This window comes from Pseudomonas sp. F8002, from assembly GCF_013385495.1.
In the GTDB taxonomy this organism is placed as follows: Bacteria; Pseudomonadota; Gammaproteobacteria; order Pseudomonadales; family Pseudomonadaceae; genus Aquipseudomonas.
The window spans coordinates 1-57061 of sequence record NZ_JACAPW010000020.1 but is presented as its reverse complement, the minus strand read 5'-3'; the positions used below and the strand labels follow the sequence as shown (position 1 = coordinate 57061).

General features: G+C 61.9%; 50 protein-coding genes and 3 pseudogenes (1 of these 53 cut by a window edge). 32 read left to right on the top strand and 21 right to left on the bottom strand.

Going from position 1 to position 57061, the window contains the following annotated elements:
* The 7 genes from HX811_RS16990 to HX811_RS16960 all read left to right on the top strand — a co-directional run.
* A protein-coding gene (locus HX811_RS16990; RefSeq protein ID WP_003217684.1) for a sigma-70 family RNA polymerase sigma factor crosses the window boundary here: on the top strand, window positions 1–222 show its final stretch. The gene continues 291 nt to the left of window position 1, outside the view; only the last 222 of its 513 coding nucleotides appear in the window; its start codon lies beyond the left edge, outside the window; it ends in the stop codon at window positions 220–222.
* Window positions 219–1172: a FecR domain-containing protein gene (locus tag HX811_RS16985; protein WP_003217682.1), complete on the top strand. Its 954-nt coding sequence runs from the start codon at window positions 219–221 to the stop codon at window positions 1170–1172. Before HX811_RS16990 ends, HX811_RS16985 begins: the two co-directional genes overlap by 4 nt.
* A gap of 191 nt (window positions 1173–1363) precedes the next feature.
* Window positions 1364–4303, top strand: coding sequence for a TonB-dependent receptor (locus HX811_RS16980; protein ID WP_177046638.1), 2940 nt, complete (start codon window positions 1364–1366; stop codon window positions 4301–4303).
* Between the two features lie 129 nt (window positions 4304–4432).
* Window positions 4433–6271: an extracellular solute-binding protein gene (locus HX811_RS16975; protein ID WP_177046679.1), complete on the top strand. Its 1839-nt coding sequence runs from the start codon at window positions 4433–4435 to the stop codon at window positions 6269–6271.
* Window positions 6258–7322, top strand: a complete 1065-nt coding sequence (locus HX811_RS16970) for a microcin C ABC transporter permease YejB (protein WP_177046636.1) — start codon at window positions 6258–6260, stop codon at window positions 7320–7322. Before HX811_RS16975 ends, HX811_RS16970 begins: the two co-directional genes overlap by 14 nt.
* The gene (locus tag HX811_RS16965; protein WP_166742170.1) at window positions 7322–8344 is read left to right on the top strand and encodes an ABC transporter permease; all 1023 of its coding nucleotides are present in this window, start codon (window positions 7322–7324) and stop codon (window positions 8342–8344) included. Before HX811_RS16970 ends, HX811_RS16965 begins: the two co-directional genes overlap by 1 nt.
* 15 nt (window positions 8345–8359) lie before the next feature.
* A complete protein-coding gene (locus HX811_RS16960; RefSeq protein WP_177046634.1) occupies window positions 8360–9940 on the top strand; it encodes an ABC transporter ATP-binding protein in 1581 nt (526 codons plus the stop codon).
* A gap of 6 nt (window positions 9941–9946) precedes the next feature.
* On the opposite strand, the gene gcvA is transcribed toward HX811_RS16960, so the two are convergent.
* A complete protein-coding gene (gene gcvA / locus HX811_RS16955) occupies window positions 9947–10885 on the bottom strand; it encodes a transcriptional regulator GcvA (protein ID WP_177046632.1) in 939 nt (312 codons plus the stop codon).
* Window positions 10886–11072: 187 nt separating this feature from the next.
* Here gcvA and HX811_RS16950 point away from each other — a divergent pair, with 187 nt between their 5' ends.
* The 5 genes from HX811_RS16950 (at window position 11073) to HX811_RS16930 (ending at window position 15302) form a co-directional block, all read left to right on the top strand.
* Window positions 11073–11846 (top strand): SDR family NAD(P)-dependent oxidoreductase, encoded by a 774-nt coding sequence (locus tag HX811_RS16950; RefSeq protein WP_177042036.1) that lies wholly within the window; start codon window positions 11073–11075, stop codon window positions 11844–11846.
* Window positions 11847–11926: 80 nt separating this feature from the next.
* Window positions 11927–12268: a carboxymuconolactone decarboxylase family protein gene (locus tag HX811_RS16945; RefSeq protein ID WP_218172331.1), complete on the top strand. Its 342-nt coding sequence runs from the start codon at window positions 11927–11929 to the stop codon at window positions 12266–12268.
* A gap of 71 nt (window positions 12269–12339) precedes the next feature.
* The gene (locus HX811_RS16940) at window positions 12340–13008 is read left to right on the top strand and encodes a cupin domain-containing protein (RefSeq protein ID WP_177042040.1); all 669 of its coding nucleotides are present in this window, start codon (window positions 12340–12342) and stop codon (window positions 13006–13008) included.
* Window positions 13009–13010: 2 nt separating this feature from the next.
* The gene (locus HX811_RS16935; RefSeq protein ID WP_218172329.1) at window positions 13011–14168 is read left to right on the top strand and encodes an FAD-dependent oxidoreductase; all 1158 of its coding nucleotides are present in this window, start codon (window positions 13011–13013) and stop codon (window positions 14166–14168) included.
* A gap of 84 nt (window positions 14169–14252) precedes the next feature.
* Window positions 14253–15302, top strand: coding sequence for an alcohol dehydrogenase (locus HX811_RS16930; protein ID WP_177046630.1), 1050 nt, complete (start codon window positions 14253–14255; stop codon window positions 15300–15302).
* A gap of 348 nt (window positions 15303–15650) precedes the next feature.
* Here the strand turns inward: HX811_RS16930 and HX811_RS16925 are convergent, their stop codons facing one another.
* The gene (locus HX811_RS16925) at window positions 15651–16400 is read right to left on the bottom strand and encodes an SDR family NAD(P)-dependent oxidoreductase (RefSeq protein ID WP_177046629.1); all 750 of its coding nucleotides are present in this window, start codon (window positions 16398–16400) and stop codon (window positions 15651–15653) included.
* 98 nt (window positions 16401–16498) lie between these two features.
* Between HX811_RS16925 and HX811_RS16920 the strand changes: the two genes are divergently transcribed.
* Entirely contained in the window at window positions 16499–16858 is a 360-nt protein-coding gene (locus tag HX811_RS16920; protein ID WP_177046628.1) for a helix-turn-helix domain-containing protein, read from the top strand.
* Window positions 16859–17057: 199 nt separating this feature from the next.
* Window positions 17058–18260 (top strand): multidrug effflux MFS transporter, encoded by a 1203-nt coding sequence (locus HX811_RS16915; RefSeq protein WP_003217667.1) that lies wholly within the window; start codon window positions 17058–17060, stop codon window positions 18258–18260.
* Window positions 18261–18300: 40 nt separating this feature from the next.
* Here HX811_RS16915 and HX811_RS16910 read toward each other — a convergent pair whose 3' ends face one another.
* On the bottom strand, window positions 18301–19380 hold the full coding sequence (locus HX811_RS16910) for a LacI family DNA-binding transcriptional regulator (protein ID WP_003217664.1): 1080 nt from the start codon (window positions 19378–19380) through the stop codon (window positions 18301–18303).
* A 203-nt stretch (window positions 19381–19583) separates the two neighbouring features.
* Between HX811_RS16910 and hisD the strand changes: the two genes are divergently transcribed.
* Both hisD and HX811_RS16900 read left to right on the top strand, forming a co-directional pair.
* The gene (gene hisD / locus HX811_RS16905) at window positions 19584–20891 is read left to right on the top strand and encodes a histidinol dehydrogenase (RefSeq protein WP_003217662.1); all 1308 of its coding nucleotides are present in this window, start codon (window positions 19584–19586) and stop codon (window positions 20889–20891) included.
* A gap of 120 nt (window positions 20892–21011) precedes the next feature.
* Window positions 21012–22403 carry a GntP family permease gene (locus HX811_RS16900; RefSeq protein ID WP_003217660.1) on the top strand — a complete coding sequence of 464 codons (1392 nt, stop codon included), beginning with the start codon at window positions 21012–21014 and terminating at the stop codon, window positions 22401–22403.
* A gap of 39 nt (window positions 22404–22442) precedes the next feature.
* On the opposite strand, the gene HX811_RS16895 is transcribed toward HX811_RS16900, so the two are convergent.
* From HX811_RS16895 to HX811_RS16855, 9 genes are all read right to left on the bottom strand, one after another.
* The gene (locus HX811_RS16895; RefSeq protein WP_102604342.1) at window positions 22443–22742 is read right to left on the bottom strand and encodes a DUF971 domain-containing protein; all 300 of its coding nucleotides are present in this window, start codon (window positions 22740–22742) and stop codon (window positions 22443–22445) included.
* Window positions 22739–23692, bottom strand: coding sequence for a HEAT repeat domain-containing protein (locus HX811_RS16890; protein ID WP_177009522.1), 954 nt, complete (start codon window positions 23690–23692; stop codon window positions 22739–22741). Before HX811_RS16890 ends, HX811_RS16895 begins: the two co-directional genes overlap by 4 nt.
* On the bottom strand, window positions 23689–24528 hold the full coding sequence (locus HX811_RS16885; RefSeq protein WP_008433408.1) for an ABC transporter ATP-binding protein: 840 nt from the start codon (window positions 24526–24528) through the stop codon (window positions 23689–23691). Before HX811_RS16885 ends, HX811_RS16890 begins: the two co-directional genes overlap by 4 nt.
* Complete coding sequence (locus HX811_RS16880) at window positions 24528–25310, bottom strand: ABC transporter permease (protein WP_003217654.1); 783 nt, start codon at window positions 25308–25310, stop codon at window positions 24528–24530. The genes HX811_RS16885 and HX811_RS16880 overlap by 1 nt, the downstream gene beginning before the upstream one ends.
* Window positions 25311–25322: 12 nt before the next feature.
* The gene (locus HX811_RS16875; RefSeq protein ID WP_177009521.1) at window positions 25323–26729 is read right to left on the bottom strand and encodes an ABC transporter substrate-binding protein; all 1407 of its coding nucleotides are present in this window, start codon (window positions 26727–26729) and stop codon (window positions 25323–25325) included.
* A 122-nt stretch (window positions 26730–26851) separates the two neighbouring features.
* Window positions 26852–27097, bottom strand: coding sequence for a ferredoxin family protein (locus HX811_RS16870; protein WP_003217650.1), 246 nt, complete (start codon window positions 27095–27097; stop codon window positions 26852–26854).
* 39 nt (window positions 27098–27136) lie between these two features.
* On the bottom strand, window positions 27137–28867 hold the full coding sequence (locus HX811_RS16865) for a fumarate reductase/succinate dehydrogenase flavoprotein subunit (protein WP_008433417.1): 1731 nt from the start codon (window positions 28865–28867) through the stop codon (window positions 27137–27139).
* Window positions 28864–29625, bottom strand: coding sequence for a GntR family transcriptional regulator (locus tag HX811_RS16860; RefSeq protein ID WP_008433419.1), 762 nt, complete (start codon window positions 29623–29625; stop codon window positions 28864–28866). The genes HX811_RS16865 and HX811_RS16860 overlap by 4 nt, the downstream gene beginning before the upstream one ends.
* 169 nt (window positions 29626–29794) lie before the next feature.
* Window positions 29795–32716, bottom strand: coding sequence for a TonB-dependent receptor (locus HX811_RS16855; RefSeq protein ID WP_008433421.1), 2922 nt, complete (start codon window positions 32714–32716; stop codon window positions 29795–29797).
* A 229-nt stretch (window positions 32717–32945) separates the two neighbouring features.
* On the opposite strand from HX811_RS16855, the gene HX811_RS16850 reads away from it, so the two are divergent.
* Both HX811_RS16850 and HX811_RS16845 read left to right on the top strand, forming a co-directional pair.
* Entirely contained in the window at window positions 32946–33218 is a 273-nt protein-coding gene (locus tag HX811_RS16850) for a DUF2790 domain-containing protein (RefSeq protein ID WP_008433423.1), read from the top strand.
* Window positions 33219–33317: 99 nt separating this feature from the next.
* Window positions 33318–34175, top strand: coding sequence for an SDR family oxidoreductase (locus tag HX811_RS16845; protein WP_003217640.1), 858 nt, complete (start codon window positions 33318–33320; stop codon window positions 34173–34175).
* A gap of 119 nt (window positions 34176–34294) precedes the next feature.
* Here HX811_RS16845 and HX811_RS16840 read toward each other — a convergent pair.
* A pseudogene (locus HX811_RS16840) lies at window positions 34295–34444 on the bottom strand (DUF2188 domain-containing protein); the annotation flags it as partial.
* Here HX811_RS16840 and HX811_RS16835 point away from each other — a divergent pair.
* Window positions 34445–34756: pseudogene (locus tag HX811_RS16835) on the top strand (SDR family oxidoreductase); the annotation flags it as partial.
* A gap of 119 nt (window positions 34757–34875) precedes the next feature.
* On the opposite strand, the gene HX811_RS16830 reads toward HX811_RS16835, so the two are convergent.
* The 3 genes from HX811_RS16830 to HX811_RS16820 form a co-directional block, all read right to left on the bottom strand.
* Complete coding sequence (locus tag HX811_RS16830; protein ID WP_003217639.1) at window positions 34876–35100, bottom strand: DUF2188 domain-containing protein; 225 nt, start codon at window positions 35098–35100, stop codon at window positions 34876–34878.
* 115 nt (window positions 35101–35215) lie between these two features.
* Window positions 35216–36130: a tyrosine recombinase XerC gene (xerC, locus tag HX811_RS16825; protein ID WP_087692998.1), complete on the bottom strand. Its 915-nt coding sequence runs from the start codon at window positions 36128–36130 to the stop codon at window positions 35216–35218.
* Between the two features lie 103 nt (window positions 36131–36233).
* Entirely contained in the window at window positions 36234–37022 is a 789-nt protein-coding gene (locus tag HX811_RS16820) for a M949_RS01915 family surface polysaccharide biosynthesis protein (RefSeq protein WP_177046627.1), read from the bottom strand.
* A gap of 469 nt (window positions 37023–37491) precedes the next feature.
* Here HX811_RS16820 and arnC point away from each other — a divergent pair, with 469 nt between their 5' ends.
* The 13 genes and pseudogenes from arnC to HX811_RS16755 all read left to right on the top strand — a co-directional run.
* On the top strand, window positions 37492–38526 hold the full coding sequence (gene arnC, locus HX811_RS16815; protein WP_169388512.1) for an undecaprenyl-phosphate 4-deoxy-4-formamido-L-arabinose transferase: 1035 nt from the start codon (window positions 37492–37494) through the stop codon (window positions 38524–38526).
* Window positions 38523–40514, top strand: a complete 1992-nt coding sequence (arnA, locus tag HX811_RS16810; protein ID WP_177046626.1) for a bifunctional UDP-4-amino-4-deoxy-L-arabinose formyltransferase/UDP-glucuronic acid oxidase ArnA — start codon at window positions 38523–38525, stop codon at window positions 40512–40514. The genes arnC and arnA overlap by 4 nt, the downstream gene beginning before the upstream one ends.
* Window positions 40514–41398 carry a 4-deoxy-4-formamido-L-arabinose-phosphoundecaprenol deformylase gene (arnD, locus tag HX811_RS16805; RefSeq protein ID WP_023658828.1) on the top strand — a complete coding sequence of 295 codons (885 nt, stop codon included), beginning with the start codon at window positions 40514–40516 and terminating at the stop codon, window positions 41396–41398. Before arnA ends, arnD begins: the two co-directional genes overlap by 1 nt.
* Window positions 41395–43050 (top strand): lipid IV(A) 4-amino-4-deoxy-L-arabinosyltransferase, encoded by a 1656-nt coding sequence (arnT, locus tag HX811_RS16800; RefSeq protein ID WP_177046625.1) that lies wholly within the window; start codon window positions 41395–41397, stop codon window positions 43048–43050. The genes arnD and arnT overlap by 4 nt, the downstream gene beginning before the upstream one ends.
* On the top strand, window positions 43047–43394 hold the full coding sequence (gene arnE / locus HX811_RS16795) for a 4-amino-4-deoxy-L-arabinose-phosphoundecaprenol flippase subunit ArnE (RefSeq protein ID WP_087693002.1): 348 nt from the start codon (window positions 43047–43049) through the stop codon (window positions 43392–43394). The genes arnT and arnE overlap by 4 nt, the downstream gene beginning before the upstream one ends.
* The gene (arnF, locus tag HX811_RS16790; RefSeq protein WP_177046624.1) at window positions 43391–43804 is read left to right on the top strand and encodes a 4-amino-4-deoxy-L-arabinose-phosphoundecaprenol flippase subunit ArnF; all 414 of its coding nucleotides are present in this window, start codon (window positions 43391–43393) and stop codon (window positions 43802–43804) included. Before arnE ends, arnF begins: the two co-directional genes overlap by 4 nt.
* On the top strand, window positions 43801–45180 hold the full coding sequence (locus HX811_RS16785; RefSeq protein WP_177009516.1) for a UDP-glucose/GDP-mannose dehydrogenase family protein: 1380 nt from the start codon (window positions 43801–43803) through the stop codon (window positions 45178–45180). Before arnF ends, HX811_RS16785 begins: the two co-directional genes overlap by 4 nt.
* A gap of 3 nt (window positions 45181–45183) precedes the next feature.
* Complete coding sequence (locus HX811_RS16780; RefSeq protein ID WP_177046622.1) at window positions 45184–46806, top strand: phospholipid carrier-dependent glycosyltransferase; 1623 nt, start codon at window positions 45184–45186, stop codon at window positions 46804–46806.
* Window positions 46807–47327: 521 nt separating this feature from the next.
* Window positions 47328–47507, top strand: coding sequence for a type VI secretion system contractile sheath small subunit (locus HX811_RS16775; protein WP_256344058.1), 180 nt, complete (start codon window positions 47328–47330; stop codon window positions 47505–47507).
* A 176-nt stretch (window positions 47508–47683) separates the two neighbouring features.
* Window positions 47684–48382, top strand: coding sequence for an HPP family protein (locus HX811_RS16770; protein ID WP_177046620.1), 699 nt, complete (start codon window positions 47684–47686; stop codon window positions 48380–48382).
* 142 nt (window positions 48383–48524) lie between these two features.
* Window positions 48525–49628 carry an enoyl-CoA hydratase/isomerase family protein gene (locus HX811_RS16765; protein ID WP_177046619.1) on the top strand — a complete coding sequence of 368 codons (1104 nt, stop codon included), beginning with the start codon at window positions 48525–48527 and terminating at the stop codon, window positions 49626–49628.
* A 3-nt stretch (window positions 49629–49631) separates the two neighbouring features.
* On the top strand, window positions 49632–50783 hold the full coding sequence (locus tag HX811_RS16760; protein ID WP_177021110.1) for an acyl-CoA dehydrogenase family protein: 1152 nt from the start codon (window positions 49632–49634) through the stop codon (window positions 50781–50783).
* Between the two features lie 145 nt (window positions 50784–50928).
* Window positions 50929–51114, top strand: a pseudogene (locus HX811_RS16755) (acyl-CoA dehydrogenase family protein); the annotation flags it as partial.
* 141 nt (window positions 51115–51255) lie between these two features.
* Here the strand turns inward: HX811_RS16755 and HX811_RS16750 are convergent.
* From HX811_RS16750 to HX811_RS16730, 5 genes are read right to left on the bottom strand one after another with little or no spacing between them, the layout of a single operon-like run.
* On the bottom strand, window positions 51256–52029 hold the full coding sequence (locus HX811_RS16750) for an enoyl-CoA hydratase (protein ID WP_003217608.1): 774 nt from the start codon (window positions 52027–52029) through the stop codon (window positions 51256–51258).
* A gap of 9 nt (window positions 52030–52038) precedes the next feature.
* Window positions 52039–53166, bottom strand: coding sequence for an acyl-CoA dehydrogenase (locus tag HX811_RS16745; protein WP_102604354.1), 1128 nt, complete (start codon window positions 53164–53166; stop codon window positions 52039–52041).
* Window positions 53167–53175: 9 nt separating this feature from the next.
* Window positions 53176–54360 (bottom strand): acetyl-CoA C-acyltransferase, encoded by a 1185-nt coding sequence (locus tag HX811_RS16740; RefSeq protein ID WP_177046616.1) that lies wholly within the window; start codon window positions 54358–54360, stop codon window positions 53176–53178.
* Window positions 54361–54370: 10 nt separating this feature from the next.
* On the bottom strand, window positions 54371–55138 hold the full coding sequence (locus tag HX811_RS16735; RefSeq protein ID WP_008433459.1) for an SDR family NAD(P)-dependent oxidoreductase: 768 nt from the start codon (window positions 55136–55138) through the stop codon (window positions 54371–54373).
* Window positions 55139–55160: 22 nt separating this feature from the next.
* Window positions 55161–56810 (bottom strand): AMP-binding protein, encoded by a 1650-nt coding sequence (locus HX811_RS16730; RefSeq protein ID WP_177042088.1) that lies wholly within the window; start codon window positions 56808–56810, stop codon window positions 55161–55163.
* Between the last annotated feature and the right edge of the window lie 251 nt (window positions 56811–57061).

Sequence of the window (57061 nt, the reverse complement as noted above, 5' to 3'; positions counted from 1 at the left end):
CCGTCGCCCGAGGAGCGTTTGCTGTTGATCGAGACGCTGCTGGAAGTCGACCGCTTGCTCGACGGTTTGTCGGCCAAGGCCAAGGCGGCGTTTTTGTATCACCAGCTGGACGGTTTGACCTATGCGCAGATCGCCGAGCGCCTGCAGGTCTCGGTCAGCCGGGTTCAGCAATACATGGCCGATGCGTTCAAGCGCTGTTACCTGGCGATGACACAGCCATGAGCCACAGCGCGCCGGATGAGGCGATCATCGACGAGGCAGCACAGTGGATGGCGTTGCTGCAATCCGGGCACGCCAGTGCTCAGGAGCACCAGGCGTTCCGTCGCTGGAGTGAGGGCGACCCACGGCGTGCCGAAATCTTCAACATGATGGGCGGCGTTCCGGCCGTGCTGAACAATGACGAACTGCGCCGCATGCCCCGCGACAGCCTGTTGCACACCCTCAACGCACCGTCGGGCCGCCGGCGCTTCTTGCGCAATACCCTGGCGCTGGTTGGCGTTGTGTCGTTTGGAAGTCTGATCACGCGGCTGTCCGACAGCTGGTTGCCGTTGGGCGCTTTGCGCACCGGTACGGGCGAGCGCCTGAACCTCACGCTGGAGGATGGCAGTGCATTGACCCTGGATGCGCGCAGCAAGGTGCTGACGCATTTTGATGCTCGGCAACGGCTGTTGCAGTTGCTCGACGGCAAGCTGCTGGTCGACGTTTTCAAGGACAGTCTCAGACCGTTTATCGTAGAGACCGAACACGGCCGCATGCGCGCCTTGGGTACGCGGTTCCTGGTACAGCAGGGCGAGGATCGAACCCAAATCACGATGCTGCATTCCCAAGTGGAAATCACCACGCGCGACGGCGCTGTGCAGGTGATCAGTGCCGGCCAGAAAGCCACGTTCAATGCCCATGGCATCCTCGACCTGGAAACCGCCAGCGGCGGCGAGGCCTCGTGGACCCAAGGCTTGCTGGAAGTGCGTGACCGCTCATTGGGTGAAGTGGTGCAAGCCCTGCGTGACTACCGGCGCGGCATCATCCGCGTCAGCCCCGAGGCGGCGAGCCTGAGGCTGAGCGGGATTTTCCCGCTGGACGACAGCCAGGGCGCCCTGCAATTGCTGGCCAAATCCTTGCCGGTGCAGATCGATTATCACAGCCCTTATTGGGTCAGTATCGAGCGCCGATAAAAATAATTTTCCCAGCCCTATAAAACCCCCGCCACTGTTGCACAACCCAATACAGGCCAGGGTGTATCTGCCTGGGAGTGTTGTTTCGGGCCGTTATAAACCCATGCTTTTTTAGCCTAACGGCCGCCTATAAAAAAAACCGATCTGTTGTTCAACCCATCAACGGCATATCAATGATGGGAACCTCAACCATGCAACTCAAACCTCTCAGTCGCGCATCTCTGGCGGCACTGTCTCTGACGATTGGCCTGACTTTGGCGGGACATGGCACGGCGGTGCTGGCACAGCCGCTGTCTGCGATATCGACCGCCCAGACTTTTGATTTTGATATCGCCAGCGGCCCCCTCGACCAAGCGCTGTTGACCCTGTCGCGCAGCAGCGGGCAGATCATTTCCTTCCAGCAAGACCTTGTGCAAGGCCTGACCAGCGCGCCGGTGCGGGGCACCTTCACCACCGAGCAAGCGCTGCGACAGGCACTGCGCGGTGCAGCCCTCGACGCCGTGCCCAGTGGCGACGGCGGTTGGACCCTGCGCCGGGCGGTCAAGCCACCTGCAGCGGCGGTCAAGGCTGCGCCCACGGCGGCGAAAGTCCCGGGCGATGTAGCGTTGGAAAAGGTCGTGGTCACGGGTTCACGCATTGCCCGTGCCCAGGTTGAAGGGCCGTCGCCGGTCACGGTCATCACCGCTGACGAAGTCACCCGCAGGGGCTACAAAAACGTCTACGACGCCATCGCCTCGCAAACCCAGAACACCGGCATGACCCAGGGCGAAGACTACGGCAACACCTTCCAGCCGGCCGCCAGTGCCCTCAACCTGCGAGGGCTGGGGCCGAACCACACGCTGGTGCTGATCAACGGCAGGCGCGTGGCCGACTACCCCACGGCGTACGACGGCGCGGTCAACTTCACCAACCTTGCGAACATCCCGGCGGTGATGATCGAGCGTATCGAGATCCTCAGCAGCGGCGCCTCGGCGGTGTATGGCTCCGACGCGATTGCCGGGGTGGTGAACATCATCCTCAAAGACAAAATCAGCGGCGTGGACGTCAATCTGCGTGGTGGCGCCGCCGAGCGTGGCGGCGGCGACAACCAGCGCCTGCAGATCAGCGGCGGCGAGACCTGGGGCGATTTTGACGGGGTATTCGGCCTGGAGCTGACCCAGCGCCAACCGATCTGGGCCAACCAGCGCGGCTTTATGAGCGACGGCCCGGCCAAGGATGTGGGCTACCGCCGTAACCTCGACAGCGGCGCCTACCTCGGCCCCGGCTGCGGTGCCTACGGCGGTATCTACAACGGCAAGCTCGGTGGCAGCAGCACCCGCTGCACCACCAACCAGTACTACAACGACTACTGGACCTTGCAGGCGCAAAAGGAAAACTATGACGGCTACACGCGCGGCACCTGGCACTTCAGCGACACCGGCAAAGTGTTCGCCGACTTGATGTTTGGCTTTGATCACACGCAGAACAACACGCGCGGCCCAAGCTTCACCTCGCCGGACTTTATCAACCGCAACACCGGCAACCTGGAGCGCTGGTCACGCAACTTTTCCAGCGAGGAAATCGGTGGCAAGACCAGCAACAACAGCAAATGGCGCGAAGTGTCCTGGACCGGCACCCTGGGCCTGGAAGACAAGTTCACCAACAGTGACTGGGGTTATCAGATTGCGGCGAACCGCTCCGAGTACACCAGCGACCGCACCACCCGCTACACGCCTTTGAGCGGCATCCGCGATTACTACCTCGGGCCGCAACTGGGCACGCAGGACGGGCACCCGGTCTTCGCGCCAGACCCTTCGCGGCTGGACCAGCCGCTGACTCCGGAGCAGTGGGATCAGTTTCGCGGCAACCTGGTGCAGAAGAGTAAATCGGTTTCCCAAACCTTCAGCGCCAACATTAACGGCGACCTGTTCGAGCTGCCCGCCGGGCCGGTGGGCTTTGCCGGTGTGACCGAAGTGGGGCGGCAATCCTACAGCGTCGATGTCGACGACCAACTCAATGACGGCACGTTTTACAACACCACGCCGGCCTCCAATTCAGGCGGTTCGCGTGACCGCTACGCCGCGGGTGGCGAGCTGAGCATTCCCGTCACCGACACCTTGCTCGCCTCGGCGGCCGGGCGCTGGGACCAATACAAATTCAGTGGCCGCACCGAGCAACAAAAAACCTACAACCTGGGCCTGGAATGGCGCCCGGTGACCAGCCTGCTGTTTCGTGGCAGCTACGGCACCAGCTTTCGCGCACCCGACCTCAACTACCTCTACCAGGCCGCGACCAATGGCTACACGCCTGACCAGATCGACTATTACGGTTGCAGCAAGGGCGTAGAAGGGGCGTGTGACCGGGGCCGCGTGGATTACACCCAGACCGGTAATTCGGACCTCGCCTCCGAGCGTGGCAAGTCCTGGACGTACGGCTTTGTCTGGTCGCCCTCGCATCAGTTTGATTTCTCCGCCGACTTCTGGCGCGTCGAAATCAAGGACCTGTTGACCACCGTCGACATCAACCGCTTGCTGCAACAGGAAAACCAGTGCCGCAACGGCCAGCTTGATGCGACCACTTGCGCCGACGTCCTGGCACGCATCCAGCGCAATGCCAGCACGGCGGCAGTGGACCCGAACGTGCTGCAACGGGTGCAGGTCAATGCGATCAACGCCGCCAGCGAGCGGGTCAGCGGCCTGGACCTCAAGAGTAATATTCGCTGGGGCGCAGGCCAGTACGGCGCGTTCAGTTCGGCGATTGGCTACAGCCTGGTGCTGTCCCACTACCTCAAGGAGTCGGACGATGCGCAAACCCAGAACCTGCGCTCCAGCACCGACAACCACGACTGGCGCAGCAAGGTCAACGCGAGCCTGACCTGGGACTACCAGCACCTCACCACCACGCTGACCGGCATTCGCTACGGCAGCGTGACCAATGGCGCCGGCGATGGGCGCCTGTCGCCCTGGACGACCTTCAACGCCAGCGCCCGTTACCAGGTGAACGAGCAGGCGAGTGTCGGCCTGACCGTCAACAACCTGCTCAATCAGGTCAAGCACGATGACTCCGCCGGCTGGCCGTATTACCCCAGCGGCAACTACGACCCCTATGGCCGCCAGGTCTGGCTGGACGTGAGTTACCACTTCGGCAAGTAGCGCATAAGCACATGCGCTAACGGTCTAACCGGTGCTCTATAAAAACCCTGGCGTCGACGCACAACCCTGCATAAGTGAGCCTTCAGTGTTTTTGGAAAAGGAGTTGAGTTTGTGAGCCTGTTTCGCTTCATGGTGTGGGCACTGCTGGCGGGGCTTTGGGCGCCGTCACTGCTCGCTCAACCGACGCACGCTTTGACGGTATACGGCGAAGCGCCCAAGTACCCGGCCAACTTCAAACACCTGGATTACGTCAACCCGAACGCGCCCAAGGGCGGCAGTTTTCGTCGTTCGTCGATGGAAGGCGGGGCGTTTGATCACCTGATCCCGTATGTCGACAAAGGCACCGGCATCACCCAGATCCAGGGTTGGCTCTACAGCCCGTTGGCGTACCGTTCGCAGGATGAGCCGTACACCGTGTACGGGTTAGTCGCGCAAGGCATGGAGCTGGCAGATGACCATTCATGGCTGCGTTTCTACCTCAATCCCAAGGCGCGTTTTGCCGATGGCACGCCCATCACCGCGCAGGACGTGGCCTACACCTTCAAGCTGTTCACCACCGAAGGCAGCCTGGCGTATCGCCAAAGCTTTGCCGATGTGGACCAGGTGCTGGTGGAATCGCCGACCCAAGTGCGGTTCACCTTCAAAAGCGCCGACAATCGCACCTTGCCTCTGGACCTCGCTTCACTGCCGGTGCTGCCGGAACATTGGTGGCAGGGGCGCAATTTCGCCAGCGGCGGCGGCTTTGAACCGCCGGTGGGCAGCGGCCCGTACCGTATCAGCAGCGTGGACAACGGCCGCAGTGTCACCTTCGAACGGGTCAAGGACTGGTGGGGGCGAGACCTGCCGGTGACGCAGGGGCAGTACAACTTCGACACCCTGCGGCTTGAATTTTTTGCCGACGGCGACGTGTCGCGCCAGATCCTGCAAGCCCAGGGTTACGACTTCAATCGCGAATTTTCCGCCACCAGTTATTCGGTGGGCTACGACGGCGAGGCTTTGCGCGACGGTCGTCTGCAACGTGAACAACTGGCACCGAATGCCGTGCAGGGCACCCAGGGCTTTGTGTTCAACCTGCAAAAACCGCAGTTCCAGGACCGCCGCGTGCGCGAGGCGCTGAGCCTGTTGTGGGATTTCGACTGGAGCAACCGGCAGATGATGCACAGCCTGTACCTGCGCCAGCGCAGCTTCTTTTCCCGCAGCGCATTGGCGGCCACCCAGCTGCCGGATGCCCAGGAACTGGCCATTCTGGAACCCTGGCGCGGGCAAGTGCCGGAAGAGGTGTTCACCCAGGTCTACCAGCCGCCGCGCACCGATGGCAGCGGGCGCATTCGGCCGCAGCAGGCGCAAGCGCTGAAGTTACTGGCCGAGGCGGGCTGGACCCCGCGCGGCGACCAGTTGGTTAACGCCGAGGGCACGCCGTTGCAGTTCACCTTCCTGAATGCCCAGAAAGGCTTCGAGCGTTTGCTGCTGCCCTACAAACGCAACCTGGCGCAGATCGGCATCGGCTTCACGATCCGCATGATCGACTCGGCCCAATACGCCAACCGCGTGCGCGCACGGGACTACGACATGATCGTCAACGGGTACCCGGTCAGCCCATCGCCGGGCCGCGAGCTGACCAACTACTTCGGTTCCGAGAGTGCCGATGACCCTGGCTCCAACAATTACATGGCACTGCGCAACCCGGCGGTGGACGCCTTGATCGATGGCCTTGTCCGCGCCAACGACCGCCCGACCATGGTGCGCTACGCCCATGCCCTCGACCGCGTGTTGCAGTGGGGCTTCTACTGGATTCCCAACTATTACCCGCCGGGCTCGTCCTCGCTGTGGTGGAACCGTTTTGGTCGGCCCCGCACAGCGCCGCTCAATGACGTGGGCATCGACACCTGGTGGGAAGTGAGCCCGACACCGCTGACCACCCCACAGATGCGTCAACTGACTGAGGCTTCCCAACATGCTGGCCTATAGCGCGCGCCGTTTATTGCTGATCGTGCCGACGCTGGTGTGCATCCTGCTGGTCAACTTTTTTATCGTGCAAGCCGCCCCGGGTGGCCCGGTTGAGCAAGCCATCGCGCGCTTGCAAGGCATCGGCAGCCAAGCGTCGGTGGCCGGCACACGGGTGGAAACCGGCAGCACTGAATCGCGCACAACTCGTGGCCTGGACCCCGCGCTGGTGGCCGATATCGAGCGCCAATACGGCTTCGACAAGCCCCTGGGCGCACGCCTTTGGTTGATGCTCAGCAGCTACGCGCGGCTGGATTTTGGCGATAGCTTCTTCCGCGGCGCCAAGGTCACCGACCTGATCCTGCAAAAACTGCCGGTGACTTTGTCCCTGGGCTTCTGGGCCACGCTGATCAGCTACCTGGTGTCGATCCCGCTGGGCATTCGCAAGGCCGTGCGCCATGGCAGCCGCTTCGATGTGTGGAGCAGTGCGGCGGTCATTATCGGCCACGCCATGCCGGCGTTCCTGTTCGCCTTGCTGCTGATCGTGGTATTCGGCGGCGGTAGCCTGTTGAACTGGTTTCCGGTGCGCGGCCTGGTCTCGGAGAACTTTGCCAGCCTGTCATGGGCGGGCAAGGTCGTGGACTACTTCTGGCACCTTGTCTTGCCGGTATCGGCGCTGGTGATTGGCGGCTTTGCCACACTGACCATTCTCACCAAAAACAGCTTCCTCGACGAGATCAGCCGCCAGTACGTAGTGACCGCGCGGGCCAAGGGTTTCAGCGAAAAACAGGTGCTGTACAAACACGTGTTTCGCAACGCCATGCTGCTGATCGTGGTTGGCCTGCCCCAGGCGCTCACCGCGATGTTGTTCGGCGGCTCGTTGCTGATTGAAGTGATTTTCTCCCTCGACGGCCTCGGTCGCCTGAGCTACGAAGCGGCAGTGGCACGGGACTATCCCGTGGTCTTCGGCACGCTGTTAATCTTTACCCTGGTCGGGTTGGTCATCAAGTTGCTGGGCGACCTGTGCTACCGCCTGCTGGACCCCCGGCTGGATTTTTCCGCGAGGTCGCACTGATGCCGGTTTTTACTCCGATCACCCGTCGCCGCTGGCTGCACTTCAAGCGCAATCGCCGCGGCTGGTGGTCGCTGTGGATGTTCCTGGCGCTGTTCGCCGTATGTCTGGGTGCCGAACTGCTGGCCAACGACAAGCCACTGGTGATGGCGTACCAGGGCTCATTGTATTTCCCGGCCTTCGAGCGCTACACCGAGCAGGATTTTGGCGGCACGTTGCCGTTTCAGCCGGATTACCGTGACCCTTACGTGCATGAACTGATTGAAGGGCAGGGCGGCTGGATGCTGTTTGCGCCTATTCCGTTCAGCTACGACACGGTCAACTACGACCTCACGACCCCTTCGCCGGCGCCGCCCAGCGCGAGCAACTGGCTGGGCACCGATGATCAAGCCCGGGATGTATTGGCGCGGGTGATTTTCGGCACCCGGGTATCGCTGCTATTTGCCTTGGCACTGACCGTGGTCAGCACTTTGATCGGGGTCGCCGCCGGCGCGCTGCAAGGCTATTACGCCGGTTGGGTCGACCTGTTGGGGCAGCGCCTGATCGAGATCTGGTCGGGGCTACCGGTCCTGTACTTGCTGATCATCTTGTCCGGGTTTGTCGAACCGGGTTTCTGGTGGCTGCTGGGGATCATGGCGCTGTTTTCCTGGCTGACCCTGGTGGATGTGGTGCGCGCCGAGTTCCTGCGCGGGCGCAACCTGGAGTACGTGAAGGCCGCGCGAGCCCTGGGTGTGGGCGATGTTCAGGTGATGTTGCGGCACATTCTGCCCAACGCGCTGACTGCCACCTTGACCTACTTGCCGTTCATTTTGACCGGGGCCATTTCGACCCTCACCGCCCTGGATTTTCTTGGCTTCGGCATGCCCACGGGCAGTGCGTCCCTGGGTGAGTTGATCGGCCAGGGAAAAAACAACCTGCAAGCCCCGTGGCTGGCGCTGACCGCGTTTTTTACGTTGGCGTTGATCCTGTCCCTGTTGGTGTTTATCGGCGAAGCCTGCCGCGACGCCTTCGACCCCCGATCCTGATAAGCGAGCTGTGCCGTGACTGACGCGTTGATTGAAATTCGTAACCTGAAAGTGGCGTTCGACGGGCACAAAGCGGTGCGTGGCATCGACCTGGATATTCACCCGGGCGAGTGCCTGGCTCTGGTGGGCGAGTCGGGCTCCGGTAAATCGGTGACCGCCCACTCGATCCTGCAATTGCTGCCGCCCCACACCACGCGTACCCAGGGCAGTATTCGCTACCAGGGCGAAGAGCTGCTCGGCGCGCGGCCGGAGCGTTTAAGGCAGATTCGCGGCGATCGCATCGCGATGATCTTTCAGGAGCCGATGACCTCGCTCAACCCGCTGTACAGCGTGGAACGGCAGCTGTCCGAAACCCTGCTGCTGCACAAAGGCCTGGGCGGTGCGGCGGCGCGTGAGCGCGTGTTGGAGTTGCTCGAACTGGTGGGCATCCAGCAGCCGCGCCAGCGCCTTGCGGCGTACCCGCATCAGCTCTCCGGCGGGCAGCGCCAGCGGGTGATGATCGCCATGGCCCTGGCTTGCGAACCGCTGCTGTTGATCGCCGACGAGCCCACCACGGCCCTGGACGTGACCGTGCAGCGACGCATTCTTGCGCTGCTAAAAGACCTGCAGCAACGCCTGGGCATGGCGCTGCTGCTGATCAGCCACGACCTCAACGTGGTGCGCAGCATCGCCCAGCGCGTGGCGGTGATGCGCGCCGGCCAGATCGTCGAACAGGCCGACTGCCAGGCACTGTTTGCCGCGCCGCAGCACGCCTACAGCCGGCAGTTGCTCGAGGCCGAGCCCGATGGCAGGGCGGTGGTACGTGAGACGGCGGACAACCTGCTGGAAGTGGACAACCTCAAGGTCTGGTTCCCGCAAGGCGGCCTGCTGCGGCGCAAACCGCCGATCAAGGCGGTGGACGGCATCGACCTGCGCCTGCAACGTGGCAAAACCTTGGGCATTGTTGGCGAATCCGGCTCGGGCAAATCCACCCTTGGCCAGGCGATCCTGCGGTTGATCGACGCCCAAGGCAGCATTCGCTTCCAGGGCCAGGCCCTCGACGCACTCAAAGGCAAGGCCCTGCGTCCGTGGCGGCGCAAACTACAGGTGGTGTTTCAAGACCCGTTCGGCAGCCTCAGTCCGCGCATGAGCGTGCAGCAAATCATCGAAGAAGGCCTGCGCGTACACACGGACCTCAATGCTTGCGCGCGCGAAGCTCAAGTGATTGCCGTGTTGCGCGACGTCGGACTCGACCCCGATACGCGCCATCGCTTCCCCCACGAATTCTCCGGCGGCCAGCGCCAACGCATCGCGATCGCCCGCGCACTGGTGATCAAGCCGGATTTGATATTGCTCGACGAACCCACCTCAGCCCTCGACCGCACCGTGCAAAAGCAGGTGGTGAGCTTGCTGCGCAGGTTGCAGGAGGAGCATGGGCTGACGTACTTGTTCATCAGCCACGACCTGGCGGTGGTAAGGGCGTTGGCTCACGACTTGATCGTGGTGAAGGATGGCGTGGTCGTGGAGGCGGGGAGTACCGAGCAATTGTTCGACGCACCGGAGCATGCCTATACGCGGGATTTGCTGGTAGCGTCGTCGTTGAGGAATCGCGAGTAGTACAGCCTAGTGGGCGCTGATCTCACGCTTTACCGTCTGCTGTGCTTCTGCCAACAACCAGTCCCGAAATGTCGCCAACTTGGGCAAGCTCGCACACTCAGGTCGATAAACGACGTAGTAGGCCAGCTCCGATGCAACACTGATGTCTGGAAACAACCGCACCAACCGTCCGCTTGCCAGGTCGTCGTGGGCCATGACGCTGCGTGCAAGTGCGACGCCGTGCCCCTCAACCGCAGCCTGCAACACGGCGGCAGAATTGTTGATTTGCATGCCTCGCAGGGAGAGGGTGTCCTTCGATCCGGCTTTCTGCATCCAGGTTTCCCAGCTCGGAAAACCGCTATGGCTATCCATCGAAAGGTCGTGAATCAACGTCTCCTGTGCCAGGTCACTGGTTTTTTGCAAACGCGAATGCTCGCGCAACAGTTGTGGCGAGCACACCGGATACACCTCTTCGTCCATCAGCTTCTCGGCGGTCAGCCCTGGCCAACGCCCCGTGCCATAACGCACGCCGATATCGATCCGCTGGGCGACGAAATCCACCGGTTTAAGGTTGGTATCCAGACGCACGTCTGTTTCGGGGCACACCGCCTGAAAGCGGTCGATGCGAGGCAACAGCCATTTGGCGGCAAAAGCCGGGCTGACGGCCACGGTCAGTACGCCGCTGATCGAGCCTTCGCTAAGTCGTTCCATCCCCAACGCCAGCCTGTCGAAACCTGCCCGGATGTCTGGCAATGCACGCTCAGCCGCCTCAGTAGGTACAAGCCGTGCCCGACCGCTGCTACCGCGCACAAACAGCGGGCTACCCAGCCAGTCTTCCAGCGTACGGACCAACTGACCGACAGCGGCGGGTGTGACATTGAGTTCGACCGCCGCCGAAGAAAAGCTCTGATGGCGGGCGCTGGCCTCGAAAGCACGCAGGGCGTTGAGATGGACGGGCGATTTCATATCGATAAAGTTTTTCTTTCTGGGGCTGACACTTTATCTCGTTTGTCTGCGGGCCGGAAGAGGAGAAAAATCGCCTCCATGCCGACTGTTGATCTGTTTGATGGCTGAGCGCATAGGCCATTGGAAACAATAGTTTTTCTTCCATTCAAGTCCTGCCTGGCGGCGGGCGCACAGAGAGATTTTCAAGATGAGCAATCAATTCAAGGGCAAGAAGCTGTTGGTCGTCGGTGGCACCAGCGGCATGGGCCTGCAGACGGCGCGCACCGTACTGGCCGAGGGCGGCAGCGTAGTCATCGTGGGCAACCGCCCGGAAAAAACCGAAGCAGCCCGCCGGGAATTGGCTGAACTGGGCCAGGTATGGGCACTGACCGCCGACCTGGCCAACGACGCCGCCGTCGCTTCGCTGATCAAAACCCTGGACGAACAGCATTCGGATATCGACCTGCTGGTCAACGCCGCTGGCGTGTTCTTCCCCAAGCCATTCCTGGAGCATTCGGAAGCCGATTACGCCCAGTACATGTCGATCAACAAAGCGACCTTCTTCATCACGCAAAAGGTTGCCGCCAACCTGGTCGCCAAGAACCGCCCGGGCGCGATCGTGAACATTGGTTCGATGTGGGGCAAGCAGGCGATCGCGGCCACACCGTCGTCGGCCTACTCGATGGCCAAGGCGGGCCTGCACTCGCTGACCCAGCACCTGGCGATGGAACTGGGCAGCAAGAACATCCGTGTTAACGCGGTGTCGCCTGCCGTGGTGCAGACCCCTATCTACGAAGGCTTCATTCCAAAAGCCGAAGTGCACAGTGCGCTGCAAGGCTTCAACAGCTTCCACCCGATTGGCCGTGTGGGCACGCCTCAGGATGTCGCCGAAGTGGTTGCCTTCCTCCTCTCGGACAAGGCGGGCTGGGTTACTGGCGCCGTCTGGGACGTCGATGGCGGTGTCATGGCTGGCCGTAACTGACCTGCGCCGCTGACGCACTGAGTTCTTTGCCAGGCGAGACCCCACACCTGGCTTCAATCTGTTTTTGGAGAAAGACCATGATGCAAGACTGGAATGGCTACCGCGACGCCCTGATGGAGCGCGTGGGCGACTACGCCAAACAAAACCCCGACGTGATGCGCGGCCTGATGATGATCGACAATTCGGCGGTCAAGACGGGGCATCTGGAACCGAAGATCCACGAGCTGATCGCATTGGCGGTGGCTGTGACCACGCGCTGCGACGGGTGTATTTCCGTTCACACCAAGAAGGCGGTCGAGCACGGTGCCACGCTTGAAGAAATCACCGAAGCCCTCGGTGTGGCGATTGCCCTGAACGCGGGTGCTGCACTGACGTACTCGGCACGCGTCGTCGAGGCCTATCAACAACTGCCCAGTCAGTAAGCCCTATCGATATGCACCGCCCACCCACGGACGGGTTGGCCGGTGTCTTTGTCCCCGTTTGGATAACCCTCATGCTGATCAATGCCGATTTCACTCGCCGCGCCATCGTGGCGTCCCAGCAGTGTCAATGGGTGGCTTCGCCCCAGGATGGCGTCGAGCGCGTGATGCTGGATCGCGTGGGCGCGGAACAAGCCCGTGCCACCAGCCTTGTGCGGTATGCGCCTGACTCCCGTTTCCCTCGCCACCCCCATCCCGGGGGAGAGGAGATTCTCGTGTTGTCGGGGACCTTCTCCGACGGGAGTGGGGACTACCCGGCGGGCTGGTATTTGCGCAATCCCCCCGGGTCCAGCCATCAACCCTCCAGTGCCGGGGGCGCCGTCATTTTCGTCAAGCTTCAGCAGATGCAGGGACGCGAGCAGCGCCATGTGCGCATTGATACCCGTGACCCTGCCGCGTGGCGTCGGGAGGGCCGGCGCGAGGTTTGCACGCTGTTCCGTGATGAAACGGAGCAGGTCTGTCTGCAACGTCTGGCACCGCATGACGCGATTTTCGAGACGCTGCCTGATGGCGCTGAACTGCTGGTGCTGGCGGGCAACGTGACGCTGGATGGAAAGGCATACGAGTGCGGCAGTTGGGTGCGCCTGCCTGCTGGTGAGTCTGCGAACCTCTACGCTGGCGACCAAGGCGCCACCCTGTACCTCAAAACGGGCCACCTGGCCGATGTGGCGGCAGAGGAATGAGCATGCACACGGTACGCATTGCTATCGTTGGCGCCGGTTTGAGCGGCCTGTACGCCGCCTACCTGCTGGAACGCCAGGGCATCACCGATTATGTGTTGCTGGAGGGGAGGGAAGTCCTCGGCGGTCGTATTGCGTCCATCGACGCCACCGGCCAGGCCGTTACCCACATTGCAGCGAACACCGACGGCATCGACCGCTTCGACCTGGGCCCTACCTGGTTCTGGCCTGGCTACCAATACGAGCTTGGCCGGCTGGTGGAGGCCTTGGGCCTGGAGCGGTTTGAGCAGTTCGAGGAGGGCGACATGATGGTGGAGCGCTCACCCGAGGAGCCTCCTGTGCGCATGCGTGGCTACGTGAACTCGCCCGCGTCCATGCGCCTGGCCGGTGGCATGGGGCGCTTGACCGAAGCCCTGCGAGACGAGCTCGCCCCGGCAAACATCATCACCGGCCACACGGTGCGCCGACTTCGCAAACACCACGGCTGTATCGAGCTTGAGAGCGAAAACGCCGCAGGCCATGTCAGTGCCTGGCAGGCCGAGCATGTCTTGCTGGCGCTGCCGCCTCGACTGGTCGAAAGCACCATCGCATTCGAACCGGCCTTGCCTGCATCGCTGGCCCTGCAGTGGCGTGAAACGGCGACGTGGATGGCACCTCAAGCCAAGTACGTCGCCATCTATGACACACCGTTCTGGCGGGAGCAGGGGTTGTCCGGTGAAGGCCGCAGTGCACGTGGGCCACTGGGTGAAATCCATGACGCCTCCATGCCGGGTGGCAGCGCAGCGCTGTTTGGCTTCCTGGGCGTGCCGGCGCGTGTACGCAGCACGGTCTCCGACGAGGTATTGCGCACGCACTGCCGTGCGCAACTGGTACGGATGTTTGGCCCTCTGGCGGCGACGCCCAAGGCCGAAGCCATCAAGGACTGGGCGCAAGACCCGCGTACGGCCACCGCAGTCGATGTAAATGCGGCGGCCCAGCATTCCCGGGCGCCCTCGGCCAAGGCAACTTCGGGACCCTGGCAGGGATGCCTGACAGGCATCGCCAGCGAGTGGTCGCCGCAGTTTTCCGGCTATTTGGCCGGGGCCGTCGAGGCCGCCGGCCTGGGCGTGAAGGCGTTGACTGAACATGCCAGTGCGGCTGCGTTGAATCCATCGAAGCGTTGACCTGAGATCGCAAGGCAAGACGGCGCTCGTTGTTGTTTCGGCCTGACACTTTTCCGTTTTTTATCTTTTCAGGAGCCGAGGGCTATGAACGCTACATACCGTGCCATGCAAGTCACCCGACCGGGTTTTCTGGAGCTGGTTAACCGTCCAACAACTGCCCCTGGTAGTGGGCAGGTGCTGATTGCCGTGGAGGCCTGCGGCATCTGTGGTGCCGATATTGGCGACATCGAAGGGGCAGACCCTGCACTGCAGCCGCCGCGTGTGCCGGGTCATGAAGTGGTCGGCCGCATCGCCGCGCTGGGCGAGCACGTTCCATCGCTCTGGAAAGTCGGCCAGCGTGTGGGCGTGGGCCGCCTGGGCGGGCCTTGCGGCGAATGTGTACCGTGCCGCCAGGGGCACTTTCAGCTGTGCCAACACCAGCCCTTTGTCGGCGCTACTTGCGACGGTGGTTATGCCGAAATGATGTTGGCGCGAGCCTCCGGGTTGGTATCGATTCCTGACGAACTCCTTGCCGAGGAAGCCGCGCCGTTGCTTTGCGCCGGCATCGCCACGTTCAATGCGTTGAAGAAGTGCGGCGCGCAGGCGGGCGATACGGTTGCCATCTTTGGTATTGGCGGCCTGGGGCATATGGCCCTGCAGTACGCGCGCCGGATGGGGTTTCGCGTGGTTGCCATCGGGCGCGGCACTGATATCGCCGACGACGCATGGAACCTGGGAGCCCATGTCTACATCGACACCCATGAAGAAGACGCGGCGACGAAGCTCAAGGAAATGGGCGGCGCTCAGGCCATCGTGAGTACTATCAGCGCCCCTGCTACCGTATCGGCGCTCATGGCCGGGCTCGCACCACAAGGCCGTCTTGTTCTGCTTGGAGCGGGCAAAGATCCGTTGCCGGTGTCGACCGGCCACCTGGTCGTGGGTGAGCGTAGCCTGCTGGGTTCGATCACCGGCTCGCCCTACGAAAACGAAAGGACCCTGGATTTCAGCGTGCTGGCTGGCGTACGCCCGAGGATCGAAGTGATGCCCTTCGAACAGGCCAATGAAGCCTACCAACGGATGAAGTCCGGCGACGTCAAATTCCGCATGGTATTGAGCATCGCAGGTGAGCACGCCGCTGCGCGCATCGACCCGTGATGACGACCTTGCGATGGGTACTCGACACCCATTAAGAACCATGACCTCAACACTGCCCCAACAGACTGCCGATGCCGACGGCTGAAGAGCTTGGAGGAGGGCGTCCGCTCGGAATTGGCCATGCACCTGCGGGCATTAGCAATGCCTCGGCCAATCTGGGACTGCAATTCGACGGGGCGCTGATCCTGCTCAAGCCAATCCCGGGCGCTATACGTAATTTAACATAATATACATTATGCGTAATAATATGATCCGTTATCAGGGTCAGTGCCAGCCAGATTTCAACCAGTGCACCACGCTCCTCATCGACCAAACCCAGCCTGTCTCGATTTGGTCGATGAGCCTGGATCACACCTGAGCGAAACCGCCATCCACGAACATCTCGCTGCCCGTCATGAAGCTGCTCTCATCCGATGCCAGGAACAATGCCGCATTCGCCACTTCATCTGGCTGCCCCATACGACCCAGCGGTACACGCGTAACCATCGAATCGACAATCGCATCCTTCTGGCCGGTACCTGATAGCGCTCTGTCCAAACCCGGTGTCGTTGTCGGCCCAGGTGATAGCACGTTCACGCGAATACCTGTGCCTTGCAGATCCAGCGCCCAGCTTCTCGCGAAGTTTCGCAGTGCGCCTTTCGACGCGCTGTAGACGCTGAACGCTGCGGTGCCCATCGAGGCCGTCGTCGAACCTGTCAGCACAATCGAGCCACCGGCGCTCATCAATGGCAACGCGTTCTGTACGGTGAACAACGTGCCTTTCACGTTCACGCCAAAGGTGCGATCAAACGATTCCTCCGTGATCGCACCAATGGGCTCCAGATCTCCAAGGCCCGCATTGGCGAACAACACATCTACACGATCTTTGTCAGCCTTGATCTGCGCGAATACCCGCTCAAGATCACGCAGGTTTGAAATGTCGCCCTGGATCGCGATCGCGTCATGCCCGATCAGGACCAAGGCTTTGTCCAGTTCATCCTGGCGGCGTCCCACGATAACGACCTGTGCACCTTCGGCCGCAAAGCGTATGGCGCTGGCCAAGCCGATCCCGCTGTTGCCACCGGTGACGACGGCGACTTTCCCGTTGAGCCTGTTCATGAGTGTTTCCCTCAAATGTTGAGGTCCAAGCGTAGATCTGCGCTATTGTTTTGAATAGTATGCACCTTTTGGTAAGTACCCAGCCTGAGGACAAAAACATGGCAAACAGCACCTTTAACTGCGGGCTCGACGCCGCCCTGGCGGTGATTGGCGGGAAATGGAAACCGTTGGTCCTGTATCACCTGGCCCATGAAGTTCACCGTTATGGCGAACTGCGGCGCGCCGTTGGCGGCGTGACGGACAAGGTGCTGATCCAGCAATTGAAGGAGCTGGAACGCGATGAGATCATCGCGCGCATCGACTACAAGGAGATACCGCCAAAGGTCGAATACTCCCTGACTCCCTTCGGACGCTCGCTGGCCCAGGCATTGGGGCCGCTTTGCCAATGGGGCACCGACCATATGCTGGCGGTTGAACGCATCAGTGAGCGCCGAACGACCGCCCTCGCCCAGCCTTGAATTCGCGAAATATCCAACTCGACTAAATGGATATTTAGTTGAGTTAAATCAATATGTTACGTCTATCTCCCGTACCCATTGCCTATTCACGACACCCTACCGCGGGGTGACTCTGTAGCGAGTCTGTAAACACCGGCTTGTATGCACCGAGGGCGATCACTAAGCTGGCCCCTCTTTTTTACCGCCGCCCGGAACCACCATGTCTCGAAGTATCGCCCATCTCGCCCTGCTGCTGGGGTTGATCACCGCCGTCGGCCCGTTTGCCATCGACAGCTACCTGCCGGCGTTGCCGACACTCGGCGCCAGCCTGCATGCCTCGCCTGCCGCGGTGCAGATGAGCCTGACGGTGTTCTTCATGATCATCGGTGTGTGCCAGCTGTTCTACGGCCCGATCAGCGATGTGTTCGGGCGCAAGCCGCCGATCTATGCCGGCCTGGCGATTTTCATCGTGGCCAGCATTGGTTGCGCCCTCGCCCCCTCCATCGAGGTGCTGATCGGCTTTCGGGCGTTGCAGGCCTTTGGCGCCTGCGCCGGGATGGTGATTCCACGGGCGATTGTGCGTGACTTGTACACCGGCCATGAAGCCGCGCGCCTGATGGCGTTGCTGATGCTGGTGGTGAGCATTTCACCGATTCTCGCGCCGCTGGCCGGCAGCGTGATCATTGCCGTGTGGAGCTGGCGCGAAGTGTTTTGGGTACTGGGTGTGGCTGCAGTGCTGTGCCTGATCATGACCGCCGTGCAATTGCCGGAAACCCACCCCGCCGAACGCCGCCTGGGCAAGACCCTGGGCAATGCGTTCGGCAGCTACGGCGCGTTGCTGCGTGATCCGGTGTTTACCGGGTTGTCGGTAGTGGGCGGTTTTGGCCTTGCGACGTTCTTCGTGTTCATCGGCAGCGCACCATTCGTTTACATCGAGTACTACGGGCTCACGCCAACGCAATTCAGCCTGTGCTTTGCCCTCAACGCGGCGTCGTTTTTTGCCCTGAGCCAGTTGACCGCGCGCTTGAGTGCACGCTTTGGCCTCGCGCCGTTGATTCGCTGGTCGGTGGCGGGCGTGGCAACGGTCATGGCCTTGCTGGCGCTCACCACGCTGTGGGTCAACAGCCTGCCGTTGATGATGGCGCTGCTGTTTATCGGCTTCGGTTTTCTCGGGCTGCTGTTGCCGGCGGCCGGGGTATTGTCCCTGGAAGACCATGGCGCAGTGGCCGGTTCTGCATCAGCGTTGCTGGGCGCGATCCAAATGATCACCGCCGCCGTGTGCATGGCGGTGGTGGGTGTGTTTGCCGACCACACCCCGGCACCGATGTTGATCGGCATCGCCCTGAGCGCGGTGGCGGCGATGCTGACTGCTTGGTGGACCCTCAACCGATTGCCACCGCACCTGGCCCGCGCGGGGTCATAGCGACGCCGGGTAGGTCGTCGCCAGCCTTCGACCGAATGGCTCACGCCTGTTCCTGGGGTTGCCACACCCGGCAGTCGGGCCCCTGCTCTACCCCGCTGTCCGGGACTTTCGCGCTTTTGCGTACGATCAACCGCCCCCTTACGACTTCCTGAATGGCAGGCGTATCGGGGTTTTCCAATTGCGCGCAGATGATCCCAACCGCACGACTCACCATATCGCTCACCGGTTGAACGTAGGTGGTCAACGAAAACACTGGCCAGGCGGCCAGGCCGATGTCATCGAACCCGACAATCGAGATCTCTTTGCCCGGTGTGAGCCCGAACTCCTCGCGTGCGACATTGATGGCGCCCAGGGCCATGATGTCATTCGCACAAAAAATCCCGTCAGGCGGACTGTCACTCGACAGCAGCCGGCGTACGGCCTCCATCGCGCCTTCAAAGGTGTAGTCACCCACGGCGCGTTGCGGTACCGGATGCCCCAGACGTTGCAGTGCGTCGACAAAGGCGATTTCCCGGTCACGACTGGTCGAGGAGCTTTCCTTGCCGGCGATATAAGCCAGCTCGCGATGCCCGCCAGCCACCAGGAACTGCGCAATTTCCATGCTGCCCTGGGCGTTGTCGCTGGTCACGCTGGAGATACTGGTGCTGTCATTTCGACGGTTGACCAGCACCACTGGCAACCCGGTTTGCTTGCACTCCTCGGCAAACCGCGAAGACAGGCTCGCCGACACCAGCACCAGCGCCTCCACGCGGTAGCCCAGTATCTCTTCCAGCACCGGGTCAGAGTCTTCGTGGTTGGCCGTGGAGAACAACAGTACTCGATAGCCAAGCTCTTCGAACGCCGCCGACAAGGCTTCCAGCACTGCAGAATAAAACGGGTTTTCCATACTTGGCGCGACCACGCCAATCAGGTTGGAGCGCCGCTTGATCAACGAACGCGCCCACTGGTTCGGACGGTAGCCCAATGCTGCCGCCGCCGCCTCCACCTTCTGCCGGGTCTTCGGCGAAACACTCGCGCCTTTGGTGAACGTTCGCGAGACCGCAGACTGCGAGACACCGGCCAACCGGGCCACATCATGGGCAGTGATCGGGTGTCTGGAAGGGTCGTTGGAGTCTGCCATTGCGTCTGCATCCACATTTCAAATGCCGATCATACCTGCCATTTAAAGCGAGGTGTGTCGCCCGTCCCATGCTCGCCCGTCTCGCGCAACTTTCTCGGTCTTTTTTCGCCCTCCCCCTTTTCATCTCGTCCGGGAATGGCTTAGCATCGGCTCAATTGCATACGTATGCAATATCTAAAACAACAACGCTAGGAATTCATCCCATGGCAATTTGGCTCAAAAAAGGCGCAGAAGCGTCCGTCATCAAATCAGCAGCGCGTGAGGTGCGTGACACCGTCGAAAAGACCCTGGCAGACATCGAAGAACGGGGTGATGACGCGATTCGTGAGCTATCGATCCGCTTCGACAACCTGGACCGGGATGACTACCGGCTCTCCAGCGCCGAGATCGATGCCTGCATGGCGCAGTTGACCAAGCGCGACATCACCGACATCGAATTCGCCCAGACCCAGGTGCGCAATTTCGCCCAGCACCAGCGCAACAGCATGCGTGACCTGGAAGTCGAAACCCTGCCGGGCGTAGTGCTCGGCCACAAACACATTCCGGTCAACGCGGCGGGCTGCTATGTACCCGGTGGCAAGTATCCGTTGTTGGCCTCCGCGCACATGTCGGTGATCACCGCCAAGGTCGCCGGGGTTCCACGCATCATCACTTGCGCCCCGCCGTTCCATGGCAAGCCGGCACCGGCGATTGTCGCCGCACAGCACATGGCGGGTGCCGACGAGATCTACTGCCTGGGCGGCATCCAGGCTATCGGCGCCATGGCCCTGGGCACCCAGTCGATTGCTGCGGTGGACATGCTGGTGGGGCCGGGCAACGCGTTTGTGGCGGAAGCCAAGCGTCAATTGTTCGGCCGCGTCGGTATCGACCTGTTCGCCGGTCCGACCGAGACCCTGGTGATCGCCGATGAAACCGTGGACGGTGAAATCTGCGCCACGGACCTGCTCGGTCAAGCCGAACACGGCCCGGATTCCCCGGCGATCCTGCTCACTACGTCGGAAAAACTCGCCCGCGAGACGATGGCTGAAATCGAGCGCTTGCTGACGATCCTGCCGACCGCCGGGATTGCGCGCCAGGCCTGGGAAAGCTTCGGCGAAGTGATCGTCGCTGAAGACGAACAGGAGATGCTCGCCATTGCCAATGACCTGGCGTTCGAACACGTACAAGTCATGACCCGTGACCCGGACTTCTTCCTGGACAACATGCGCAACTACGGCGCCCTCTTCCTCGGCCCTCGCACCAACGTCTCCTACGGCGACAAGGTGATTGGTACCAACCACACCCTGCCCACCAAAAAAGCCGCGCGTTACACCGGTGGGCTATGGGTCGGCAAGTTCATCAAGACCTGCACCTACCAGAAAGTGATGACCGACGAAGCCTCCTCCCTCATCGGCGAATACTGCTCACGCCTGTGTGCCCTCGAAGGGTTCTCCGGGCATGGCGAACAGGCCAACATCCGCGTGCGTCGCTACGGCCACAAGCATGTCCCTTACGCCGGTATCGCAGAATAAAAACAGCTTGGCTACAACGGGTCGCGCCACGTGCGCGGCCCGACAACAACAAAAATCATAGCCATCGCGCAGCCCAACACTGGCCCTCTGCGCCAAAGGCCCAGCCTCGAAGGACATCCCATGAGTGTCATCATCGCCTTGCTGGCGTTGTTCGCGTTAATGCTCGCTGCATATCGGGGATACAGCGTCATTATCTTCGCGCCTCTCGCCGCACTCGCTGCCGTTCTACTGACTGACCCCGGCGCCGTTGCGCCGGCGTTCACTGATATTTTCATGGACAAGATGGTCGGCTTTATCAAACTGTACTTTCCGGTGTTTTTGCTCGGCGCCGTGTTTGGCAAGTTGATTGAGTTGTCCGGCTTTTCCCGCTCCATTGTCAAAGCCGTGATCCAGGTGCTCGGCAGCAGCCAGGCCATGCTGGTGATTGTGCTGGTCTGTGCGCTGCTCACCTACGGCGGTGTTTCGCTGTTCGTGGTGGTGTTTGCGGTGTATCCGTTTGCCGCGGAAATGTTCCGCCAAAGCAACATTCCCAAGCGCCTGATGCCCGCAACGATCGCCCTGGGTGCCTTCACCTTCACCATGGATGCGTTGCCTGGTTCGCCGCAGATCCAGAACATCATTCCCACCACGTTTTTCGGTACCACGTCCTGGGCGGCGCCCTGGCTGGGAGTCCTGGGTTCGTTGTTCGTACTGATCGGCGGCATGCTGTACCTGGAGCGCCAGCGACGCAAAGCCCGGCGCGCGGGCGAGGGTTATGGCACCGACCTGCGCAATGAGCCCGAAACGCCCCAGGACATCGCCCTGCCCCACCCGCTAGTGGCGTTGCTGCCGTTGCTGTTGGTAGGCGTGATGAACCTGGCCTTCACCCACTGGATTCCACAGTGGTACGGCAGCATTTATGAAATTGACCTGCCCGGACTGAAGGCACCGATCCAGACCCAGGTATCGAAGATGATCGCCATCTGGTCGGTCCAGGCGGCCTTGCTGGTAGGCATCGTCACGGTCTTTGCATTCGCCTGGCGCACCCTCGTCAGCAAACTCGCCGAAGGCAGCCGCACCGCCGTTGGCGGGGCCATGCTCGCTACGCTCAATACCGCCTCGGAATATGGGTTTGGCGCAGTGATTGCGGCGTTGCCTGGCTTCGTTGCAGTGGTTGAAGCGCTCAAGGTGATCCCCAATCCGCTGATCAACCAGGCCATCACCATTAACTTGCTGGCGGGTATTACCGGGTCGTCATCGGGTGGCATGAGCATTGCCCTGGCGGCGATGTCGGACACCTTCATCGCCTCCGCCAACGCCGCGCATATCCCGCTGGAAGTCATGCACCGTGTGGCCGCCATGGCTGCAGGGGGCATGGACACCCTGCCCCACAACGGCGCGGTCATCACCTTGCTGGCGGTCACCGGCCTGACTCACCGCCAGGCCTATAAAGACATTTTCGGCATGACGATCTTCAAGGTACTGGCGGCGTTTTTCGTGATTGGCGTGTACTACCTCACCGGGCTTGTCTGATCCGGACCGTGTGACGGGAAGTTATACCGCCGCGTTGTTTTAGTCCGACGGAGCCCCGGCCTGGGGCTCCATCTGTGCCAAATAAGCCCACGGGTAAATCCCCCGCTGGTGCCCATCGCTGAAAATCAATTGCACGCCATACCCCTGGGGATGGACCTCCAGCACCCGGACACGGTCCGACACAAGCGGCGGCGTGCCTCTCAACCGAAAGGCCCGGCACTGCGAGCACGGGCATTCACGGCGCAGGCGAGCGTGGTCGATCCATTGCACGCCGTCGCGCCATTCCAGCCTCAAGCGCCCATCATCATCGCGGCCAATGCCGTTCGGTGCACTGTTCATTGCAGTTGTGCCAGGGCAATGCGCACCGCCTTGCGTACTTCCGGGTCGCCATCGTCGGCCGCGTCACGCAGCGGGCCAAGGGCCTGTCGGTCGCCCAACTCGCCCAGCGCCAGGGCGGCTTCCTTGCGCAGGTTACTGATGCTGTGGCCCAACGTCAGGAGCAGCGCCTGCAACGCCGGTGCATACCGCAGGCGCCCAAGGCTGCGGGTGGCGCGCAGGCGGACTTGCCAGTAGTCATCGGCCAGCGCCGTGATCAAGGCGTCGCCCGCGCGGGTGCTACCGACTTTGCCCAAGGTGGTCGCGGCCTCTTCCCGTACTTGCCAGGTGGCGTCCTGCAACGCTTCATACAGCGCCGGCAGTACCCGCTCATCACTGGCCAGGCCGAGGGCGCCGGTGGCGGCACGCCGGACTTCGGTGTCCGGATCGCTGCTGGCCAACCTCGCCAGGGCGTCCAATGCCGGCAGGTGCTTGAGCCAGCCGAGCACACCGACCGCTTCGCGGCGCACCCCCGCATCGGTATCGTTCAGCGCCAGCATTGCCGACGGCGCCGCCGCTTCAAGGCGCAACTCGCGCAGGGCACGGAAGATTGCCGTGCGCACGCTGACGTCGGCGTGGGTGGCCCACGGCAATAACAGCCGGCCCGCCTGCGTCGTCTTGAGTACGCTCAAGCTCTGGGCGGCGGCATCACGTACCGACGCTTCAGTGTCGGTCAGCGCCTGGCACAGCGCCTCGACCACTGCGTCTTCTTCCCACGCCTCCAGCAGGCTGGCAGCCTGGGCGCGCACGTCGGTGGCCGGGTCGTGGCGCAGGCTGTCCACCAGCCACACCAGGCCGTCGGGGTCTTCCAGGTCAGCCAGGTCAATCAGGGCGATCCGGCGCATGCCGGCATCCGGCGCTTGCAGCCGGGGGCGCAGGGCTTGGATGTCGGGGTTTTCGGTTTCATAGGTCATATGGCAAATCGCGGTCTTGGGTGATCGTTGGGTAGCCCGAGCGGGTTCAGCCGTGGTAACTGGCGACCATCTTCGTGGTGCAGCAGTTCCAGGCAATGGCGCTTGAGGTGGGTAAATTCCGGCGAGGTCATCAGTTCGGTGCTGCGCGGCCTTGGAAAAGTCAGCTGGAAATCCTCGATGATGCGCCCGGGGCGCGGGCTCATGACCAGGATGCGGTCGGCCAGGAACAGCGCTTCGTCGATGTCATGGGTGACAAACACCACGGTGGTGCGGATGCGCGTCCAGATGTCCAGCAGCAAGGCCTGCATCTTCATGCGGGTCAGGGCATCCAGCGCGCCGAACGGCTCATCCATCAACAGCAGGCCGGGACGATTGATCAACACCCGGGCAATTTCCACCCGCTGCTGCATGCCACCCGACAGCTGGTTGGGCCAGCGCTCGGCAAAACCTTCCAGGCCCACCAGGTGAAGGATCTCATCGGCGGCGGCCAGGCGCTCGGCCTTGCCTACGCCGCGCATCTTCAGGCCGAAGGCAACGTTTTCGCGCACCGAACGCCAGGGGAACAGCGTGTGTTGCTGAAACACCATGCCCCGTTGCTGGGACGGCCCGGCAACCGGCTGGCCATCCATTTCCAGCGTGCCCTGGCTTGGCGTGAGATGCCCGGCCAGCGCGCCGAGCAAGGTCGATTTGCCACACCCGGACGGGCCGAGGATGCACACGAACTGCCCCGGCTCGATCCTGCAATCCAGGGCTTTCACCGCCTCGAATGCCTGCTGCTGTTCGCCCAATACAATGGACAAGCCGCGTATGTCGACACGGCCTTCAAGATGACTCATCAGGCTTTACCTCGTGGTCGATGCCAGGGAGTGAACAGTGCGCCGAGACGCTTGACCAACAGGCTGCTGCCCATGCCCAGCACGCCGATCAACAGCATGCCGACGACAATGTCGGCATAGTTCTGGATGGTGTAGGACTCCCAGGTGTAATAGCCGATACCGTACTGGCCGGAGATCATTTCCGCTGTCACCAGGCAGAACCACGAAGTGCCCATGCCAATCGCCAGGCCGGTGATGATGCTCGGCGCGGCGCCCGGCAAAATCACCTCCAGCAGGATCGCCCGGCGCCCTGCCCCCAGGCTGCGCGCCGAGGCGATCAGCCGAGGATCGACGCCTTCCACGCCATGCACCGTATTGAGCAGCACCGGAAACAGCGCGCCGGTGAAGGTGATAAAGATCATCGACAGCTCCGACGACGGGAACATCAGGATCGCCAGCGGAATCCAGGCCACCGCCGGGATCGGCCGGATCACCTCCAGCGGCGGCAACAGCAGGTCTTCCGCCCACTTCCAGCGGCCAATCGCGATGCCCAGGCCGATCCCCACCAGCGCGGCCGCCAGGTAGCCCTCGAACACCCGGGTCAGGCTTGCGCTCAAGTGACGCACAAGCTTGCCCGAGTCCGCCAGCCCCAGGGCAGCCTGCACCACGGAGCCCGGCGTGGGCACATTGGCAAACGTCACCAGCCACAGGTTCCAGTGCTGGCTGGCCGCCAACTGCCAGAACAACAGGCACAACAGCAAGGAAGCGGCCTTGGGCAGCCAGCGCCATGGGGTGCTTGTCATGAACACGCTCCCTCAGCGACCGGCAACGGCCTGCGCGCCGGCGTCGGTGAAATTGAACACCTTGCCGCCCTGGGCCTGGGCAAATTGCTGCGCCTGGCCCTTGAGCAGGAATGCACTGAGTTGGCCGTGCTGGTTGGTGGCAAACCAGGCCTGGCTCGCCAGTAGCTTGATGCCGCTGTCTTCGGCCTGGGCATACACGGCGCGCACCGCCTTGCCCTGTTTGTTCAGGCTGTCCAGCGCCGTGAACGCCGCCTCGGCCGACGCGTAATCACGCACCTTGGGCTCACCCTTGACCCAGATTTGCGCGACGTGTTTCCAGTCGGTGATCGGCGCGCCGCTCAGGGCGTCGTTGGCCTTCAACGGCGCCTGGGCGTAGTTGCCCAATTGCGCCGCATAGTCCAGGCCCGAGGCCTTGAACGCGGCACGGATGTACTGGTCATCGATAAAGGTATTGAGGTCCAGGCCACGGTCGGCCTTTTTCAGCAGCTTGAGGGTGTCGATCGCGGTGCCCACGGCCTGGCGGTATTCGGGCTTCCAGCTCAAGTCACGGGTCTGCACGCCCAGCGGGCCATGGAACAGGTAGTTGACCTCGGCTTCGACGCCGGTGACTTTTTCGATCAGCTCGCTGTACTTCTCCGGCTCTGCGGCCAGCAACTGATTGGCCTCGATACTCGCGCGCAGGTAGGCGACGACCACTTCCGGATACTGTTTGGCATAACTTTCGTCCACCAGCGCGCCGTGGAACGTCGGGGTGTTGGATTGCGAGCCGTCGTAGATCTTGCGGGCGAAACCACGGTTGGGGAACAGTTCGCCGAACGGCACAAAGTCGGCATGGGCGTCGATCTTGTTGGCCTGCAACGCCGAGCCTGCCACTTCGGGCGCCTGGGCAATGATGTTGACGTCCTTGAGCGGGTCCCAGCCCTGGGCCGCAACAGCACGCAGCAACATGCCATGGGCCGTGGAGGCGAACGGCACGGAAATCGTCTTGCCTTTGAGGTCCGCCAGGGACTGGGCGCTGGAAGCGACCGGCACCACAATGCCGTTGCCGCTGCCCTTGATGTTGCCCGACAACACGCTGATGAACAGGCTGTGCTTGCCCGCCGCCTCGAACGCTACGCCGTTGAAGGCACCGGGGAAGTCGGCCATTGTGCCAAAGTCCAGTTTGCCGGCGACCATTTCATTGGTCAGCGGCGCGCCACTGGTGAAGTTTTTCCACTGCACGTCGTAGGTCGCGTCCTTGTACTTGCCGTCGTGCGGCAGGTATTTGTCCAGCAGCCCCAGCTCGCGGATCAGCAAGCCGCCCGCGGCACAGTTGATGGTGGTGTCCTGGGTGCCGATGGCCACCCGGATCGTTTGTGCCTGGGCCGACAGGCTCAAGCAAGCCAGCACCAGGCCGGCCAGGGTTGCGCGCAATAACATTGGGTAGTTCCCCTCGAATCATGGTTGAAGGAATCGTCTCCGCCACGGTCTGGCGCGGTGGGAAACGAGGGGGTGTGGCTAGGGCTGCGTCCGGGGTTGGCGGATGGCGTTTGCGGCAGGTCTCAGCGCAACAGGTACGGAATCTCGACCTTGACTGCGCCGGTGGGGCAATCTTTTTCACAGGGCATGCAGTACCAGCATTCATCGAACGCCATGTACGCCTTCTGCGTTGCCGGGTTGATCGCCAACAGGTCCATCGGGCACACGTCGACGCAGACCGTGCAGCCTTTTTCGGCGATGCACTTGTCCTCGTCCACCGTTACCGGGGCGTTTGAGCGAAAGAATATTTCCTGGGGCTGATAGGCCATTTCACGGTGTCCTGTGGTGAGCGAGCTTGGGAGGCACATTCAGGCGGCGTCAGCCCCTACGCGCAGGCGGTCGTAAGCCTGCATCTCTTCGGCATCCAACGGGATCACATAGGGCTCGACGGGTTTCTTGAAGCTGACCATCTGCCCGTCGTCGCCCTTTTTCAGGTGGCAATGGCAGAACCAGTCGGCGTCGTTGCGTTGCGGGTGATCGACCCGGTAGTGGTACAGGCCCCAGCGGCTTTCGGCGCGGTACAGCGAGGCGCGGGCAGCCATTTCGGCGCAGTCGCGGATCACGCTGGTTTCCATGGCGCGCATCAATTCATGGGGGTTGTGCGCCTTCATCTGGTCCAGGTCGCGCTCGATATCGGCGAAGCGTTGCAAGCCGATTTCCATCTTGCGGGTGACCTTGGGCGGCTGCAGGTAATCGTTGACGAAGCGCCGCAGCTTGTACTCGACCTGGGCCGGCGGCAGACCGGTTTCGCGGTCCAGTGGCGCATAGACCCGAGCCTGCTCGGCGGCCACTTGCCGGGCATCCACCGCGCTGAATTCGCGCCCGGCCACAAAGCTTGCCGCGTTGGTGCCCGCAAACCAGCCATAGGTGAACGCGCCGAGCATGTAGTTATGTGGCACCGCCGCCATGTCGCCCGCTGAATACAGGCCCTTGACCGAGGTTTCCGCGCGCTCGTTGACCCACACGCCCGACGCCGAATGCCCGCTGCAAAAGCCGATCTCGGAGATATGCATCTCGACCATCTGGCTGCGGTAGTCGGTGCCCCGGTTGGCGTGGAACTGCCCACGGCTGGGGCGCTCGTTGCTGTGCAGGATCTGCTCGATGTTCTGGATGGTTTCCTCCGCCAGGTGATCGAGCTTGAGGAACACCGGGCCGTTGCCGCTTTCCAGTTCCTGGTGGAACTCCCACATCATCTGCCCGCTCCAGTAGTCGCACTCGATGAAGCGTTCACCCTTGTTGTTGGCGGTGTAGCCGCCCAAGGGGCCGGTGACATAGGCGCACGCCGGGCCGTTGTAATCCTTGATCAGCGGGTTGATCTGGAAGCACTCCAGGTTCGCCAGTTCGGCTCCGGCGTGGTAGGCCATGGCGTAGCCGTCGCCGGCATTGGTCGGGTTTTCATAGGTGCCCATCAGGTAGCCCGAGGACGGCAAGCCCAGGCGGCCGGCCGCGCCGCAGCAGAGGATCACCGCCTTGGCCTTGATCACCTGGAAGTCCGCAGTGCGGCAGTCAAAACCCATCACGCCATTCACCGCGCCTTCGCTGTCGGTCAGCAAGCGGGTGCACACCAGGCGGTTGGTGATACTGACCCGGGCGCGCTTGAGCTGGCGATACAGCACCTTCTTGATGTCGTGCCCTTCAGGCATCGGCAACACGTAGGCGCCCATGTGATGGACTTTTTTCACCGCGTAATCGCCGGTTTCGTCCTTCTCGAACTTCACGCCCCAGCGGTCCAACTGCTCGATGGTTTCAAAACTGTGGGTCGCGTAGGCGTACACCGCCGCCTGATTGACGATGCCGTCGTTGGCAATCGTGATTTCCTTGGTGTACTGCTCCGGCGTGGAGTGGCCGGGAATGATCGCGTTGTTGAGGCCGTCCATGCCCATGCTGATGGCGCCGCTGCGCTTGACGTTGGCCTTGTCGATCAGCAATACGCGCAGATCGCGGTTGGCCTCCTTGGCCTTGATCGCCGCCATGGGGCCGGCAGTGCCGCCGCCGATCACCACGATGTCGTATTCCAGTTCCAGGGTTTGGCGGCTCACGGGCGGCTACCTCGCTGACGGTCGATGCGCAGGCGATACTGAAACGCGTCGCCACGGTAATACAGGTGTTCGAAGTCCACGGGCTGGCCGTCTGCGGTGTGGGTCAGGCGTTCGATGCGCATGATCGGCGAGCCGGCCTCGACGTTCAGCGCCTGGGTCAGCTCGCTGTCGGCGAGTACCGCGTCAATCGCCACGTCGGCGTGACCCAGTTGCAAGCCACAGTCGTTCTCCAGGATCAGGAAGATGTCGCGGGTTACCAGGTCGGCGTTTTCCAGGCGTTCGCCCAGGGCCTGGCTGAGGTAGGTGATTTCCAGCGACACCGGCTCGCGGTTGATCAGCCGTACCCGCTTGATCTGCGCGACAGTGCTGCCCTCCTCCACGCCCAGGCGCTCGGCCACCAGCTTGTCGGCGGGCACGAAGCGGTAGCTGCGCAGGCGGTTGATCACTTCATAGCCGCGCTCGGTCATGGACTCGCCCAACCCCTGCAGGGTGCTGACGTTCTGATAAGCCTTGGGTTTGGAAACAAAGGTGCCTTTGCCGTGGATCTTGTAGATCAGGCCTTCCTTTTGCAGATCACCCAGGGCCTGGCGCACGGTGATGCGGCTGACTTTGAAGCGCGTGCCCAGTTCGCTCTCGGAAGGCATCTGGGTGTTCGGCGCGTACTCACCATCAAGGATGCGGCTGCGCAGCAGGTCCCGCAGTTGGGCATGCAGCGGAACGCTGGACAGAGGGGATAAGGCGACGGTTGATTCGTTCATCAGGACCACTTGTCATAACGAGTTATGACGTGATCATAAGGAGTCTTATGAAAAGCCTGGAAATACCGTTTTGGAATAAGGTTATGGACAGGCGAAACCCGCTGCACCTGCGAGGCAGGCGCAGTGGATCCGTCGGTTTTATAGCGCAGTGTCTGAAGCGGATGAACAATCAGAAGTTATAGCTGACTCGGGTATAGAGGATGCGGCCAAACGGGTCGGCGTATTTCGGGTCGTACCCGCTCTGGAACGCATAGGTCTGGTTGCTGAACGGCGGCGCGCGGTCAAACAGGTTTTTCGCGCCCAGCGTGACGGCCAGGGACTTACTCCAGTTGTAGGTACCCGCCAGGTCCCAGACGTTGTAGGAGCCTACGGAGTCGTGGGTGTCGGGGTCCGAGTCGTGATAGCCACTGGTGTAGCGGTTGGTCAGGCTGACGCCCAGCGGTCCGCGGGCCCAGGTACCGGTCAGGCTGTGGCGCCAACGCGCAACGGCGCCCGCGGTGGAGAACTCGCCGCCACGGAAATCACCGAGTTTGTCGATGTAGTCGCCCTTGAGCTCCTGCTGGTATTTGTATTCGTTGACGTAGGTGCCTTGCAGGCCGATGCCGAAGTCACCGATGGCGGTGCTCGGGAAGCGGTAGTCGAAACTCACATCCACGCCGTTGGTCTTGGTTTTACCCAGGTTGGCAAGGCCGGTAACGATGTGATCGATGGAGCCGTCAGCTTTGCGAATCAGGCGGTCGCCGTAGGCATCCGGGTCATCGAATACCGACGACTCAGGAAACTCGGCAATTTGGTTGGCGATGGTGATCCACCAGAAATCCAGGCCGGCACTGAGGCGCTCAATCGGTTGGAACACGAAACCAAAGGTCACGTTACGTGCGGTTTCCGGGCTCAAGCTGCCGTTGCCCCCGCTTTGCCGGCGGAACTGCTGGGCGCAGTCGCGGTTGCCGATCCCGCCATTGGCCGGGGTGCCGCCCGGGCACAGGCGCGGGTCGTTGTAGTTGGCCACGGTGTAGCTGGTGTAGGTCGGGTTGTACAACTCGTACAGCGACGGCGCACGGAAGCCTTCACTGTAGGCACCGCGCACCACCAGTTCCTTGAACGGCTGGAAGCGGAACGAGTATTTCGGGTTGGTAGTGCTGCCAAAGTCGCTGTATTTGTCATGACGCACGGCGGCAGACAGTTCCAGGCTTTCGAGCACCGGCACGTTGACCTCGGCGTACTCGGCCGACACGCTGCGATTGCCGCGCACCGCGCCATTGGGGTCTACGCCCAGACTCTGCACGGTCTCGGCAAACTGGGCGAAATCCTGGTGGAAATCCTCCTTGCGATATTCACCGCCCAGCGCCAGGCCCGTCGGCCCCGCACCGAACCAGTCGCCGATTTCACGGCTTACGCGCCCGTCGATACTCTTCACTCGGCCCACGGCGGTGGCGTAATCGCCATCCACGCGGCTGGAGGCGAGCAACGCCCTGCCCGCTTCACTCTGCGGCCCGAACGGGTTGATCACACCGTTGGCAATCCCCTGGCTGATGGTCTGGTCGTTTACATAGCCGTCAAGAATGGTTTGCACCACTTTGTTCTGGTTGTAGGACGCGCCGACGTTGTAGTCCCAGTTCGCCACATTGCCTTCGAAACTCAGCAGCAGCCGCTGGCTGGTGTTGTCATCTTCGTGCTTGCGCGCGCCGGCATCGGTTTCACGCCAGTTCACGTCTACCGGCTGTGTCGGGTCCAGGGCGAAACCCGTGGGGCCCGGGGTGATGCCGTTGCCCGGATAGAAAGGCGTACCCGGATTGACCTGGGCGCCCATCAGGGTGCCTGGGCCAATCTGCGTACGGTTTTCGTTGCGCGCCCAGAAGTATTCGAGGCTGACGGTATGGTCATCGGCCAGCTTGCCGGTGGCTTTGGCAAAGGCCGAGGTTTTTTCGGTTTCCGGCACCAGGTCCAGGTAACTCCACAGGCTTTGGCGGCAGATGCCATTGCGTGACAGCAGCCCGGGGGAATTGCAACCGGAGCCGGCCAGCGGGTTGGTCGCGTTGCTGCCCTGGCTCCAGTTGGCCGGCGCGGCGGTGCCGGAGGTGAAATCCAGGCCGCGACCGGGCTGGTAGTTGTAGGTGAAGTCACGGTCCTTGGCCGCCAGGCGCGTCTGCTTGTCGTAGCTGACCACGCCGAACACGTTGAAGCGGTCCTCTTCAAGGTCGCCGAAACCGTAGCTGCCGCTGAAGTTATGGCTGTCGCCGCCGCCGGAGCGTGTGGGCGAATCGTAGTTGGTGGAAAGTTGCCCACCGGTGAGGCTGGTCTTGGTAATGAAATTGATCACCCCGCCAATCGCGTCGGTACCGTACAGCGCCGAGGCGCCATCGCGCAGGACTTCCACGCGGTCGATGGCGGCGAACGGGATGGTGTTCAAGTCCACCCCGGAACCGTTGGTGGTGTTGACGGCGTTGTTGCTCAGGCGCCGGCCATTGAGCAGCACCAGGGTCTTGTTCGCGCCAATCCCGCGCAAGTCGGCATACGCCGCACCGCCGCTGCTGGAACCCACCGAACGCCCGGAGCCAACGGCAGACTGGTTGGCCGAAATGCGGTTGATCAACTCCTCGGTGGTGCTCACACCCTGCTCGCGCAATTGCTCGACCCGCAGGATGGTCACCGGCACTGCCGTTTCCGCGTCCACCCGGCGAATCGCCGAGCCGGTCACCGTGACTTTTTCCAGGCGGTAATCAGTACTTTTGCCCTCGGCCGGGGCGACGCTGGTGGACGTCACGGGTGCTGGATGCACCGTCAGCCCCTGCTCGCTGTCGCTTACTTGCAGGCCACTGCCCTGCAATGCCTTGTCCACCGCTTGCAGGCTGCCCAAATCGCCGCGGATGGCGGCACTGCGCTTGCCCTGCACCCACTGTTGATTGAACGAAATCATCACCCCGGTCTGCCGGGAGATATCCAGCAGCACCGTATCAAGCGGGCCGCCAGCGATATCGAAGGTGAACACCTGGCCGGCCGCTTCCTGGGCCATCACCGATGTCGTGCACACTCCCATCGCCAGCGCCGCCGCCAGCGTCAGCCTTGGTAGTTGTTGTTTGAATAAAAACATCGAGGAGCTCCCTGTTGTATGTGTCTACAGGGATGAGCAACGGCAGACGGATATTTATAGGGCTGCGTTTAGGCGAAGATGCTATGAGTTTATAACCGGTTATAAGAGGCTTGCTGCATCGATTTGGCTGATGTCCTCTATTGGCCCGCAAGCGTTCATCCCCGCGCCAGGCGCTTTGTAGAATGAACCCCACAGTCAAGCCACCACCTTCGTGGTGTCGGAGGTTCTCATGCGTTATCTGCTTATCGCCGTGCTGGGCCTGTTCAGCACACTTGCCTTCGCCCAGGGCGAAACCCCGGCGCCCACTGTGAGTGCCAACGCACCCGCCAGCGAGGCGTACGACTATTCCCAGGACCTGGACATCGCCAAGGTGGTGCGCGTCAGTACCGAATCCTCCACCGAATGCGGGCCGGTCAAGGGTCACATGGTCTACATCGACAGCCACGGTGTGCGTCATGAACTGGACTACATGCGCCTGGGCGATGCCTGCCAGCACGGTTGAGCGCAAACCATTCGTCGGGCTCGGCCGGCATCGATTACAACTATCCGGCAACTGAAAATCACTAATCCATAGAACCCGTTGTGATCTATGGAGATTGAGATGACTGACTACCCACGCCCACCTTTCGCCAGCCAGGCCCAATCCGTTCCCGGTTCGCAGAAGAAGATGGACCCCTATCCCGACTGCGGCGAGAAGAGCTACACCGGCTCCGGCCGCCTGGCCAACAAGATCGCCCTGATCACCGGCGCCGACAGCGGTATCGGCCGCGCCGTGGCGATTGCCTTTGCCCGCGAAGGTGCCGATGTGGCTATCGCCTACCTGGACGAACACGAGGACGCGAAGGAAACCGCACGCTGGGTGGAAGAAGCCGGCCGCCAATGCCTGTTGCTGCCCGGCGACCTCGCGCAAAAAGCCAACTGCCAGGCGATTGTCGACCAGACCGTCGAGCAGTTCGGGCGGATCGACGTGCTGGTCAATAACGCCGCATTCCAGATGACCCACGAGACCCTCGAAGAGATACCCGACGAGGAATGGGTCAAGACCTTCGATATCAACATCACCGCGATGTTTCGCATCTGCAAGGCGGCGCTGCCGCATATGAAGGCCGGCGGGTCGATCATCAATACCAGCTCGGTGAATTCCGATATGCCCAAGCCAACGTTGCTGGCATACGCCGCCACCAAGGGCGCGATTGCGAACTTTACCGGTGGCCTGGCGCAACTGCTGGGCAGCAAGGGCATCCGCGTGAACAGCGTGGCGCCGGGGCCGATCTGGACGCCGTTGATTGTCTCGACGATGCCGGACGAAGACGTGAACAGCTTCGGCAGCGAGACACCGCTGGGCCGCCCCGGCCAGCCGGTGGAAGTGGCGCCGATCTATGTGTTGCTGGCGTCGGATGAGGCGAGTTACATCTCGGGCTCGCGGTATGCGGTGACGGGCGGCAAGCCGATTCTCTAGGGTCGAATGCAAATCCAGTGTGGGAGCGGGCTTGCTCGCGAAGGCGGAGTGTCAGGCAATGCATGTGTAACTGAATCACCGCCTTCGCGAGCAAGCCCGCTCCCACATTGGGTGCTCGGTCAGCCCGGAGATCGTGTCGGGTCAGCCTTGCGCGGGTAGGTTCTTTCCTCCTGAATCCGCCCATCCATGCTGTGAATCCTCAGCGACGCCGTCTTGTCGCTGAGAAACTCCTTCGCCAACTCAACGATCGCCTCCTTGGTCTCTGCCGTATGCCCAAGCCAACGTTGCTGGCATACGCCGCCACCAAGGGCGCGATTGCGAACTTTACCGGTGGCCTGGCGCAACTGCTGGGCAGCAAGGGCATCCGCGTGAACAGCGTGGCACCGGGGCCGATCTGGACGCCGTTGATTGTCTCGACGATGCCGGACGAAGACGTGAACAGCTTCGGCAGCGAGACACCGCTGGGCCGCCCCGGCCAGCCGGTGGAAGTGGCACCGATCTATGTGTTGCTGGCGTCGGATGAGGCGAGTTACATCTCGGGCTCGCGGTATGCGGTGACGGGCGGCAAGCCGATTCTCTAGGGTCGAATGCAAATCCAGTGTGGGAGCGGGCTTGCTCGCGAAGGCGGAGTGTCAGGCAATGCATCTGTGACTTATCCAATGCCTTCGCGAGCAAGCCCGCTCCCACATTTGGGACTCGGTCAGCCCGGAGATCGTGTCGGGTCAGCCTTGCGCGGGTAGGTTCTTTCTTCCTGAATCCGCCCATCCATGCTGTGAATCCTCAGCGACGCCGTCTTGTCGCTGAGAAACTCTTTCGCCAACTCAACGATCGCCTCCTTGGTCTCTGCCGTTTTCGACGGCCGTGCCGAGCCCTGCTTGGTCAACGCCCAACCGGTGCCGGTCTTGTTGATGTTGTAGGTATCCATGGTCTGCTCCTTCGACTGAATAAACACGGCACGCGGCAAAACCCGCGCCCTACTATTGCGAGCGCGGCTGCCGGGCAGAGTTCAAGGCAGTTGGCGGGCCAGGTTACGGGCGGCCCTACAGGTCAAACCGATCCACGGCCCTGCGCCGCTCATTGTCGTCGCGCACATCGTAGGTGGCGGTGGTCTGGATATTGGTGTGGTGCGCCAGCTTCTGGGCGATCGACAGGTCGTACTCTTCAATGACCCGCGTGATAAACGAACGGCGGAAATCATGGGGCATGATTTTCACGCCGACCTGTTCCCCACGCTGGCGGGCGATGTAGTAAATCGCGTGTTTGGTGATGCGCTCGCGGGTGATATGGCTGCCCCGGCGAATCCGGTTGAACAGGAAACCATCGTCCTGCTCCCCCGGTTTCAACTGGCTGCGGCGAAACGCCAGCCACGCCTCCAGCTTGGCAAAGGCCCAGGCCGGTGCGTACTTGATCAATTGCTTGTTGCCCTTGCCGGTAACCTGCAGGCTGCGCTCGTCAAAGTTGACCTGGCCCAGCTCGATGTTCACCGATTCCGACTTGCGCATGCCCGAGCCATACAGGATCCCGATCACCGCCGCATCCCGCAGGCCCTGGGGGCGCGGATCGGCGGCGCAGACTTCCATCAACTCACGAATCAGCGTACGCCGCAGGTTGCGCCCCTGGCTCAGGCGGGTGCCGGCCATGGCCTTGACCGAGCGCATCTTCAGCAGGTGGTCCTGGCTGATCAGGCTCATGCGCCAGGCTTCGTTCATCACCCCGCGCACGGCGTTGACGTACAGCGATGAGGTGTTCGGCGCATACCCGTCTTCCCGCAGCACCGCCACCAGGGCCATGACGTGTTCGGGCTGCAGCAGGTGCCAGTCGATGTCTTCGAGGTTGATGTCTTCAAAGCCCAGGCGGTCGGCAGCGTCCTGCAGCACGTAGCGCATGGTCAGCTGGCTGGAGGGCGCCAGGCGGGTGAGATAGAGGGTCAGCGGGTTGCGGGTAGACTCAGTCAAGGTAGATCAGCCTTTGGATTAAATATGTCGACTAACCATCTGTTTAATCGACATATTTAGTGAATTGGCGAGCGCCGAGTCTAGCGCAGGTCAATCCCCGGGGCTATTCCTGATCGTCTTCTGCCGGGGCTGGTGTCTGCTGCTGGCTCCAGTCGGTGTCCTGCTTCTGCATCAAGGCAAACCAGTGCTGGCGCATGAACTCCAGGTACGGTTTGGGCGCCTTGGCAAAATCTTCTTCGTCGCCGTAACAGCCAGGAAGCGGCAGCTCGGTACCCTGCTCCTTATACTGGCTGACCAGCGCCTGTTGGGCGGCGATGCTGCAATCCTTGGGCAACGGCATGCCCTGCAGGGCGCCGGCGTCTTCATCCCACCAGCTGGCGCCATAGCGGTCGATGCCGCGCAGGCGGTACTTCTGCGACTTGCCGATGTGCATGATCAGCTTGAAATCATTGGGGCTGACGTCACTGGTGCAGGTGCGGCTATACCCCACGGTGACCTGGCTGATGCCATCGCCCAGCAGGTCGGTGACCCGGGTGGCGTCGCTGTTGAAGTGCGCGCCTGCATCGAACTCGCAATGCTGCACGTCGTCGTAGAGCATCCACAGGCGCTTGGGCCGGTCACCGTCGAGCAGGTACTGGGCGGCGTAGACAAAGGCCGACTGCGCACCGTCGTCGTCGCGTTCGCTGACTTGCTCTGCGAGTACCACCAGGTTCTTGCCCTGTTTGTCGCTCCAGACGAAGGCGCCGACCTGTTTACCCCGCACTTCTACGCCATCGGGCACCTGGTCGATGGACGTCAGTGCCACGCCGTCATCGGCCCGCACACTCGTGGCCCAGGCCACCGTCATCAACAACACCATCAACATTGGCCGTAAACGCTGCACGCTATTCATCCGACTGCCCTGGCAAGAGATGGCTTACTTTACCGGCACTTGCGCGGCATTGCAGAGAAGATTCTTCAGGAACCAGCCCGCGCGCGGAAAAAGCCTACCGGCCCTTCTCCCCTCATCGGCACGGCGTTGTCCGTACTTCTGCTGTTTACCTGAACCCTAGCTGTCTACCTGCCAAAAAAACGACTTTTTCATCTGCGTTTCATATTCGTTGAACATTTTTGCGCTTAATCTTGGCGGAACGACTTGAGAACGAACCGTACTTTGCAGGTTAACTCGTTGATTCCGCTTTACCTTTGAGCATTTTGGTCTTTACTCACGAAAGCCATGGAAGACCCACTGTGACCTGTCAGGACTGTCGAATGAATGCCACAAATCAACGCTATTTTTGATCGGATGCCCGGCATCCGAGGCTGACGATAACTGCTGTCTTTACGCTCCAAGTTGCTCTAACCCCCGAGGTAATGAATCTTTGAAACCCTATCCAATTCATTGCGTGTCGATCGTTATCCCGGTCTACAACGAACAAGAAAGCCTGCCTGAACTGCTGCGCCGCACCATGGCCGCCTGCAAACAACTGGCTTACGAATACGAAATCATCCTGGTGGACGACGGCAGCCGCGACAATTCCGCGCAATTGCTGGAAGACGCCGCCGCCCTCGAAGGCAGCAACGTGGTGGCGGTGATCCTCAACCGCAACTACGGCCAGCACGCCGCAATCATGGCCGGCTTCGAGCATTGCCGGGGCGACGTGGTGATCACCCTGGACGCCGACCTGCAAAACCCGCCGGAAGAAATCCCGCGTTTGGTCGAACAGGCCGCCCTGGGCTACGACGTGGTTGCCACCGTGCGCAACAACCGCCAGGACTCGGCCTTCCGCCGCTGGCCGTCGCGCCTGATCAACCTCGCCGTGCAACGCTCCACCGGCGTGGCCATGAGCGACTACGGCTGCATGCTGCGTGCTTATCGCCGCACCATCGTCGACGCCATGCTGGCCTGCCGCGAGCGCAGCACCTTTATCCCGATCCTGGCCAACAGCTTTGCGCGCCACACCACGGAAATCCTGGTGCATCACGCCGAGCGTGAACACGGCGAGTCCAAATACAGCCCGATGCGCCTGATCAGCCTGATGTTCGACCTGCTGACCTGCATGACCACCACGCCATTGCGCCTGTTGAGCATCGTCGGTTTCAGCCTGGCGGCCCTGGGCATGCTCTTCGCCTTTGCACTGATCGTGCTGCGTATCGCTTTCGGTGCCGGTTGGGCCGGCGACGGCATGTTCGTGCTGTTCGCCGTATTGTTCGTGTTCACCGGTGGCCAGTTCATCGGCATGGGCCTCCTGGGTGAATACCTGGGCCGCATGTACAGCGATGTGCGGGCCCGCCCACGGTTCTTTATCGAAAAAGTGCTGCGCAACCAACCGGCAGCACCGGCCGAGACCTTTACGGTCGACGGCCTGACGTCCTCCCACACCTCTACTTCTCCTTCCGATCAGGTTTCGTCATGAATTCAAAAGCTGTTGTCTTCGCTTACCACGATATTGGCTGTGCTGGCATTGAAGCCCTGCTCAATGCGGGTTACGAAATTGCTGCCGTGTTCACCCATGCCGATGATCCCAAGGAAAACAATTTCTACGGTTCCGTCGCCCAGCTGTGCGCCCGCAACGGTATCCCGGTGCACGCCCCGGAAGACGCCAACCACCCGCTGTGGATCGAGCGCATCGCCAAGCTGAACCCGGACTACATCTTCTCGTTCTACTACCGCAACCTGCTGAGCGAAGCCCTGCTGGCCACCGCCAAGAAAGGCGCGTTCAACCTGCACGGCTCCCTGCTGCCTAAATACCGTGGCCGCGCACCGGCCAACTGGGTGCTGGTGAACGGCGAAACCGAAACCGGCGTGACCCTGCACCGCATGGTCAAGCGTGCCGATGCCGGCGCGATCCTGGCCCAGCAGAAAGTCGTGATCGAGCGCACCGACACCGGCCTGACCCTGCACGCCAAACTGCGTGACGCCGCCACCAACCTGCTGCGCGACGCCCTGCCGCAACTGGCGCAAGGCAAGCTGGCTGAAACCGCACAGGACGAAAGCAAGGCCACCTACTTCGGTCGTCGCACCGCAGCGGACGGCAAGCTGGACTGGAAAAAACCGGCTGAAGAGCTGTTCAACCTGGTTCGCGCCGTTACCCAACCGTACCCGGGTGCCTTCTGCGCCGTGGGCGAGCACAAGCTGATCGTCTGGAGCGCCGAAGTCGTCAAGGGCAACGAAGGCCTGGCGCCAGGCCGCGTGATCAGCGTCAACCCGATGCGCATCGCCTGCGGTGAAGACTCCCTGGTGGTCAAGTCCGGCCAGCGCAACGAGAACGGCCTGTACCTGGCCGGCCCATCCCTGGCTGATGAACTGGGCCTGGTGGACGGTTCCGTACTGCGCGGCGCCGAGTCCGGCCGCAAGCCCCGTCGTACCCGCGTGCTGATCCTGGGTGTGAACGGTTTCATCGGTAACCACTTGTCCGAGCGTCTGCTGCGTGACGACCGTTACGAAATCTACGGCCTGGACATCGGCTCCGACGCCATCGAGCGCCTGCGCAGCCACCCGAATTTCCACTATGTGGAAGGCGACATCAGCATCCACTCCGAGTGGATCGAGTACCACATCAAGAAGTGCGACGTGGTCCTGCCGCTGGTGGCCATCGCCACCCCGATCGAATACACCCGCAACCCGCTGCGCGTATTTGAACTGGACTTCGAAGAGAACCTGAAACTGGTTCGCTACTGCGTGAAGTACAACAAGCGCGTGATCTTCCCGTCGACCTCCGAAGTGTATGGCATGTGCCAGGACCAGTACTTCGACGAAGACACCTCCAACCTGGTGGTGGGCCCGGTCAACAAGCAGCGCTGGATCTACTCGGTCTCCAAGCAACTGCTGGACCGCGTGATCTGGGCCTACGGCGACAAGGGCCTGAAGTTCACCCTGTTCCGTCCGTTCAACTGGATGGGCCCGCGCCTCGACCGCCTGGACTCGGCCCGTATCGGCAGCTCCCGCGCCATCACCCAGTTGATCCTGAACCTGGTGGAAGGCACGCCAATCCGTCTGTTCGACGGTGGCGAGCAGAAGCGTTGCTTCACTGACATCGCCGACGGTATCGAAGCCCTGGCGCGCATCATTGATAACGACAACGATAACTGCAACGGCCAGATCATCAACATCGGCAACCCGGAAAACGAAGCCAGCATCCGTCAGCTGGGCGAAGAACTGCTGCGTCAGTTCGAAGCTCACCCGCTGCGCAGCAACTTCCCTCCGTTCGCCGGTTTCCGCGACGTGGAAAGCAAGGCGTTCTACGGCACCGGTTACCAGGACGTGGCGCACCGCAAGCCAAGCATCGACAACGCCAAGCGCCTGCTGAACTGGGAGCCTACCGTGGAGATGAGCGAAACCATCGGCAACACCCTGGATTTCTTCCTGCGTGAAGCCATGCTCGAAATCGCGGACAAGCGTTGATGCAAGCGGGTCTACGCATCGACGTCGACACTTACCGAGGCACCCGTGAAGGGGTGCCAAGGTTGTTGGAGTCGCTTGATGAAGCCGGGGTCAAGGCGACCTTCTTCTTCAGCGTCGGGCCGGACAACATGGGGCGCCACTTGTGGCGCCTGATCCGCCCGCAGTTCCTGTGGAAGATGCTGCGCTCCAACGCGGCCGGTTTGTACGGCTGGGACATTTTGCTGGCCGGCACCGCCTGGCCGGGCAAACCCATTGGCCGCGACCTGGGGCACCTGATGCGCCAGGCCAAGGCCGCCGGGCATGAAGTCGGGCTGCACGCCTGGGATCATCACGGCTGGCAAGCCAACACCGGGCGCTGGAGCGATGCACAGCTGATCGAGCAGATTCGCCGTGGCGTCGACACCTTGAGCGACATCCTCGGTGAACCCATCGACTGCTCAGCCGCCGCGGGCTGGCGTGCCGATGAGCGCGTGGTGCAAGCCAAGCAACAGTTCAATTTCCGTTACAACAGCGATTGCCGTGGTACCAGCCTGTTCCGGCCAACCCTGGCGGATGGCAGTGCCGGCACGCCACAAATTCCGGTGGACATGCCGACCTTCGACGAAGTCGTGGGCCCGGTGGTGGCCGCCAAGGATTTCAATAGCTACATCCTCGACCGCTTCAAGCCGTCGAAGCTCAACGTCTATACGATCCACGCAGAAGTAGAAGGGATTCTGATGGCCAATGATTTTCGCCAGTTGCTCGCCCAGGCAGGGCAGCGCGGCATCGCGTTCAAACCGTTGGGCGACCTGTTGCCCGCCGACCTCACCACCCTGCCCCAGCAACAGCTGGTGCGTGGTGCGTTGAGCGGCCGTGAAGGCTGGCTCGGAGTGCAAAAGGCATGATCCGGCGCTGGGCCCTGCCCCTGCTCCTGCTGGCCTTCGGGGTGTTCTACCTGATCCCGTTGGCCACCCACGGCCTGTGGATCCCCGACGAAACCCGCTATGCGCAGATCAGCCAGGAAATGCTGCTGACCGGCAAATGGGCCTCGCCACACTTCATGGGGATTCGCTACTTCGAGAAACCGGCGGCCGGTTACTGGATGATCGCGCTGGGCCAGGCGATTTTCGGGCAGAACCTGTTCGGCGTGCGCTTTGCCTCGGCCTTGAGCACTGGCTTGAGCATCCTGCTGGTGTATTTCGTGGCCCGGCGTTTGTGGAACGACCCGCGCAAGAGCCTGGTCAGCGCCGTGCTGTACATGAGTTTTGTCAGCGTCGCGTTCCTGGCGGGCTATGCCAACCTCGACCCGCAGTTCACCTTCTGGGTCAACCTGACCGGGGCGGCGCTGTGGTTCTGCTTCGACAGCACCACCACCCGTGGACGCCTGTGGTCGTGGGCCTTGCTCGGGTTCGCCTGCGGCATGGGGTTCATGACCAAGGGTTTCCTTGCCTGGTTGCTGCCGGTGCTGATCGCCCTGCCCTACGTGCTCTGGCAAAAACGCTTTCGTGAACTGCTCACCTATGGCCTGGTGGCCGTGGTGGTGGCGATTGTCGTGAGCCTGCCCTGGGCGCTGATGGTCCATGCCCAGGAACCGGACTACTGGAATTTCTTCTTCTGGCACGAGCACATCCAGCGCTTTGCCGGCGACGACGCCCAGCACTCCGAGCCCTTCTGGTATTACCTGCCGCTGATGGTTGCGTTCACCCTGCCGTGGATGGCGTTGCTGCCGTCCACCGTGAAGCAGGCATGGCTGGAAAAACGCAACAGCAAGGTCGCCTTCCTGCTGCTGTGGCTGCTGATGCCGCTGGCGTTCTTCAGCCTGGCCAAGGGCAAGCTGCCGTCGTACATCATGCCCTGCCTGCTGCCACTGGCGCTGCTGATGGGGCATACCCTCGCCGACAAACTGGCCCAGGCCCGTGGCCGCGTACTGCGCATCAACGGCTGGGTGAATCTGGTCATTGGCGTATTGGCGTTGCTGACCCTGACCTGGTTCCAGCTGAAAAAACCGGTGTACGAGCACGGCCAGGAAACACTCAGCCTGGTGCTGGTGTTCGTCTTCCTGTTCGGCTGGATCATCGCCAACCTGCTGCAAGCCGCCCGCCCGTTGCACATGTGGGCCGCACCGGTGATCGGCAGCTGGTTGCTGGTGGCGCTGGTGCCGGCCGCGTTGCCGCACTCGGTGGTTTATAACAAGACCCCCGACCAGTTCATCATCGACCACCTCCAGGAGCTGCAGCCGACCACTGCGTTGCTGAGCAACGACCTCGGCGCCGCATCGGCCTTGTCATGGCGCCTGCAGCGTCCTGAAGTGATGCTCTACAACACCGTTGGCGAAGTGAAATACGGCATCGCCTTCCCGGACACCGCTTACCGCAAGATCGATGCCGCCAGCGTCCAGCAATGGATGAGCGAGGCGCGCAAGCAAGGCTCGGTGGGCGTGGTGATGCGGGTCAAGGGTGACGACGAACGCCAGGAAGTGGACCTGCTGCCCAAAGACGGCAAGCGTTACGAGCAGGGCAATATCGTGATTCTGATCTTCCCGCAGAGCGCGCCATGACCACTCTGCTGCTGTTGTTAGGTGCCTGCCTGCTGACCTGCATGGGCCAGGTGTCCCAGAAGTTTGCCGTGGAAGGCTGGCGTGACCAGCCCGACGGTTGGGCCCCGAAGCTGCGCTCGCCGTGGCTGTGGTCGGCGCTGGTGTGCCTGGGCCTGGGTTTGCTGGTGTGGCTGCTGGTGTTGCAACGCCTGGAAGTCGGTATCGCCTACCCGATGCTGAGCCTCAATTTTGTATTGGTCACCCTGGTGGCGCGCTTTGTGTTCCACGAACACATCGATGGTCGCCACTGGTTCGGCGTGCTGCTGGTGATTGCCGGTGTGGTGCTGCTGGGGCGTCAGGTATGAGTCGCGCTCGCGGTTTTGCCCTGGCCCTGGGCAGCGTGGCGCTGGTCAGCGGTGCCCAGTTGGGCATGCGCTGGAGCATGACGCGCCTGCCACTGCCTGCTGAATGGCTGACAGCACTCAACACGGGTGCCATCGACCTCGGCGCACTGAGCGTGGTGATCCTGGCGATCATCGCCTATGCCCTGTCGATGCTCTGCTGGCTTGGCGCGCTCAAAGACCTGCCGCTGGGCCGTGCCTACTCGCTGCTCAGCATCAGCTACGCATTGGTCTACCTGCTGGCCGCCAGCCTGCCGGTGTTCAACGAACATTTTTCGCTTTCAAAAACTGCGGGAGTGGCCTTGGTCATCCTCGGAGTCCTGACTATCAACTCTCGTCGTGCTAGCACCACAAGTCCCAGGAATGCCCCATGAAAATCAGTGTATTTGGTAGTGGTTACGTCGGTCTGGTGCAGGCCACCGTATTGGCCGAAGTCGGTCACGATGTCATCTGCATGGACGTTGACGAGAACAAGGTCAAGCTGCTGCAACAGGGCCACGTGAGCATCTTCGAGCCGGGGCTGGCGGCCATGGTCAAGGAAAACCTCGAAGGCGGACGCCTGACGTTTACCTATGATGAAAAAATCGCCGTCGAACATGGCGAAGTGCTGTTCATCGCCGTGGGCACCCCCTCCGATGAAGACGGCTCGGCCGACCTGAAATACGTGCTGTCCGTGGGCGATGCAGTGGCTCGCCACCGTATCGACCCGGTGATCCTCGTGGAAAAATCCACCGTACCCGTAGGCACCGGCGACACCTTGCGTGCGCACATGGAAAAAGCCCTGCGCATTGCCGGCCGCCACCTGGAGTTCGATATCGTCTCCAACCCGGAATTCCTCAAGGAAGGCTCGGCCGTTGCCGACTGCCGCCGCCCGGACCGGATCGTCATCGGCTGCGAACGTGAAGAAGTGCGCGAGGTAATGCGTGAGCTGTATGCACCGTTCAACCGCAACCACGACCGCATCATCTTCATGGACCTGCGCAGCGCCGAACTGACCAAGTACGCCGCCAACTGCATGCTGGCCACCAAGATCAGCTTTATCAACCAGATCGCCGAACTGGCCGAACACCTGGGCGCGGACATCGAAGCCGTGCGCCTGGGCATTGGTGCCGACTCGCGTATCGGCTACCACTTCATCTACCCAGGTTGCGGTTATGGCGGCTCTTGTTTCCCCAAGGACATGCGCGCCCTGATCCACAGCGCCAAGGCCGCCAACTGCTCCAGCGACCTGCTGGAAGCCGTGGAAGCCATCAACCAGCGCCAGAAGAGCAAGCTGTTCGAACGTGCCAATGCATTCTTCAAGGGCGACCTGCGCGGCAAGACCTTCGCCTTGTGGGGCCTGGCGTTCAAGCCCAACACCGACGATATGCGCGATGCGCCAAGCCGGGTGCTGATGGAAGCCTTGTGGGCCGCCGGCGCCAATGTACGTGCGTTTGACCCGGAAGCCATGCAGGAAACCCAGCGCATCTACGGTGATGACCCGCGCCTGATGCTGATGGGGACCCCGGAATCCACCTTGAGCGGCTCCGACGCCTTGATCATTTGCACCGAATGGCAGCAGTTCAAGGCTCCGGACTTCGACCTGATCCAGCAACGCCTGAAAACCCCGGTGATCTTCGACGGCCGCAACCTGTACGACGGCGAACGCCTGGCACGCAAAGGCATCCAGTACTTCCCGATGGGCCGCGGCGATTCCTGCAACTTGCCGATCCCCCAGCAAAACTGGGCGCCTCAGGCCGAGGAAGCCTGAGACGTGGACAAAGCTCATCGGCCCCTGCTCAGCCCGACGATCCGCCGACACTCATGGATTTTGGGGCTGCTGGCCCTGATCCTGTTTGTCGCGGGCAACTGGAACCAGGCAATCATCGGCTTTGACTCGCGCTTCGTGCTGTTCGCCCAGGAGATGCTGCGCCACGGGCCGGGGTTCTTCCCGACCACGTACGGGCAACCTTATGCCGATTACCTGGCCACCTCGACGCTGTTGACCTGGCTGCTGTCGGTGCCCCTGGGGCAGGTCACCAGCCTGACGGCCTGGCTGCCCACGGCCATCGCTTCAGCACTGATCGTGGTGCTGCTCTACCGGCTGACCGCGCCCTACTCCCGGCGCTGGGCACTGCTGAGCATCGCGGTGATGCTGCTCAGCAGTACCTTCATCAGCGAAACCCGCGCGGTGTCCCTCGACCAGATGCTGGCGGCAGTGGCTCTGACAGTCTTCTACCTGGGTTACGCCCACGACCACTTCGGCGCCGGCAAGCGCCTGCACTGGCTGTTTGCGCTGCTGATCGTGGGGTTCGCGATCCGTGGGCCGATCGGCCTGGTGATCCCCACCGGCATGCTGTGCAGCTATTACCTGATCAATCGGCAATGGCGCCAGCTGTTCAGTTTCGGCCTGCTGGCGTTGGCGTTACTGGCGGCGTGCGTGGGCCTGCTGTTGCTGCTGGCCAAGCTCAGTGGCGGTGAAACGTTCATGCAGGACGTGATCCGCATGCAGTTCCTGGGTCGCATGGACGGCACCGAAGGCTCCGGCAGCGTGCTGTATTACTTCAGCAGTTCGCTGGGCAACTACGCGCCGGCGTATCCGTTGGCAATACTCGCGCTGATTGCGATTGTCGCCGGTGGCCGCGAGGACAAGGGCCCGGCGCTGAAACTGGTGCTGTACTGCCTCGCCGCCGGCTTGATCGTGATGATCGGCTTGTCGGTGCCGCAGGCGAAAAAAGCGCGCTATGTGCTGCCGATGCTGCCCCTGGCAGCAATCATCGCCGCGTACCCGTTCCAGGTGTCGCGGGGCAGACTGTTCGCCGGGCTGCGCTGGCTGATGCTGGGGTTGTGGACGGTCATTCCGGGGCTGCTGATCGCAGGCTTGTTCGTGGCGCGTCACCGCTTCCCCGAGCAGATTGGCAGCCTCAATCCGGTGTTCGGGATCCTGATCGCGATCCAGGTGCTGGCACTGGGCTTGCTGTTCAACCAGCGCCTTCGCTACGTGGGCCCGGCCTTCGCCGCGGTATTGGCGGTGTGGCTGGCGTATATCGTGATGGTCGAGCCCCTGGAGCGTCGCCTGTATGACACGCGCACCTTTACCCTCCAGGCCCATGCGCTGACCCAGCAACAACCGGCGCCGCTGGTACTGCACGCACTGGGCAAGGACGCAAAAGCCATCAAGTTCATGGTCAACCTCGATTGCGACCGAGTGCCGTTGTTTACCCAGTTGCCTGCCGACCTCGCGCCGATCCAGGCTCCTGCATGGCTGATCATGAGCCAGTCGGACTATGAAGCGTTGAGCGACCCGCGTTTTCGTTCACTGCAGCCGGTACTGACCGGCCAGTTCGACAAGAACCCCTACGTACTGCTGCATTTGATCAAACCCGCACAACCTTGATACAGGGCGCGGGATAAGCGGAACCAACCGCTTATCCCGCGCCAGTACATTCAGTAGTTATAAATCCAAGTGTATGTAAGAAACTTCTTTGCCCATTCAACTTCGAAACTTTTAGCGTAGCAACTATCGAGAAACATCCTACGCATCTATACGCTGCTACCGATAACACGCCCTCTTCCCGCCCCCAGCCCTCGACTGTAGACTCGCCTGCCAAGCGAGTTAATTATTTAATACCTTCTAACTATTTTCAGAAGTTCCAAAGGTGCGGTGTAAGGCATTCCTGTTACTTTCGAAAGAAACTCGACGAACGTAGCAGCAAGCCATCAATCAAGACATGCCCCGCTTAAACGAATAGTCGAAATAACAATAACGACGTTTTAAACAGCATTTAGCGCTGCCGTTTATTTCATTTAGAGGAATGTTTTGTGTCCGACCATCGATTGCCCGACCCTTCAACCTCTGACGCTGTTTCGCCTTTGTCCTGCGACAAAGTCAATGCGGGTTACATCCCGCTGCCGCAACTGGATCGGCTCATGGAACTGCGTGATGCGCTGGTGGTGCTCAAGGGGCCATTGGCCAACAATCCATCGCTGCGGGAAAATGTACAAAACCTGCTGATCAACGAGGAAACCGATGACCGTGTGCTGGGCAAGATCAGCAACCCCATGCCACCGCCAACCCGCCTGATACCGTTTGGCTGACGCGCTTTACTGCAAAAATACTGCACTTGACCTGCATTAATATGCATTGGCAGCAGTCTTCATCGATTGGCACACTGCGCAGGTTCCTCCCCCAAATGCAGGAACTTCTTTAAAGGGCTTTTCCGGGAAACCAGGCAAGCCTTTTTTTTCGCCCGCTTTTTATGGACCCTCTGTCAATGCTCGCTCGCTGGTTACCCGCTGCCATCAATACCCGCCCTGCCGAATGGAGTCGTGCCGCCATCGGCATGGCCCTGGGCACACTGTTCAGCGTCTGGGTATGCGCCCAGGTGTTCGGCACCGAGGTGGCCCTGCACCTGATAGGCCCGCTGGGAGCCTCGGCGGTGCTGCTGTTTGCCGTATCCTCCGGCGCGCTGGCCCAGCCCTGGTCGATCATCGGCAGCTACCTGTGTGCCGGGATCGTTGCGCTGCTGGTGGCCCGGGTATTGGGCCGAACGCTGGGCAGCGCATGCCTGGCTGCCGGGATGACCGTGATCCTGATCTGCTGGCTGCGCTGCCTGCATCCACCGGCGGGCGGCCTGGCCATGAGCCTGGTGCTGGCTGACCCTGCCTCGATTGCCATGGGCTGGCACGAACTGGGCGCAGTGATGCTGGGCGCCGCTGCCTTGCTGGCCTGCGCACTGGCCTATAACAACGCAACCCGCACGCGTTATCCCAAGGGAGCCAGCGAGCCCGCTGTGCCGAACTTCATGCCAACGGCCATCGAAAACTCAGGCATCAGCGCCGAAGACCTCAAGCAGGCCCTGGCCGAGCGCGAGCAGTTCCTGGACGTGACACCGCAGGAACTGGAAGAACTGATCCAGGCCAGCGAACGCTATGCCCGGCGACGGACGATCGGCGCGGTTTTCCAACGCTAGGGCCGGCATCATCCCTAGGGCAAAAATGCAAAAACGACCTGCATGATTCCGACTTGTACTGGGCAAATTTGCACTGGTACGATCGCGAGATGGTTCGCCTACGAACATCTTGATAAAGAACAATAAAAGCAGGGAGTTAGAGATGACTGCTCAGGTTTCATCCGAAGCAAGCAGCGCCGGGGTCGTGCACGACGAGGTCCTGGCGCACGTACGCAACCACATAGGCCACCTGACCCTCAATCGCCCCGCCGGCCTTAACGCCATTACCCTGGACATGGTCCGCAGCCTCAGCCGGCATTTGCACGCGTGGGCGGTCGATCCCCAGGTGCATGCCGTGGTGTTGCGCGGTACCGGTGAAAAAGCCTTCTGCGCCGGCGGCGACATTCGCTCGCTGTACGACAGCTTCAAGAGCGGCGATACCCTCCACGAAGACTTCTTCGTCGAGGAATACGCCCTCGACCTCGCCATTCATAACTATCGCAAACCGGTCCTGGCACTGATGGACGGCTTCGTCCTTGGCGGTGGCATGGGCCTGGTGCAAGGCGCCGACCTGCGGGTGGTCACCGACCGCAGCCGCCTGGCAATGCCCGAGGTGGCCATCGGGTATTTCCCTGACGTGGGCGGCAGCTATTTCCTGCCGCGCGTTCCCGGGGAACTGGGGATCTACCTCGGGGTGACCGGCGTGCAGATTCGCGCCGCCGACGCCCTGTATTGCGGCCTGGCGGACTGGTACCTCGACAGCGCCCGGCTCGCCGACCTCGACCAGCGCCTGGACCGCCTGGAATGGCACGATTCTCCCCTCAAGGACCTGCAAGGCCTGCTGGCCAGCCTCGCGGTGCAACAATTGCCCGACGCCCCCCTGGCGGCGCTACGCCCAGCCATCGATCACTTCTTTGCCTTGCCGGACGTGCCGAGCATCGTCGAGCAATTGCAGCAAGTCACCGTCGCCGACAGCCATGACTGGGCATTGACCACCGCCAGCCTGATGCAGACGCGCTCCCCCCTGGCCATGGCCGTGACCCTGCAGATGCTGCGTCGCGGGCGCCACCTGCCGCTGGAGCAGTGCTTTGCCCTGGAACTGCACCTGGACCGCCAATGGTTTGCCCGTGGCGACCTGATCGAAGGCGTCCGCGCCCTGCTGATCGACAAGGACAAAACCCCTCGCTGGAACCCTCCAACCCTGCAGGCGTTGGAGGCTGATCATGTCGAAAGCTTCTTCCGCGACTTCGACAAGAACGGGAACTAAGTCATGCAAGATATTGAATTTACAGAAGAACAAGTGATGATCCGCGACATGGCGCGGGACTTTGCCCGTGGCGAAATCGCCCCCCACGCCCAGGCTTGGGAAAAGGCCGGCTGGATCGACGATGCCCTGGTCGCCAAGATGGGCGAGTTGGGTTTGCTGGGCATGGTGGTGCCTGAAGAATGGGGCGGCACCTACGTCGACTACGTGGCCTACGCCCTGGCAGTGGAAGAGATTTCCGCTGGCGACGGCGCTACCGGCGCACTGATGAGTATCCATAATTCAGTGGGTTGCGGGCCAATCCTCAACTACGGCTCACAAGCACAAAAGGAAACCTGGCTGGCGGAACTGGCCAGCGGCCAGGCCATCGGTTGCTTCTGCCTGACCGAACCCCAGGCCGGTTCCGAAGCGCACAACCTGCGCACCCGTGCCGAACTGCGGGACGGCCAGTGGGTGATCAACGGCGCCAAGCAGTTTGTCAGCAACGGCAAGCGCGCCAAGCTGGCGATCGTGTTTGCAGTGACCGACCCTGAACTGGGCAAGAAAGGCATCTCGGCGTTCCTGGTGCCGACCAACACCCCGGGCTTCGTGGTGGACCGTACCGAACACAAGATGGGCATTCGTGCCTCGGACACCTGCGCCGTCACCCTCAACCAGTGCACCGTACCGGAAGCCAACCTGCTGGGTGAACGCGGCAAGGGCCTGGCCATCGCCCTGTCCAACCTCGAAGGCGGACGCATCGGGATTGCCGCCCAGGCGCTGGGTATCGCCCGTGCCGCCTTTGAGGCCGCGCTGGCCTATGCCCGTGACCGGGTGCAGTTCGACAAGGCGATCATCGAGCACCAAAGCGTGGCCAACTTGCTGGCCGACATGCAAACCCGCCTGAATGCGGCGCGCCTGCTGATCCTGCACGCCGCCCGATTGCGCAGTGCGGGCAAGCCGTGCCTGTCGGAGGCCTCCCAGGCCAAGTTGTTTGCCTCGGAAATGGCCGAGAAGGTGTGCTCTTCAGCCATGCAGATTCATGGGGGTTATGGCTATCTGGAGGACTACCCGGTGGAGCGTTACTACCGGGATGCGCGGATTACCCAGATTTACGAGGGCACCAGCGAGATTCAGCGGATGGTGATTGCCAGGGAGTTGAAAAACTACCAGCTGTAACAGGTATTTCGCATAACCAATGTGGGAGCGGGCTTGCTCGCGAAGGCGGTGGATCAGTCGATACATCGGGTGACTGTAATACCGCCTTCGCGAGCAAGCCCGCTCCCACATTTTTAGATCTTCAGCGTTTCAGGGCAGTGTTTACTTTGCCTCGGAAATGGCCGAGAAGGTGTGCTCTTCAGCCATGCAGATTCATGGGGGTTATGGCTATCTGGAGGATTACCCGGTGGAGCGTTACTACCGGGATGCGCGGATTACTCAGATTTACGAAGGCACCAGCGAGATTCAGCGGATGGTGATTGCCAGGGAGTTGAAAAACTACCCGCTGTAACAGGTATTTCGCATAACCAATGTGGGAGCGGGCTTGCTCGCGAAGGCGGTGGATCAGTCGATACATCGAGTGACTGTAATACCGCCTTCGCGAGCAAGCCCGCTCCCACATTTTTTGATCTTCAGCGTTTCAGGACAGTGTTTACTTGTCCTTGAACTCCGGCGCACGCTTGGCCACAAACGCCGCCATGCCTTCCTTCTGATCCAGCGTGGCAAACGCCGCGTGGAACACCCGGCGCTCAAAGCGCACGCCTTCGGACAGGCTCACTTCAAACGCACGGTTCACGCTTTCCTTGACCATCATGCTGATGGGCACCGACTTGCCGGCGATCAGGGTCGCGACTTTCAATGCTTCGTCCAACAGCTCATCCGCCGGCACGATGCGCGCGACGATCCCGCAGCGCTCGGCTTCCACCGCATCGATAAAGCGCCCGGTCAGGCACATTTCCATGGCCTTGGCCTTGCCCACGGCGCGGGTCAGGCGCTGGGTGCCGCCCATGCCCGGCAGCACGCCGAGGTTGATTTCCGGCTGGCCAAACTTGGCGTTGTCGCCCGCCAGGATGAAGTCGCACATCAAGGCCAGTTCACAGCCGCCACCCAGGGCAAACCCGTTGACCGCCGCAATGATCGGCTTGCGGCGGTTGGCCACGCGATCGCTGTCGCTGAACAGGTCGTCGAGGTAGATCTGCGGGTAGGTCAGCTCGGCCATTTCCTTGATGTCGGCACCGGCGGCAAAGGCTTTTTTCGAGCCGGTCAGCACGATGCAGCCGATTTCCGGGTTGGCTTCCAGGCTGTCCAGCGCCTGGTTCAGCTCGCTGACCAGTTGCGCGTTCAGGGCGTTCAGCGCTTGCGGGCGATTGAGGGTGATCAGCCCGACCCGGCCCTGCACGTCCAGCAAAATGCTTTCGTAACTCATAGAGACTCCTCAGAGATTGCGTGAAATGACCATGCGTTGAATATCGCTGGTGCCTTCGTAAATCTGGCAGACCCGCACATCGCGGTAGATCCGCTCCAGGGGAAAGTCGCTCAGGTAACCGTAACCGCCGAGGGTTTGCAAGGCTGCCGAGCAGACCTTTTCGGCCATTTCCGAAGCAAACAGCTTGGCCATGGACGCTTCCACCAGCGCCGGCTTGCCGCTGTCACGCAGGGCGGCGGCGTAATGCACCATCTGCCGGGCCACGGCGATTTGCGTCGCCATGTCCGCCAGGCGGAAGGCCACGGCCTGGTGCTCGATGATCGGCTTGCCAAAGCTTTCCCGCTCGCGGGCGTAGTCCCGGGCCGCTTCAAATGCCGCCCGCGCCATGCCCACCGCCTGCGAAGCAATGCCGACACGCCCGCCTTCGAGGTTGGCCAGGGCGATCCGGTAGCCTTCGCCCTCCTCGCCCAAACGATTGGCCACCGGCACCTGCACATCCTCAAACAGGATCTGGCAGGTGTCGGAAGCATGCTGGCCGAGCTTGTCCTCGACCCGCGCGACGCTGTAGCCCGGCGAGTCGGTGGGCACGATAAAGGCGCTGATGCCGCGTTTGCCGGCAGCCGGATCGGTGACTGCAAACACAATCACGATCCCGGCGTTTTGCCCGGAGGTGATGAACTGCTTGCAGCCATTCAAGACGTAGTGATCGCCCTCCAGCCGGGCACGGGTTTTCAGGCCGCTGGCGTCGGAACCGGCCTGGGGCTCGGTCAAGGCAAACGCACCGAGCATCGCACCACTGGCCAGGGGCTTGAGGAACTGCTCGCGCTGTTGATCATTGCCGAACTTGAGGATCGGCACGCAGCCCACGGAGTTGTGCACGCTCATGATGGTCGAGCAGGCGCCGTCACCGGCAGCGATCTCTTCCAGGGCCATGGCGTAGGCCAGGTAGCCGGTATCACAGCCGCCCCATTGCTCCGGGACCAGCATGCCGAAAAAGCCCAGCTCGGCCATTTCACCAATGGCTTCCTTGGGAAAGCGATGCTCGCGGTCCCACTCGGCCGCGAACGGTTTGAGGCGTTCCTGGGCAAATTGCCGGGCGGCTTCGCTGATTTGCAGTTGTTCGTCATTCGGCAGCATAGGTGTTCCTTAGTACAGGCATTCAACGGCCATGGCCGTGGCTTCACCGCCGCCGATGCAGATCGCTGCAACGCCGCGATTGAGGCCTTTCTGGCGCAGGGCCGAAAGCAGGGTTACCAGGATCCGCGCGCCGGACGCGCCAATCGGATGGCCCAGGGCACAGGCACCGCCATGGATGTTGACCTTGCTGTGGGGAATCTCCAGCTTGCTCATGGTCACCAGGCTGACCACGGCAAAGGCTTCGTTGATTTCAAACAGGTCGACTTCGTCGAGGTTCCAGCCGGTCTTGCTCATCAGCTTGCGGATCGCCCCCACCGGCGCTACCGGGAACAGGCCAGGCTCATCGGCAAACGCCGCGTGGCCATGGATCACCGCCAGAGGCTTGAGCCCGCGCTTGTGCGCTTCGGACTGGCGCATCAGCAGCAGCGCCGCCGCACCGTCGGAAATCGAACTGGAGTTGGCGGCCGTCACCGTGCCGCCTTCACGGAAGGCCGGCTTCAGGGTGGCGATCTTGTCCAGCTTGGCTTTCGGCGGCTGCTCGTCGTGGATGATGGTTTTCTGTTCCTTGCCCACGGTGACCTGCACCGGGACGATTTCGGCGATGAAGTTGCCGTCGGTGATCGCCTGTTGCGCACGGGTCAGGGACGCAATCGCGAACGCGTCCTGGGCCTCGCGGGAAAAGCCGTTGTGCTCGGCGCAGTCCTCGGCAAAGGTGCCCATCAGGCGGCCCTTGTCGTAGGCGTCTTCAAGGCCGTCGAGGAACATGTGGTCGAGCACCCGGCCGTGGCCCATGCGATAGCCGCTGCGGGCGCGGTCCAGCAGGTACGGCGCGTTGGACATGCTCTCCATGCCACCGGCGATGGCCACCTCCATGCTGCCTGCCAGCAACGCGTCATGGGCCAGGATCGTGGATTCCATGCCCGAGCCGCACATCTTGTTGAGGGTGGTGCAGCGCGTGGACTTGTCCAGGCCAGCACCCAGCGCCGCCTGGCGTGCCGGCGCCTGGCCGAGGCCGGCGGGCAGCACGCAACCGAACAGCACTTCATCCACGGCATCGGAAGCGATACCGGCGCGTTCGACCGCTGCACGAATCGCCGCAGCGCCCAGTTGCGGAGCGGTGAGGCCTTTGAGATCGCCCTGGAACCCGCCCATCGGGGTGCGTACCGCGCTGACAATAACGATTGGATCAGTCATGAAAATTTCCTTATTTGGCTGCCATGCGCAAGGCCCCGTCGAGACGGATCACCTCGCCGTTGAGCATGCTGTTTTCAATGATATGCCGCACCAGCGCGGCGTACTCGCCCGGTTTGCCCAGGCGCGGCGGGAATGGCACGCCGGCGGCGAGGGATTCGCGCACTTGCGGCGTCATGCCCGCCATCATCGGAGTTTCAAAAATACCGGGGGCGATGGTCATCACCCGAATCCCGTAGCGCGCCAGTTCGCGGGCCGCCGGCAGGGTCAGGCTGGCAATCGCGCCCTTGGAAGCGGCATAGGCCGCCTGGCCGATCTGGCCGTCAAACGCTGCCACTGAAGCGGTATTGATGATCACACCGCGCTCGCCATCGGCATTCGCCTCGGTTTCAGCGATAGCCGCTGCAGCCAGGCGCAGCAGGTTGAAACTGCCGATCAGGTTGACGTTGATCACCTGGGCGAAGTTGGCCAGCACGTGCGGGCCATTTTTGCCGAGGATTTTCTCGCCCCGCACCACACCGGCACAGTTGACCAACCCATGCAAACCGCCAAAGGCGGCGACGGTGGCCTGTACCGCCGCTTCGGCAGCGGCTTCCTGGCTGATATCGGCGACTACGCTGCGGGCCTGCGCGCCGAGCTTTTGCGCCTGGGCGGCCACTGCGTCGGCGTTCAGGTCCACCAGCATCACCTTGGCACCGGCCGCCACGAGCATCTCGGCGGTTGCCGCGCCGAGGCCTGAAGCGCCACCGCTGACCAGAAAAACCTTGTTCTCAATCTGCATCATTGTTTCCTTGAAGAATGGGTCACGCCGTGGCCGCCTGGGCCTTGGCAATTTCCTGATTACGCAAAATGAAGCGTTGCAGCTTGCCGCTCGGGGTCTTGGGCAGCTCGCTGACAAATTCGATTTCCCGCGGGTACGAGTGAGCGGCCAGGCGCTTGCGCACGTGCTGGCGCAGCTCTTCGGCCAGGGCCGGCTCGGCGCGGTACTGCTCGCTGAGCACCACAAACGCCTTGACGATCTCGGTGCGTTCCGGACACGGCTTGCCCACTACGGCGGCTTCCACCACGGCCGGATGCTCGATCAAGGCGCTCTCTACGTCGAACGGCCCCACGCGATAGCCGGAGGTGGTGATCACATCGTCGCTGCGCCCGACAAAGCTGATGCTGCCATCGGGGTTCAGCTCCACCGTATCGCCGCTGAGGTAGTACTTGCCGACGAAGGCCTTGGTCTTGACGCCGTCATAACCGGCAAACCAGCACATCGGCGATTGCTCGCGGTCGATGGCGAGGATGCCCGGTTGGCCGGCGGGCAACTCCTGATGGTTGTCGTCCAGCACCACAATGCGATGGCCCGGCGAGGCAAAGCCCGCGGAGCCAACGTGCACCGGATGCTCCAGGCCATGGTGATTGCACAGCACCATGCCCAGCTCGGTCTGGCCGTAGTGGTCGTGGATGGTCACGCCGAGGTTATCGGCGAACCAGCGGATCACTTCCGGGTTCAATGGCTCGCCGGCGCTGCTGACAATACGCAGCTTGCCCTTGATCGACTTGGCGAACTGCTCGCCCCCGGCGATCAGCAGGCGGTAGGCGGTGGGAGAACCGGTGAGGTTGGTAATCCCGTATTTGTTGATGACGCGGCAGGTGCTTTCGAGGGTGAACGGGCCATCGTAGAAGGTGATCGGGTGGCCCATGGACAAGGGGCCGGTCACGCCGAAATAGATGCCGTAGGCCCAGCCCGGGTCGGCGACGTTCCAGAATGCGTCTTCGGGGCGCAGGTCGACGGCGTCGCGGGTGTAGCTTTGGAACGCGACGATTGCCTTGAGCGGCACGGCGAGGGCTTTCGACGGGCCGGTGGTGCCTGAGGTGAACATCAGCAGGAACGGGTCGTCGGCGCCCAGCAATACGGGTTCGCAGAGGTTGGAATAGTTGGGCAGTTCGGCCCAGAAGCTGAAATCGCCGCGCACGATGCCTTCGCCGTTGGGGCCGGCGACGGTGACAATGGTCGGACAGTCGGCCACTTCCGTCAGTTTGGGACGGTTTACTGCATCGGTCACCACCAGCGCGGCGCCGGAGCTGTTCAGGCGGTGTTCGATGGCCTTGGGGCCGAAGGCGGTGAACAGCGGCTGATAGACCGCGCCGATGCGCCAGGTGGCGAGGACGACCACCAGCAACTCGGCGGTGCGTGGCAGGAGGCCTGCCACCTTGTCGCCGCGATTGACGCCCTGGGCCAGGAGGAAGTTGGCGAAGCGTGCGGCCTGGTCTTGCAGTTGGGTGAAGGTGACGGTGGCGCTGCGGCCCTCCTTGCCCTCCCAGAACAGTGCGATGCGGCCAGGTAATGCGTGGCGGTCGCAGCATTCGACGCAGGCGTTGAGGGCCTGCAGGTTGCCCGACAAGGCGGCGTCGACGGTGTGTTGGTAGTTGAACTGGGTGGTGGCAGCCGAGTAATCACGCATCGCTTCAAATCCCTGTGTGTTTTTTATTTTCAGGATGGGTACGTAGACCGGTGAAATAGTCGCTCTAGAGCGGTGGGTGGGCAATGGTCAAAGCTTTCAACTTGGTTGACTGGTTTGGCCAATGGGGGGCGCTGTTTGGTGTGTGTGTATATCCGTTTTTTGGGTGATGGCTTGTATTGGTTCCGCTCTTACAGCGGCTCACTTTTGAAAAGCGCAAAAGTAAGCAAAACGCTCTTGCCCCACCACTCGGC

What these genes read in the sequence shown, in the direction of transcription:
- HX811_RS16985 (WP_003217682.1), top strand. Translation starts at nt 219, where the DNA reads ATGAGCCACAGCGCGCCGGATGAGGCGATCATCGACGAGGCAGCACAG.
- HX811_RS16980 (WP_177046638.1), top strand. Translation starts at nt 1,364, where the DNA reads ATGCAACTCAAACCTCTCAGTCGCGCATCTCTGGCGGCACTGTCTCTG.
- HX811_RS16975 (WP_177046679.1), top strand. Translation starts at nt 4,433, where the DNA reads ATGGTGTGGGCACTGCTGGCGGGGCTTTGGGCGCCGTCACTGCTCGCT.
- HX811_RS16970 (WP_177046636.1), top strand. Translation starts at nt 6,258, where the DNA reads ATGCTGGCCTATAGCGCGCGCCGTTTATTGCTGATCGTGCCGACGCTG.
- HX811_RS16965 (WP_166742170.1), top strand. Translation starts at nt 7,322, where the DNA reads ATGCCGGTTTTTACTCCGATCACCCGTCGCCGCTGGCTGCACTTCAAG.
- gcvA (WP_177046632.1), bottom strand. Translation starts at nt 10,885, where the DNA reads ATGAAATCGCCCGTCCATCTCAACGCCCTGCGTGCTTTCGAGGCCAGC.
- HX811_RS16950 (WP_177042036.1), top strand. Translation starts at nt 11,073, where the DNA reads ATGAGCAATCAATTCAAGGGCAAGAAGCTGTTGGTCGTCGGTGGCACC.
- HX811_RS16945 (WP_218172331.1), top strand. Translation starts at nt 11,927, where the DNA reads ATGCAAGACTGGAATGGCTACCGCGACGCCCTGATGGAGCGCGTGGGC.
- HX811_RS16940 (WP_177042040.1), top strand. Translation starts at nt 12,340, where the DNA reads ATGCTGATCAATGCCGATTTCACTCGCCGCGCCATCGTGGCGTCCCAG.
- HX811_RS16935 (WP_218172329.1), top strand. Translation starts at nt 13,011, where the DNA reads ATGCACACGGTACGCATTGCTATCGTTGGCGCCGGTTTGAGCGGCCTG.
- HX811_RS16930 (WP_177046630.1), top strand. Translation starts at nt 14,253, where the DNA reads ATGAACGCTACATACCGTGCCATGCAAGTCACCCGACCGGGTTTTCTG.
- HX811_RS16925 (WP_177046629.1), bottom strand. Translation starts at nt 16,400, where the DNA reads ATGAACAGGCTCAACGGGAAAGTCGCCGTCGTCACCGGTGGCAACAGC.
- HX811_RS16920 (WP_177046628.1), top strand. Translation starts at nt 16,499, where the DNA reads ATGGCAAACAGCACCTTTAACTGCGGGCTCGACGCCGCCCTGGCGGTG.
- HX811_RS16915 (WP_003217667.1), top strand. Translation starts at nt 17,058, where the DNA reads ATGTCTCGAAGTATCGCCCATCTCGCCCTGCTGCTGGGGTTGATCACC.
- HX811_RS16910 (WP_003217664.1), bottom strand. Translation starts at nt 19,380, where the DNA reads ATGGCAGACTCCAACGACCCTTCCAGACACCCGATCACTGCCCATGAT.
- hisD (WP_003217662.1), top strand. Translation starts at nt 19,584, where the DNA reads ATGGCAATTTGGCTCAAAAAAGGCGCAGAAGCGTCCGTCATCAAATCA.
- HX811_RS16900 (WP_003217660.1), top strand. Translation starts at nt 21,012, where the DNA reads ATGAGTGTCATCATCGCCTTGCTGGCGTTGTTCGCGTTAATGCTCGCT.
- HX811_RS16895 (WP_102604342.1), bottom strand. Translation starts at nt 22,742, where the DNA reads ATGAACAGTGCACCGAACGGCATTGGCCGCGATGATGATGGGCGCTTG.
- HX811_RS16890 (WP_177009522.1), bottom strand. Translation starts at nt 23,692, where the DNA reads ATGACCTATGAAACCGAAAACCCCGACATCCAAGCCCTGCGCCCCCGG.
- HX811_RS16885 (WP_008433408.1), bottom strand. Translation starts at nt 24,528, where the DNA reads ATGAGTCATCTTGAAGGCCGTGTCGACATACGCGGCTTGTCCATTGTA.
- HX811_RS16880 (WP_003217654.1), bottom strand. Translation starts at nt 25,310, where the DNA reads ATGACAAGCACCCCATGGCGCTGGCTGCCCAAGGCCGCTTCCTTGCTG.
- HX811_RS16875 (WP_177009521.1), bottom strand. Translation starts at nt 26,729, where the DNA reads ATGTTATTGCGCGCAACCCTGGCCGGCCTGGTGCTGGCTTGCTTGAGC.
- HX811_RS16870 (WP_003217650.1), bottom strand. Translation starts at nt 27,097, where the DNA reads ATGGCCTATCAGCCCCAGGAAATATTCTTTCGCTCAAACGCCCCGGTA.
- HX811_RS16860 (WP_008433419.1), bottom strand. Translation starts at nt 29,625, where the DNA reads ATGAACGAATCAACCGTCGCCTTATCCCCTCTGTCCAGCGTTCCGCTG.
- HX811_RS16855 (WP_008433421.1), bottom strand. Translation starts at nt 32,716, where the DNA reads ATGTTTTTATTCAAACAACAACTACCAAGGCTGACGCTGGCGGCGGCG.
- HX811_RS16850 (WP_008433423.1), top strand. Translation starts at nt 32,946, where the DNA reads ATGCGTTATCTGCTTATCGCCGTGCTGGGCCTGTTCAGCACACTTGCC.
- HX811_RS16845 (WP_003217640.1), top strand. Translation starts at nt 33,318, where the DNA reads ATGACTGACTACCCACGCCCACCTTTCGCCAGCCAGGCCCAATCCGTT.
- HX811_RS16830 (WP_003217639.1), bottom strand. Translation starts at nt 35,100, where the DNA reads ATGGATACCTACAACATCAACAAGACCGGCACCGGTTGGGCGTTGACC.
- HX811_RS16820 (WP_177046627.1), bottom strand. Translation starts at nt 37,022, where the DNA reads ATGAATAGCGTGCAGCGTTTACGGCCAATGTTGATGGTGTTGTTGATG.
- arnA (WP_177046626.1), top strand. Translation starts at nt 38,523, where the DNA reads ATGAATTCAAAAGCTGTTGTCTTCGCTTACCACGATATTGGCTGTGCT.
- arnD (WP_023658828.1), top strand. Translation starts at nt 40,514, where the DNA reads ATGCAAGCGGGTCTACGCATCGACGTCGACACTTACCGAGGCACCCGT.
- arnT (WP_177046625.1), top strand. Translation starts at nt 41,395, where the DNA reads ATGATCCGGCGCTGGGCCCTGCCCCTGCTCCTGCTGGCCTTCGGGGTG.
- arnE (WP_087693002.1), top strand. Translation starts at nt 43,047, where the DNA reads ATGACCACTCTGCTGCTGTTGTTAGGTGCCTGCCTGCTGACCTGCATG.
- arnF (WP_177046624.1), top strand. Translation starts at nt 43,391, where the DNA reads ATGAGTCGCGCTCGCGGTTTTGCCCTGGCCCTGGGCAGCGTGGCGCTG.
- HX811_RS16785 (WP_177009516.1), top strand. Translation starts at nt 43,801, where the DNA reads ATGAAAATCAGTGTATTTGGTAGTGGTTACGTCGGTCTGGTGCAGGCC.
- HX811_RS16770 (WP_177046620.1), top strand. Translation starts at nt 47,684, where the DNA reads ATGCTCGCTCGCTGGTTACCCGCTGCCATCAATACCCGCCCTGCCGAA.
- HX811_RS16765 (WP_177046619.1), top strand. Translation starts at nt 48,525, where the DNA reads ATGACTGCTCAGGTTTCATCCGAAGCAAGCAGCGCCGGGGTCGTGCAC.
- HX811_RS16760 (WP_177021110.1), top strand. Translation starts at nt 49,632, where the DNA reads ATGCAAGATATTGAATTTACAGAAGAACAAGTGATGATCCGCGACATG.
- HX811_RS16750 (WP_003217608.1), bottom strand. Translation starts at nt 52,029, where the DNA reads ATGAGTTACGAAAGCATTTTGCTGGACGTGCAGGGCCGGGTCGGGCTG.
- HX811_RS16745 (WP_102604354.1), bottom strand. Translation starts at nt 53,166, where the DNA reads ATGCTGCCGAATGACGAACAACTGCAAATCAGCGAAGCCGCCCGGCAA.
- HX811_RS16740 (WP_177046616.1), bottom strand. Translation starts at nt 54,360, where the DNA reads ATGACTGATCCAATCGTTATTGTCAGCGCGGTACGCACCCCGATGGGC.
- HX811_RS16735 (WP_008433459.1), bottom strand. Translation starts at nt 55,138, where the DNA reads ATGCAGATTGAGAACAAGGTTTTTCTGGTCAGCGGTGGCGCTTCAGGC.
- HX811_RS16730 (WP_177042088.1), bottom strand. Translation starts at nt 56,810, where the DNA reads ATGCGTGATTACTCGGCTGCCACCACCCAGTTCAACTACCAACACACC.